We start from the raw sequence: 57,671 nt of genomic DNA, 5'->3' as shown, positions 1-57,671 counted from the left end.
AACGCAATGATCCAGACGATGATGGCAGGAATTCGAGAAATGGAAACACGTATACAGCAAACGCTATCCAAATCTGAAAACGCATCGACTGCTGCAACAGAAGGTAGCCAAGCTATTGAGGAAACGGAAGAAAAGATGCAACAAATCAATGACGCGGTTCATATGTCCTCGCAAAAGATCATGCAAGTGGCGGATGATATTAATCAAGTCATTCAAAAAGTGTCACTCATAACAAAAATCGCTGAACAAACGAATCTGTTAGCGCTAAATGCCTCTATCGAAGCAGCGCGTGCTGGAGAGGCGGGTAGCGGATTTTCAGTCGTCGCTAATGAAGTCCGTAAATTGGCAGAAGAAACGAATGCCTTCGCCAATGATGTAGTGCGAACACTCGAACAGACCAATAATGAGGTAAAAATTGCGGTGCAACATGTAGAATCGAATACAGACACTATAGAAGAAGGCGTACAAATCGTAAAAGTGGCAGGTCAATCCATCCACTTTATGAATGATGCCGTGATCGATACAAAATCCGCTGTTACGAGCAATAGCCGCCACGCGGAAGAATTAATTCGAGATGGTGAACAAATAGAAAAAATTATTGAGCAAATCACTACAATCTCTGAACTATTCACAGAAGATGTGGTACAAACTGTAGCGGGCATGGATGAACAAGTCGAGGGGATTCAGCAGTTAGCAAGTGATGCTAGCAAACTAACAGACGAGGCCGCTGCACTGAGCCGTATAGTTCATCGCTTCAAATTTTAAAAAGAAACATTTCAAACAGAAAGACACATTCCTAATACGTGGAATGTGTCTTTCTGTTTTCTAAATTTAAATTAAACGCTAGGTTGCACATTATGTTTCTTATATTGACGTGACTCGTCTTTGCGCTTCTGCTGTAGGCGTAAGAATATATTGTTACCTAAAAGGGCTGCAATAATAAACGCTGTACCAACATAATCGAAAATCGTTAATTGATATCCTTGCATATATGAAATGACTAGCGTAGTAACTGGGACAAAATTAATGAACAATAAACCGTTCAATGGAGATAGAATTCGCACGCCAACGTTCCAACCTACTAATGCGATAATACCTGGAAATACAATCATAAACAGCATGTGTGGTGTCACTATTTGCAACGTTTCCACAGTCGGCACGGAAATATAACCCGTCAATGTTACGAAGAACACCACGATACCGGCAGTTAGTGTGCCGAGCAAACAGCTCAATGTAGAATAACGCAATGCAGACCATTCACTAAAATGATTCCCACCCATCGTATAAATCACCCAGCCGATTACCGCTAGGAAAATTAATAATGAAGGTACAATATCATCGGTTGCTGTCAAGAACGTGCGTAAATCACCTTTTGTAATTACAAGCATGACACCGACAAATGCAGTGAACACACATGTGAGTGTAAAACCATGTGGCTTATGTCGACTGATGATCCAGACAATTACGATGGAAATCATGGGCATCATGGCTTCTGAAACGGAAGCCACCATAGTGCCTGGTTGTCCCATCAAGTCTTGCCCCCAGAAAATAAAGAGATTATAGACAACGAACGCCATCGTTCCAAAGAACCAAAGAGATAAACCTCTTTTCTCAAACCGAAAAGCCTTTGTTCCTTCTTTGAATAATAGTATAACAACTAGTAGAACGGTTACGGATACATAACGAATTAATGTGAAGTAAAATGGATCAATGTTTTTGAACGCGCTATTAGCAACCGGGAACATTGCACCCCACGATGCACTCGCTATAAAGCAAAGAAGCGCTCCCCAGATAATTTTGTTTTTCAACAACGAAACCCCCTTGAAGTACTACTTCTAGTAAACACTATTTCAGACATCACGTAAAACGAATAATAATGATGACTACTATCAATTTTATTGATATCATAGAAATAAGAGAATATTACTAGGAGGATGACTATGGAATTCAAAGACTTGGAAATATTTCAGATGGTAGCGGAAAAAGGAACTATTACGGCAGCTGCAAAAGAATTAAGCTATGTGCAGTCCAATATTACGTCTCGAATACAAAAACTAGAATCGGAACTGAAGACGCCATTATTCAACCGCCATAACCGTGGAATGATCCTAACGCCTGAAGGAAAAAGACTTCTTGTATATAGTGAGAAAATTTTATCTCTAACGAATGAGATGAGAAAAGTTGTGCAGAACGACAAAGAGCCTTCCGGAAAGCTTGAGCTAGGTTCAGTAGAAACCGTCATCAAACTACCGATCATTCTATCGAGATATAATAAAAGGTATAGCCAAGTCGATATATCACTTTTATCAGGAGTAACAGAGCGATTACAAGCAAAAGTTTTAAATCATCAACTTGATGGAGCTTTCATTTCGGAAGGGACGACGCATCCAGACTTGGCTGTACATGATGTACTGGAAGAAGAACTAGTATTACTTTCAAGTAAACCATTCCAATCCATTGCAGATATTAAAGATGAACCCATACTTTGTTTCAGTAAGGGATGCGGGTATCGGGCACGTTTGGAATCTTGGCTTGAGGATGAGCAATTTAAGCCAACGAAAATGATGGAGTTCGGAACATTGGAGACAATTCTTGGTAGTGTGGCAGCGGGGCTAGGAGTAACATTCGTTCCGAGATCGACAGTTTCGCACCTACTGGATCAAGGGGTAGTCTATTGTTATCATCTACCGCCAAAATATAGTCACATTAAAACGGTCTTTGTCCGTCGTGCAGATTCATATTTAACACCGACTATCACGAAGTTTATTAAAGTGATTGATGAGTTTAGGGAAGAAGCAGCAACGCAATTTCAAAAATCGACACAAATTTAACCTGCACAACGTGTTACGTATGGTACGATGTAGGGTAGTTATGATTATAGAATTAGGAGTGTCACTAGATGAATTATTCGAATCAGACAACACCACATGCAAACTTTAAGAAACGTAATTATCGTCCGGCGATCATCGCGATCTCGATCATTCTCATCGGTGCAATCGGTGTCTTAGCTGGAATGCCAGGTGTAGAGAATTTCACTGCATTTGATATTACTATTTTACCTTTATTGAATGCTATATTTAACAGCTTCACATTTGTCTTTCTTGTCGGTGCGCTAGTCGCTATCATGAAGAAGAATGTCAAAGTGCATCAGCGCTTTATTTACGCCGCATTTGGCACAACTGCTTTATTTCTTGTGACATATGTCTCGTACCATTTCTTATCAGAATCCACGCCGTTTGGTGGTAGTGGCTTCATGGCAGGATTTTATTATTTCATCTTGATCACACATATTTTGCTTGCTGCTGCCATCGTGCCGCTCGCATTGACAAGTGTTGCAAGAGCATGGAATATGGAAATTCCACGCCATCGTAAAATCGCACGTTGGACAATGCCCATCTGGTTATATGTTAGTTTTACCGGAGTACTTGTGTATATTTTGATTTCACCTTATTATTAAGTGACCAGATAAATAGCGTAGAGCATCAGTCAAAAGAGAGTGATTGACTGATGCTCTTTTTCACAATAGGATAATCAGAATAGTCAAACTTAATGAATGGAAGTGCTACAATGAAAACATCTAAATTTATGTCGGATGAATCATTTGATGAGATTTTTAAGTCTGAGTCGGAACTAATTAATGAACAACTAAAAAAGGAAATATTGATTGCGATGGTTGGAGACGTCAATGCAGGGAAGTCTTCTACACTGAACCGCCTCATGCAAAAAGATGTAGCTGAAGTAGGAGCGCAACCGGGTGAAACCAAGGAAGTTAAGAAGTTTTATTACAGTGACAAAATATTATTTGTTGATACACCTGGTCTTGATGATATCTATCAGGAACATTCCAATGAGACATTGAAGTTTTATAATCAAGCAGACGTCATTCTTTTCTTTCTAAATGCAGCGGGTACCGTTTTGTCAGATACCGAACTAAAATCATTGAATAAGATTGCTACGCTGAATAAGAAAATTATTCTAGTACTCAATAAAATTGATGCAGCAGATGACGTTCCGAGTTTAGTGAACTATGTTTTGGAGCATACTGGGTTTGCCTATCCGGTTATACCCATATCATCAAAGACAGGAGAGCAGATGGAGTTCTTACAAAAAGAGATCCTCCAACACTTAAAAGATGCAAATAAAGATCTATTACTTGCTGCGAATATGGCAGACAAGTCATCTATTGCCAAGAGGTGGATTCTGGCTAGCGGTGCATCAGCAGCTGCAATCGGCGCAGCTCCCATTCCAGGTGCTGATTTTATCCCTTTGACAACATTGCAAGTGGGCCTTATGTTGAAGTTATCGACATTATATGGAAAGCCTATCACGAAAGATCACGCTAAGGAATTGATCATCGCAACGATTGTAGGAAATATCGGTAAAACCGCTTTCCGTCAAATCGTGAAAGTAATTCCGGGTGCGGGAATGGTCGTGGCCGCAAGTGTTGCAGGATCAATGACGATTGCGTTAGGTTATGCAGTGAAGTACATGTATGAAAATAATATGGAACTCACACCTGAAACATTGAAAAAAGTATATAAAACATTTTTGAAAAAACAAAAGTAAAAAGGGGACGGTTGTATGGAGTGGTTTAACTACGCAACGTTTGTGGTCGCTTTACTGGCTGGTTTGTATTCGATGGAGAGTATGAAACGCAATAAAGAATTGGAAGACCGAGTAGTGGAATTAGAGAAGAAAAATACAGCTGAGTTGGATAAACATCGTTTGTAGAGAAGGGGATTACTTGATTACTCAATGTCCGATTTGCCAAGGAAATAATAAGTGTTCGAATCTATCCGCGGAACCAGAGATTTGCTGGTGTACAAAGAAAGTATTTACAGATGAAGTATTTCGGAAAATCCCTGAAGAACAACTGTATAAACAGTGCATTTGCGAAAGGTGTTTACATCGCATTACTGAAATAGAAAAGGCAAGCAAGGGGTTGGGGGACCGCTAGCTTGCCTGTTTTTTTATTCAGTTTCGAATGAACGAGTAGAAAGCTCTTTCTCGTAAATAAATAAAGCGTTCTTATCTTCACGGATACGCTTCAAATACTCAATATGTCTATCAAATGTTGCTTCTTCTTCAACTTGCTCGTCAAGGAACCAGTTTAGGAAAGAAATCGTAGCATGCTCTTTTTCTTCCCAAGCCATATCCATGATTTGATAGAATGATTTTGTGACTTCTTTTTCTTGTAATAGTGCTACTTCGAACGTATGAACTAGATTATCAAATGAAGTAGTAGGTGCAGGCGTCGCGGTAATAATTGCACGGATGCCACGATCGTTCAAGTAAGAATAAATCTTCATGGCATGATGGCGCTCTTCTTCAACTTGTTGAAGGTAAAAGTGTGCGAAGCCGTTGTAATTACGGTATTCACAATAAGAAGCCATAGACAAATACGTTTGTGCTGCAGCGAACTCGTTGTTCATTTGTTCATTTAATGCCTGTGCTAATTTTTCACTAATCATCTGTATCGCCCCTTTTTAGTAGTGACTGGTTAGCGCAACATGTAGTATTTGCACTATCAACAGTATACCTGTAATCGACAATAATTGCATAATAGTTCTTTCTTTAGATAGCAGTCCGTATCTCCTGATATACTAGTAGGGCTAGTATAATTATATATTGAATGGATAAGAAAGAAGGTCATCAATTGAAAATGTTTACGATCCCTGCTTTAGATAGTCAAGCTGGAGCAGAAGCGAAAATGTATTTGGATATCCTGACAAAGCCGGTCGGCAGTTTAGGTAAGTTGGAAGAAATCGTCATCACATTAGCTGAAATACAAGGTCGGAAACAGCCATCCATCAAGCAATTAGGAATAGTGGTTTTTGCTGCAGATCATGGAATAGTAGAGGAAGGGATCTCTGCTTTCCCCCAACTTGTTACACGCCAAATGGTTCACAATATGTCTGCAGGTGGAGCGGCAATCAATGTGTTTGGCAGGCAACAACAAGCTGAATTTGCATTAGTAGATGTAGGGGTCATAGGTGAATCATTTTTTTCACCTGTAAAAGATTGCAAGATTCGTCAAGGTACAAAGAATTTTTTACGTGCTGAAGCGATGACTCAAGATGAAGTGGAAAAAGCTATCGATATTGGTTATCGAGAAGCACTTAACCTGTTTGAAAAAGGTGTAGATTGTCTCGTTGTAGGAGAAGTCGGAATCGGCAATACTACTTCAAGTAGTGCGGTTGTGGCGGCAATAACAGAAATTGACCCTGCAGAACTTGTTGGATATGGCACAGGGATTTCCTCTGAACAGCACGTACATAAAATTAAAGTAGTTCAAGACGCATTGATGCTTCATAATCCAAACCCTACAGACGGCTATGATGTACTACGTAAGGTTGGTGGCTTAGAGTTGGCAGCGATGACTGGTGCCATGCTTGCGGCAGCATCTAGACGTGTTCCTGTCATTCTGGACGGCTTTATATCAACAGCTGCAGCGTGTGTAGCTGAAACTTTAGGTGAAGGGGCGTCAGGATATATGTTGCTAGGTCATCAGTCGATGGAACCGGGACATCAAAGAGCATTTCAATATTTAGAAAAAGAACCCATTCTTTCTCTCTCCATGCGGCTTGGTGAAGGTACTGGTGCTGCTGTGGCATATAGTATCATTCAATCGGCTGTTCGGATGGTCAATGAAATGGCGACCTTTGAAAGTGCAGGCGTTTCCGGAAAAAATTAATAAAAAAGGAAGAGTGAGCAACGATGCCCATTCTTCCTTTTTGTTATTTCAATACCTCAACTGTTTCGACAGGTGTATTCACTACTTCTTCGTCATCAACATGAATCGTATTACTGATAATGCTTGAAAGTACGTGAACCCGTAAAATAATCCCTTCAATTCGGTTCGTTTCATCTACAACAACGAGTGGATACTTAGAATCTAATACACGAGGAATAATATCTTGCACATATTCCTCAGGAGTAGCTGTCAATACATCCGTTATCATAACTTCTTCCAAGGTCTTTTTGTTCTTTACACCATCGATTGCGCCATCAATTGTAACTAACCCAAGCAATTGTCGTTCACGATTCGTAATAAAGACACTTGAAATGCCGTGCTCTTCCATGTTTTTGATTGCAACATGTAAACCATCTTTGCCGTTCATGACGCTTAATGGTTTTGACATGATATTCTCAGCTTGCAACACTTTAGAACGGTCAATTTCACGAGTGAAATCAATAATATAATCGTTTGCCGGTGTCTCCAATAACTCTTCTGGTGTACCTACTTGTTCGACATTTCCATCTTTCATAACTGCCACGCGGTCACCGATACGGAAAGCTTCGTTAACATCATGCGTGATGAAGATAATTGTTTTTTGAAGACGAGTCTGAATATCCAAAAGTTCCAGTTGCATTTCTCTGCGAATAAGTGGGTCAAGTGCGCTGAACGGTTCGTCCATCAATAAAATGTCTGGATCATTCGTTAAAGCTCGGGCGATCCCTACACGCTGACGCATACCGCCTGATAACTCATCAGGATATTGATTTTCGTACCCTTTTAGACCAACTGTATCGATATGCTTTTGTGCAATAGCGCGACGCTCGCTTTTCGACAAACCACGAATCTCCAAACCGTACTCAATGTTTTCCATAACCGTTCTATGGCTAAACAAACCAAAGTGCTGGAAGACCATCGCGATTTTCTTCTGGCGGAAAAACTTCAATTGCTCTTTATTGTATTTGACGATATTTTCACCATCTACATAGATTGCACCTGAAGTAGGCTTGTTCAATAAATTGAAGCAACGGATGAGTGTCGATTTACCACTTCCCGATAAGCCCATGATGACGAAAGTTTCACCTTCCATGATTTCCATGTTGGCGTTATAGACACCTACTGTATGTCCAGTCTTTTCAAGGATCTCCCGTTTGGACGCTCCTTTTTCAATCATGGGAATGACTTTCTTAGGGCGAGGACCAAAGATCTTGGTGACATTCTCTACTTTGAGTTTAACGGTCATGCTGATCTCCTCCCTGTACTTTGTAGGCGGTCTGCCACACCGTTTGTTAAACGGTCAATAATAATTGCTAAGAAGACGATACTAATTCCCGCTTCAAAACCTAATGAAATATTGATTTGGTTAATCGAGAATAGTACGCGTTCACCCAATCCGTGAGCACCGACCATCGAACCTACTACAGCCATGGACAAAGCCATCATCGTAGTCTGGTTGATTCCTGCCATCATAGTAGGTAAAGCTTGTGGTAGTTGTACTTTCACTAACATTTGATTTCGAGAAGATCCGAATGATTCTGCTGATTCAATTACTTCAGAGTCAACGTTTCGAATACCGAGTTCTGTTAAACGGATCACAGGTGGTAACGCATAAATGATTGTCGCAATAATTGCGGGAACGTTCCCAAGTGGGAAGAAGAATATTACTGGTATTAAGTACACAAATGTTGGCATGGTCTGCATAGCATCCAAAATAGGACGCATGATGACGGAGAATGTCTTACTAAACGCCATCAATATACCGACCGGAATACCAATCGCTAGGGACAATACAACAGATATAAGTATAATCGCAACTGTTGTCATCGTATCCTCCCATAAGTTGAAGGATCCAATTAAAAAGATAAAGGCGGCAAACATTAGCCCGTTTAATATGTTGTTTAAATACCAGCCAAGTAGGAAAACTATAATCATGATGACCCACCAAGGCGTGGCAAGTAAAGCGGATTCAATAGTTCGGATTGTAGTAGAGGCGATTGTGAAAATGAAATCAAATAACCATCCAAAGTTCATCGCAAGAAAATCAATAAACTTTTCTACATAATCTCCTATAGGTATTCTGACGTTTGGGAATTCATTCATCATAGGCAATAAGCTAGGACGTACTAGCTTGTCCCTCTCTTTCTCTAATTTTAATATGGACACAATCGAAAAAGAGGTGGAGCGGAATGCGTCCACCCCTAAATCTATAATTACTTACAGTGCAGCCTTTACTTTCTCGGCTACATCTTCAGGTACCCATGAAGTCCAAAGATCTTCTTGTTCGTTCATGAACCACTTTGCAGTATCTTCTGGGCTTGCTTCATTGTCACCCATATACTTCAATGCTTCTTCTGTTAATGCACTGCTTGTTTCGTAGTGACTTAAGAACTCTACTACTTCAGGAGCTTGTGTTTTTAAGTCTTTGTGAACGCTGACGAAAACATCATTCGGAGGGAATGCGCCAGACTTATCTTTATCCCATGCTTCTTGGTCAAATGGCTCGTCTTCCAAAAGAGTTAAGTCGTATGTTGCAGTCACCCATGTAGGGGACCAGTAATATCCAACCCATGGCTCGCCTTTTTTATATGCGCTTGCCAAGTCGGCTACGATAGAAGAATCTGAACCAGGAGATAGATAGGTATATTTTTCATCCAAACCATACGTAGTGATCTTTTCATCCAAGTGTTTACTTACCAACCAGCTTGAAGGTGCACCGATAATGCGTCCTTTGTCTTTGTTTTCAGGATCTTGGAATAGTTCAGGGTACTTTTCTAAATCTTTCACAGTTTTTAAATCTGGAGCTACTGCTTCAATACCTTTTTCCTTGTCACCTTTAATTACATAAGTCGGTACATAAAGACCTTGGTCATTATCGTCGAAGTTTGTTGAAACGGATTCAATATCACCGCTGTCGACTGCCTTTGTATATGCTTCACCTAGGTTATCAGACCAAACTTCCATATAAACCTGCAAATCGCCTTGTTGTAGCGCTTGCAATGTTGCACTAGACGTGCCGTTTACTACTTCTGTCTCATATCCGTAGCCGTCCTCTAAAATAATTTGTGCAATACTATTATGGATGCGGATACTATCCCAACCAGCATCAGCCAGTTGAATTTTACTGATAGAATCTTTGCTCGCACTATTACCGCAGGCTGCTAAAAGCAATAATGTGGAGATGGAGAAAAACAACATAAACTTTCTCAAAAAATCAAATCCCTTCTCTTTATAATTTTTTCATTACGAAATGCTGTTTTTTACTTGGATCTCTTAAAATCAGCTATAGGATACAGAAATGGACAGTTGAAGAGATCAAGGAAAAATCATCATTGTTTTTTCGCAATACTATTAAGCAAGTTTACAGGATAATAAAATTAATATCAATTTAAATATTGAGAAAACAGTTGATGCCATACAATTTATATGTGTATTTAAATCGTATTTTATAATGAAAATGGTAAATTAAACAGGGTTGATTCAGGTAGGTAAACAAGTGTTAGAACCTATAGGGGGTATAGGTTCGCGTTCTGTCGAAAAATAGGGGAATTTGCTATTAGATAATTCGTTATAAAATAATGTGAAAAAATGTTGATTTTTATCGACATTTCTCTTATTAAGTAGCGGCGGACAAATTTTTGTAACAGTTTATAAGGAATTGTCTTGTTTTTTTGATTTTGCTTTTAAGAAAATGATATAGTTATATGTACGAATGGAAAAATCATTGAAATGTAACGTAAAAGGAGAACGGATCCATATGACGAAAGAAGCCCATATTGTTTCGAGTACTAGTCAAAGCCGCTCGGCGTCTACCTTCTTCTCGGATATTAAATCATTAGTTAAAGGACCTGTCCTTATTGCGAATATCTTTCCGGTTTTTGTGGGGTTTTGGTTGGCGTTGTATTTTTCAGGCATGTCACTCGCGCAAAACTGGGGTGTATTCCTACTCACCATGATAGGTAGCACTTTGCTCGTTGCGGGTGCACTGGTAATGAACAACTGGTTTGATTCTGATATTGATACAGTGATGGAGAGAACAAAAAAACGTCCTACTGTGACAGGTAATTTCGCTTTGAAGACTGTGTTGAATATTGGTTTGGTATTATCGGGAATTGGAATGTTGTTATTAATATTCACTACGTTAGAAGCAGCAATTTATGCATTTATTGGATGGTTTACTTATGTAATACCCTATACGATGTGGTCTAAACGCAAATATACATTGAATACAGTGATTGGTAGTGTATCGGGTGCTGTTACTCCTATTATTGGATGGGCAGCGATTATGTCAGCGGATCATGTTGTACCCATTGTATTGGTGGCGATACTATTCATTTGGCAAATGCCACATACATTTGCGATCGCCATGAAGAAATACAATGACTATAGCGCAGCGAATGTTGCGATGCTCCCTGTTGTTTACGGCTTTGCTTTTACAAAACGTCAAATGCTTTATTATGTATTATGTCTCCTGCCATTACCGTTCCTCTTAACGATGTTCGGTACTACCTTCCTTGTTATCGCTACATTGATGAACATTGGATATATTGCAGCTAGCATTTACGGTTTCTATGCAAAAGATGATTATAAATGGGCCAACTTTATGTTCTTATACTCAGTCAATTACATGACGTTATTGTTCGGTATGATGATTCTTTGGACGTTTTAATAAATACAGAACAGACTTCCCTTCACAGTGTGAAGCGGGAGTCTTTTTTATGTTAGACTTATTAAGAAGTTTGAAAAGTCAGCATTAACTATTAAATAATTTGATGAAGTTTGCTATAGGGGGCGCTTTAATGAAAGAGCAGGTACGGTTGCTAAAACCGAAATTAGACGAAGTGTTTGCGCATTTACATAAGCATCCGGAAGTCAGTTGGAAAGAAACAGAAACAACACGTTATTTGAAAGAATTTCTTGAGCGTGAAGGATTTAATGTCAATTTGTTTGACGGGATGACAGGTTTGTCTGTCACAATTGGTGAAGGCAAGCCGGTAGTCGGATTACGTGTGGATATAGATGCGCTATGGCAGGAAGTAGACGGCGTATATCAAGCAAATCACTCATGCGGTCATGACGGACATATGACGATGGGGATCGGTGCACTGCTAATGGCCAAAGAACGTGGAATTCCTGAAAAAGGCACATTGAAAGTGTTTTTTCAACCTGCAGAGGAAAAAGGGAAAGGTGCATTAGCTGTAATTGATCAGGGGATTATTGATGACATTGAGTACTTGTTTGGCGTTCATGTGCGTGCTGCAGATGAAATGGATGACGGTTGCTCCACGGCCTCTTTACGTCATGGGGCGGCAAAGATGGTAAGTGGTATAATAAAAGGAACTGAAGCGCATGGCGCGCGTCCTCACCAAGGGAAAAATGCGATTGAAGTAGGTGCTTCACTAGTCAGTGGATTGCAGTCCATTCATTGTAATCCGATTATTTCTCACACGGCGAAAATGACGATGTTCCAGGCTGGAGGAGAATCCGCGAACATTATTCCAGGCAATGCGAAGTTCAGTTTAGACTTGCGTGCACAAGAGAATAAAGTAATGGATGAGTTATATCAGCATGTTGAACGTGTCATTTCAGCAGTTGCTGCGCAATATGATGTAGTTATTGATTATGATGTAATGGCGGAAATGGTAGCTGCGGAAGTGGATGCTGAAGCGGAAGAATTGATGTACCAAGCAATTGTCAGTGTAGTGGGAGAAGACAAAGCTACTCGTACTGTTGTCACACCAGGCGGAGAAGACTTCCACTTTTATTCTGTACAGCATCCTACTGTCAAAAGCACTATGCTCGGTTTAGGATGTGGCTTAACACCAGGACTTCACCATCCGCATATGACATTCAATCAAGACGCGTTAGCAACAGGAGTTGAAATCTTAACGACTGCTTTAGAATTAACGTTTCAATCAAAAAAGTAGAAGGTGATGTCATGACCCTGGATATTAAAGTTAGAAAAGTGACCGAACTTAAAGACCTGTATGCGATGCAAAAACTCGAGAAGAAAATCTGGGGAATGGAGCCTATCCCTGTCCATCAAACAATGACTGCTGTCAAAAATGGCGGGGTAATTGTCGGGGCATTTCTAAAAGAGCAAATGGTCGGTTATTCCTACAGTTTTACAGGTTATACAGAAGGACAGGTATACCTATGCTCTCATATGCTGGCAGTAGACAAAGAATTTCAGATGATGGGAATTGGAAAGCTGTTGAAAGACGAACAACTTCGACTTGCACGAGAAATGGGATACAGGCTAATAGTTTGGACATTTGATCCTCTCGAAAGCCGCAACGCCTACCTGAATACTTCCAAGCTATTTGGAGTGTGCTATGACTATATAGTGGATTGTTATGGCAAAATGGATGATGGGCTGAACAAAGGTTTACCAACTGACCGCTTCCAAGTAGCTTGGTGGATTGATAGTGCGCGTGTCATGAATAAATGGCAGCCCAATCTACAATACAGTCGCCCTTTTGAGACTAGTGTAGACAGCGATTCATTTCCTATCTTACGCATGCCTGATACAAATAAATGGCTACTGGCAGAAGAGATAGAAGTGCCTGTGCCGAAGAATATACAATTGATAAAGCAGAATAAACCTGAACTAGCCTATGAATGGCGAATGAAGACGAGAACCATATTTCGACAACTGTGTGAGGAAGGGTTTGCTTTGATTGATGTATGTATAACCGAAGACACGGTGGCATACTATCGATTCTGCAAGCGTTCTATCATACCGTTGCCTAATCAAAGGAGCTTATCTAATGAGAATTAATTCGGTTACATTACGCAGAATAAATATGATGATGAAACATCCATTTACAACGAGTTTTGGAACGATGCAGCAGAAAGATTTCCTACTAGCAACTGTAACGGATGATGACGGAAACGAAGGATGGGGAGAGTCTGTCGCATTCACAGCCCCTTGGTATAGTGAAGAAACGACTGAAACAACAATTCATATGCTCCGTGACTTCTTAATACCTGCCGTTCTAGGTAAGTCTATTGAACATCCCGATGAAGTAACGGGTTTATTCGGACATATACGTAAAAATAATATGGCTAAAGCAACAATTGAAGGAGCTATTTGGGATGCGTATGCCAAGCGTCATCATATGACGTTAGCCGCTGCGCTCGGTGGAAAGCGCGAGCGTATCGAAGTAGGAAACAGTGTTGGCATTGAAGATAATGTAGAGGATTTATTAGCGACTATCAAAAACTTCATCGATGAAGGATATAAGCGTATTAAAGTAAAGATCAAACCTGGAAAAGACATAGAAGTCCTCAAAGCTATCCGTGAAGTGTATCCGGATGTCCCTTTGATGGCAGATGCAAACTCCGCTTATACGTTAGATGATGTAGAGTTGTTAAAGGAATTGGATCAGTTCAATTTAATGATGATAGAGCAACCGCTCGCATCAGATGATATTATCGATCACGCAACGCTGCAAAAACAAATTAAGACTCCGATCTGTCTTGACGAAAGTATTCATTCACTTGAAGATACTCGGAAAGCGATCGAGATCGGTAGTTGCAAAATTATTAATGTGAAAGTCGGTAGAGTGGGTGGACTGACGGAAGCGAAGAAAATCCATGATTATTGTGCAGAAAAAGGAATTGATGTTTGGTGTGGCGGCATGTTGGAATCGGGTATTGGACGTGCACAAAATGTAGCATTGACCACCCTACCGAACTTCACTTTACCTGGCGATACAGCAGGATCTTCACGTTACTGGGAACAAGATATTATTTCGCCTGAAGTAGTTGCCGAGAATGGCTACATCACGGTTCCGACTGACGATGGAATCGGCTATTCGCCTAATATGGATGCGATTGAAAGATTCACGGTAGATAAGTGGGTATTTACGGCTGAATAAATATTCAGTATTGTCAATTTCGGAATATGTATGCTAGACTCTTAATTAATCGAATATGTTTCCTTCGGGGCAGGGCGTAATTCCCTACCGACGGTGATGAGCTAACAAGCTCTTAGTCCGTGACCCGGATGCTTTATATAAAGCAGAAGGTGGATTTGGTGAAACTCCAAAGCCGACAGTTAAAGTCTGGATGAGAGAAGGAACAGTACGTATATACTACATGTAATGATTTTTTCATTGCTGCGTATAACGTTTATTTTGTTATGGTTACAAGCCCCGCATAAAATATTGCGGGGCTTTTTGTATGTAGAATTGTCACTAGAGGAATACCGTAAGTTGGAGTGTTGCAGAGTGAATCAGGAGTATATGGAAATGGCCTTACAACTCGCAGAGAACGTAGCAGGTCAAACCTCTCCCAATCCACCAGTAGGTGCGGTCTTAGTAAAAGACGGCAGAATCATTGGGATGGGTGCGCATTTAGAAGCGGGGGAGCGCCATGCGGAACGTGTAGCGCTAGACATGGCAGGAGCAAGAGCAACAGGTGCCGATTTGTATGTAACACTTGAACCTTGTTCACACACTGGTAAAACTTCTCCTTGTGCAAATGCTGTTATTCAAGCAGGTATCAAGCATGTCTATATCGCCACAACGGATCCCAATCCGCTTGTAGCAGGTAATGGTATAGCGAAACTACTTGAAGCGGGAGTAGAAGTAACTGAAGGTCTCTACAATGAACGCGCTAAAAAACTATATGAATCATTTTTTCATTTTATTAAACATAAAACACCTCATGTGACAATGAAAACAGCTATGACGATAGACGGTAAAATTGCAACTTCAACAGGAGATAGTAAATGGGTGACGAGTGAGCAAGCGCGACTCGATGTCCATCAACTTCGCCATACACAAGATGCGATTTTAGTAGGCGTTCAAACGCTTCTTCATGATAATCCTCTTCTCACCACCAGACTGCCCCTAGGTGGAAAACATCCTATTCGAGTCATTTTAGATACATCTTTACGAACACCAGAGTTTAGTCAAGTGATTCAAAACACAGAAGCACCGACATGGATCTTTTGTGGAAAATATGCAGAACTATCGCATGAAAAGTTACTTAGGAAGCCGCATGTTCAGATCATTCGCATGCAGAAACCCCAGTTGATTGTAGAAGACATTCTACTGGAATTAGGAAAACGTGGAGTTATGACGTTACTAGTAGAAGGTGGCGCGGCCATTAATGCGTCATTCGTCAAAGCGCGTGCGGTGCAGAAAGTCATTTGTTATGTAGCCCCAAAATTACTGGGTGGAACAGGATCTCTGACACCGATTGGTGGACTTGACCCACAATTGATGGATGATGCGTTTCCATTTGCATTTGAAAGTGTAGAAATGATTGGACCTGACATAAAAATCATTGCGGTACCGAAAGAGAGTGATTAAGCGATGTTTACAGGAATAATCGAAGAGATCGGCTCGGTTAAACATATACAACCAGGTGCTCAGTCCATGACATTGACGATAGCTGCATCTGTTGTATTGACCGATGTAAGTATCGGCGACAGCATTGCGGTGAACGGTGTTTGCTTGACAGTCAAAAGCTTTACGAAAAATCAATTCGCAGCAGACGTTATGCCTGAAACCATAACCTCAACTTCTTTACGACAATTGACATCAGGAAGCACGGTGAATCTAGAACGTGCCCTTGCTGCGAACGGCAGGCTTGGCGGACATTTTGTTACGGGACATGTAGATGGTGTAGCGACTATTCGTGACAAGCGAACAGTTGATAATGCATTATATATCCGCTTATCACTACCAGAAGGATATGGCCAATATTTAGTACATAAAGGCTCTATTGCATTGGATGGGACATCATTGACAATCTTTGAAGTGAAAGATACAGATATTACAATTTCTTTAATCCCGCATTCACAAGAAATGACGGTCATTGCAAAAAAGAATATAGGTGAGACGGTCAATTTTGAATGCGATATGCTCGCTAAATATGTCGAAAACATGCTGCAGAAAAGACAAGACAATGGTCAAACGTTATCGAAAGACTTTTTACAACAACACGGATTTATGTGAAGGAGTGAATGAGGATGTTTCATACAATCGAAGAAGCATTAGAAGACTTACGTCAAGGAAAAGTCGTCATCGTAGTGGATGATGAAGACCGAGAAAATGAAGGGGACTTCGTTGCGCTGGCTGATCAAGTCACACCGGAAATTATCAATTTCATGGCAACGAAAGGTCGCGGCTTGATTTGTGTGCCGATTACGGAACAGAAAGCTACGCAACTGGATTTATCCATGATGACCGATCATAATACAGATTCCCATGGCACGGCATTTACAATCAGTGTCGACCATCAATCTACACATACGGGTATTAGCGCATTTGAACGAGCTGATACAATCGTTAAAATGATGGAGTCCACTGCAACTTCAAGTGAATTCAAACGCCCAGGGCATGTATTCCCCCTTATAGCGAAGTCGGGAGGCGTGCTTGAACGGACTGGACATACTGAAGCTGCTGTGGATTTGGCAAGATTAGCAGGGAGTGCTTCAGCAGGTGTGATTTGCGAAATCATGAGTGAAGACGGAACAATGGCGCGTGTGCCTGAATTACGTCAGATGGCCGAAGAACTGAATTTGAAATTAATTACGATTCAAGATCTAATTCATTACCGTCTACAACGAGAGCAATTAGTGATTCGTGAAGCGGAAATTAAGTTGCCTACAGATTACGGAGAGTTCCGCATGGTTGGCTATACTGAAACTATGACAGGTAAAGAACATGTGGCGTTGGTAAAAGGGGACGTCACGACAGAAGAACCGGTTTTGGTAAGGGTTCATTCGGAATGTTTAACAGGCGACGTTTTTGGTTCTTGTCGCTGTGACTGCGGTCCGCAACTTCACGCAGCGCTTACTCAGATTGAAGAAGAAGGACGGGGTGTATTGCTTTATATGCGCCAAGAGGGCAGAGGTATAGGTTTGATCAATAAACTGAAAGCCTATGAACTGCAAGAACAAGGTTTTGACACAGTGGAAGCGAATGAAAAGCTTGGATTTGCGGCGGATTTGCGCGACTACGGAATCGGTGCGCAAATACTGCGGGAACTAGGCATTCGAGAAATGCGTCTGTTGACGAATAATCCGAAGAAAATTGCCGGTTTAAAAGGATATGAGTTGGAAGTGGTCGAACGTGTTCCAATTCAGCTACCATTTAATGAAGCGAACGAAAAATACTTACACACAAAAGCGGAAAAACTAGGTCATTTATTAACTTTATAAGGAGAGATAAAATTGGGTAATATATTCGAAGGGCATTTAGTAGGTACAGGCTTAAAAGTAGGAATTGTTGTAGGTCGATTCAATGAGTTCATCACTGGGAAGTTACTATCCGGTGCACAAGACGCATTCAAACGACATGGTGTAGATGAAGCGGACGTAGACGTAGCGTGGGTACCAGGAGCATTTGAAATTTCGCTGATTGCGAAGAAGATGGCGGATTCTAAAAAGTATGATGCAGTCATTACGCTCGGTACAGTAATCCGCGGCGCGACACCTCACTTTGACTTTGTTTGTAATGAAGTGGCAAAGGGTGTATCTCAAGCGGGTATGCAATCTGGAATCCCGGTGATCTTTGGTGTGCTAACGACGGATACGATTGAGCAATCGATCGAGCGTGCGGGGACTAAGGCAGGCAACAAAGGTTGGGACGCAGCGGTGTCTGCTATTGAGATGGCGAACCTCACGAAGCAGTTTGACTGATTAGTGAGTAGAAAAAAAGGATGTTCCTGAAGTTACTTACTTCATGGGGCATCCTTTTTGTGTTGTTATGTTTAAGAGCAAGAGTTTATGGATAGTTAGTTACTTAGTGAGCGCAAGGGGATGGAAGCTTCGGCATCCAGCTTTCGCTCATAGAATCCGTTTGAGCGCTCATAGAACACATTTTGCGCTCTATAGCACGCAGAATCCGCTCTATCAGACGCCACGAGTGCTCATAGATTCATCTAAGTGATCATAGAACCTTGATAACCGCTCATAGCCTTGAAAGCTCAACATTAATCACAACCATAACCATAACCTTAATGCACTACAAAGAGTATCGCTTACTCGCATTGCAAGAGATTGGTGCGAGAGCCATAGCGAACTACGGCTTTTGCGAGTAAAAGTGAAGCGTTAGGAGCACATCTTTGCACTAGAGGTGGTTCACCGCCCACCCTCCGGAAATACGTCCTTCCGAAGCGCAAATCCCCTCACGAACACCAGCGTCAGCTACTCTAATAAAAACTTTCAAAGAAAAAACTGTCTAAGAAACGAATATAGTTTCTTAGACAGTTCTAAATTCATTATTTAACCGCAACTACGCCTAGCTTTTCTCGTGCCTGTACAGTAGCGACGACCATGTTCTTTAATGCAGCAATCGTTTCTTCGCGCTTTCTTGTCTTCAAACCACAATCGGGATTAATCCAGAACTGGTTGGGCTCGAGAACTTCAAGGCCTTTGTTGATAATCTCCGTCATCTCTTCAACGGCTGGGACGCGTGGACTATGGATGTCGTAGACGCCTAAGCCGATTCCTTTGTCGTAGTGATACTCATTGAAAGCTTCAACCAAGTCACCGTGACTACGTGAAGTTTCAATTGAGATGACATCTGCATCAAGTGCGCTGATTGCCTCAATAAAATCGTTGAAATCACAATAGCACATATGCGTGTGGATTTGCGTCGTATCTTTTACGGATGCAGTAGACACGCGGAATGCATTGACTGCCCAATCTAAATAGTGTTTCCATTCAGCTTTTTTCAATGGAAGACCTTCACGAAGTGCTGGCTCATCTACTTGAATCATATGAATACCTGCCGCTTCAAGCGCTTCGACTTCCTTGCGTAAAGCAAGTGCAATTTGGTTTGTCACTTCTTCTCTTGACAAATCATCACGAACGAATGACCAATTTAAAATGGTTACAGGACCTGTAAGCATTCCTTTTACTTCGTGATCTGTGAGTGATTTTGCATAAACGGATTCTTCGACTGTCATCGGTTTAATGAATGCAACGTCTCCGAAGATGATTGGTGGCTTCACACAACGTGAACCGTAGGACTGAACCCAAGCTTTTTCAGTGAAGACAAAGCCGTCTAGCTTTTCTCCGAAGTATTCAACCATGTCCGTCCGTTCGAACTCACCATGAACTAATACATCTAGCCCTAAGTCTTCTTGAATATCAATCCATTCTTTAATTTCGGCATGTACGAAGTCTTTGTACTGCTGATCTGTAATTTCATCTTTTCTCCATTTATTACGTGTAGCGCGTACTTCCGGAGTTTGTGGGAAACTACCTATTGTAGTAGTAGGAAGTAGTGGCAATTGGAATTTTTCCTGCTGCTTCACTTTACGTTCCGCAAATAGTGAACTTCGTTTACTTTCGGAAAGTAAACTTCCGGACGTTGCTTCACGCACTTCTTTATTGTTACGAGCAGGGAGCGCATTAAATGCGTTCAATGCTTCTTCGCTTTTTTTGAATTCCGTAGCGACTTTTTCCCTTCCATGTAGTAAAGACGTTTGAATCGTTTTGATTTCTTCAATTTTCTCATCAGCAAATGCTAAAGCATTCAAGATCGTTGCATCAAGCTTCTGTTCAGAACGAGTCGTAACAGGTGAGTGAAGCAGACTGCAAGATGGTTGAATCCACAAGTTGTCAGCTGAAACGTGCTTCTGGATTGTTTCAGATAATACTAGTTTTTCCTCCAAATCTGATCGCCATACGTTGCGTCCGTCTACAATTCCGGCTGCAAGCACTTTGTTTTTAGGGAAACCGTATTGCGCCAAGTTCTTTAAGTTTTTCTCGCCTCCGTGGACGAAATCAAGTCCAATTCCTGCAACTGGCAATGCGATAGTCTCTACATAATGTTCTACTGAATCAAAGTAAGTCTGCAAAAGAATATTCAGTCCATCGAGATTTTTCGTCAACTGTGAATATATTTCAGTGACAGCTTTCATTTCATCTGAGCAAATGGAGGTAGATAGAATAGGCTCATCGATTTGGACCCACTGCACACCTTCATCCTGTAGTTCCTGTAAAACTTTTTGATAAAGTGGAATCAATTGCAAGATGATGGATGGTACGTCTTTTTCTGCGTATCCTTTAGATAATTTTAATAATGTATAAGGCCCTAAAAGAACGGGTTTCCCTTCAATGCCTAGTTCGTTCTTTGCTTCACGATAGGCAGCAAGTGGCTTGTTCTCCGTCAACTCAAAACGCTGACCCTCGTATTCGGGTACGATATAGTGATAGTTCGTATTGAACCACTTGGTCATTTCAGAGGCAACTGCCTCGTCATTGCCGCGAGCCATTGAGAAGTATGTGGAAGTGGAAACTTGTCCGCCTTTCCAGTTATAGCGTGAAGGTATGATGCCGAACATTGCAGATGTATCTAGTACGCGATCATACAATGTGAAATCACCCACGGCAATTAAGTCCACGCCTGCCTCTTGCTGCTTTTTTAAGTTGGCCAATCGAATTTCTTTCGTTGTTTGAAGAAGCTCGTCTTGTGAGATCTTGTTCGACCAAAATGCCTCGAGTGCACGTTTCCATTCACGATTTTCACCTATAACAGGATAGCCTGCGATACTACTTTTAACCATTGATTATTCCCCCTTGAAATTTTTGTAATAAAAAAACATTTCTCGGGGAAATGTTAGAAGGTCGCGTATGTATAAAACACATGCATAAAAAAGCACGTATTTATAGACTGCGTGTGTCTAACACTTCCCTATTCACCGTAGGATTAAGCGTTGTGAAAAATAGGCAGGTATCTGGCTGGACGCTGGGCGTCTTCACAGTGGCGGGACCGCTCCAAGAAAGGATTCCCTATTAGGAAATGAAAAATTTTTCATTTCACCTATTTTTCAAACTATTCAATTCAGATGATTGTCTCTAAAGCTATCATATGGAAAAACAGGTGTCAACTTGCTATCTATATTTAATGATTACTACCTATAGAACAATTATTAAAGTAGAAAGATAGGTGCGAGAGGAGTGAAGACTTCTCTACATAAACTGTTATATAACTGTTGTAGATGATTACAATCACATCTACTTAATCGAGATGTGAAAATTTTCACAATTCAGTTGAAAGTTAACTAGACTTTAGGTATGATATGTACTAACACGTCTTCAAATGAAGAAAATAATCATCTTTTATGTGCTGTTTTGTAATTAGCAGGCTATGGGGTATTGCTGAATAATCGATGATAAATAGTGTTCATCGCTACATGTTATACAACAGAGTAGCGCAAAAAATATTAAGGGGTGGCTTTTTTCCATGATAAATTATGAAAAAGTAGGTAAACTGCAAGTCGCAACAGAACTGTATAACTTCGTAAACGAAGATGTTCTACCGGGCTTAGAAATCCAAAAAGATCAATTTTGGGCAAACTTTGATTCGCTCATTCATGAACTTGCTCCTGAAAACAAAGCGCTATTAGAAAAACGTGATGAATTGCAAAAGACTATTAGCGAATGGCACCAAAATAATAAAGGCGAAATTGATTTCGCTAAATATAAAGAGTTTTTACAAGAGATTGGCTATTTAGAGCCAGTTCCTGAAGACTTTAAAGTGACAACAGCTAACGTTGACAATGAAGTCGCAAACCAAGCAGGCTCACAATTGGTAGTTCCAATTGATAACGCCCGGTATGCATTAAATGCAGCGAATGCTAGGTGGGGAAGTCTATACGATGCACTTTACGGATCGGATGTAATTAGTGATGATGCGGGTGCTGAAGCTGGCGTTCAATACAATCCGATTCGTGGACAAAAGGTTATTGATTTTGCGAAAAAATTATTAGACCAAGCAGCACCTTTAGCTGAGGGTTCTCATGCAGAGGTAACGGCTTATAAAATTGTAGAAGGTAAACTTCAAGTGACGCTTGAAAGCGGTAACACGGTTCTATTGCAAGATGAGTCCAAGTTTGTTGGATATAATGGCAAAGAAGACGCGCCGACTGCTGTATTGTTAGTGAATAATGGATTGCATATCGAAATCGTAATCGACAAGAATAATCCAATCGGGAAAAGTGATAAAGCGGGTGTGAAAGATCTAGTACTTGAAGCGGCACTTTCTACATTGATGGATTGTGAAGACTCGATTGCTGCAGTGGATGCCGAAGATAAAGTTGGCGTATACCGTAACTGGCTTGGTCTAATGAAGGGTGACTTGGAATCTACATTCAAGCGTGGTAGTAAAACAGTTACAAGAAAACTAAATGCCGATCGTACGTATACTGGTGGTGATGGCAAGCAGTTGACACTGCGTGGTCGTTCATTGATGTTCGTACGTAACGTAGGTCACTTAATGACTAACAATGCGATCCTCGACGAAAATGGCAATGAAGTACCTGAAGGCATCTTGGACGGTGTTCTTACGTCTTTGATTGCTACGCATAACTTTAAAGAAAACGCAGAGTTTAAAAACTCGCTTCACAATTCTATTTACATCGTAAAACCGAAAATGCATAGTCCGGCTGAGGCGGCATTTGCAAACAAACTATTTGATCGTATTGAAGATCTACTAGGTGTTGAGCGCAATACGATTAAAATTGGGGTTATGGATGAAGAGCGCAGAATGTCATTGAATCTGAAATCTGCAATTAATGAAGTGAAAGAGCGTATTGCATTTATCAATACTGGATTCCTTGACCGTACAGGTGACGAAATTCATACATCTATGGAAGCAGGTCCAGTCATTCGTAAAGCGGATATGAAGACATCTAAATGGCTATCTTCTTATGAATCTGCAAACGTTGCAGTCGGAATTGGAGCGGGTCTACCTGGACACGCGCAAATTGGTAAAGGAATGTGGGCTATGCCGGACTTAATGGCCGCAATGCTTGAACAGAAAATTGCTCATCCAAAAGCGGGAGCGAGCACTGCATGGGTTCCGTCACCAACAGCAGCCATTTTGCATGCATTGCATTACCATGAAGTAAATGTTAAAGAAGTGCAAGCTGGAATCGACAGTTCAATCGATTACCGCGATGGTATCCTTGATATTCCATTGGCACCTAATGCGGACTGGTCTATTGAAGAAGTACAATCGGAACTAGATAACAACGCACAAGGAATCCTAGGTTATGTAGTTCGCTGGATCGACCAAGGAGTAGGGTGTTCAACAGTTCCTGATATCAATGATGTCGGATTAATGGAAGACCGTGCAACATTACGTATTTCGAGTCAGCACATTGCAAACTGGTTACGTCATGGCGTTTGTACGAAAGAACAAGTAAAGGAAACTTTGGAGCGGATGGCAAAAGTAGTAGATCAGCAAAACTCGGATGATGAATTGTATCAACCGATGGCACCGAACTACGATGATTCCATCGCGTTCCAGGCGGCATCTGACCTGATCTTTAAAGGGGCAGAACAGCCGAGTGGATATACGGAGCCAATCTTGCATGCTCGACGTATTGAAGCTAAAGCAAAAGCAAAACAAAAAGCGACAGTACAAAACTAATAACCATTCCAAACCGACTCTCTTTCACTAACGAAAGAGAGTCGGTTTTTTACGTAACTAAACAGAGATGGATGTTTTCTAATAAATCTGTAAACATGCTATACTAGCAGGAATGTTGAAAAGGGGATGAATAAAACATGTTGCAAACAAATCAAACAGTTTTCGTACTAGTAGATGTTCAAGGAAAGCTCGCACAAATCGTCAATGAAAGTAAGGAATTGCATGATAACCTGGAAAAATTGATTAAAGGATTACAAGTACTCGATGTTCCCATTCTATGGCTAGAACAATACCCTGATGGTTTAGGGCCGACTACTGAATCGTTATCGAACTTGCTTGAAGGTCAGCGACCGATTGCCAAAATGACATTCAGCGCAATGGGCAATGAAGAATTTGTCAACCAACTGCGGAAGCTGGGAAGAAAGCAAGTATTAATTGCGGGAATAGAAACGCATATATGCGTCTATATGACAGCAGCTGATCTTGTGAAGCAGGGCTATGAAGTGGAAGTAGTAGTAGATGCTGTGACCTCCAGAACGGAAGCAAATAAAATGATTGGTTTGCAAAAGATGAAGCATCTAGGAGTGTCTGGAACTTCTGTAGAAACCGCTTTATATGAGTTACTTGGTGAGGCAGGGACAGATGAATTTAAGCAAGTTTTAAAAGTAATTAAGTAAATCCAAATAAGAAAAGCGGAATGCCTGTTTTCGGCATTTCGCTTTTTCTTATTCCCATTGTTCACGTTGTAAATCTTCCGCGATAAGTTGTAGATCATCAGCGGTTATAGATAATAACTCATAGTTGGTTGTCTCGGCTAGCTGTACCGCCATTTTTTTCAGGAACTTTGGTGAACCTTCGTTTTCTTCATCATATAGAAGTAACAAAGCATCTGAATTTCGAAGTAAAAACTTATTCTTCTCGACAAATTGCCAAGGTGCTTCATAAGGTTTATTCGTCAGACTTACAGAATAATCGGCTAGTGCTATGATCTGCTCGTATGTTTCTTGTTTAAGTTCATTCCATTTCGATTGCTGATCAAGAAATGGGGTAATAACCGCGTATTGTAATTGAGGATAGTCTTCCTGCAATTCCCACACACATTCAATAATCCACGTTTCAACACCGAGCTGTCCACTGACTATAACCCATTCAAGCCCTTGATCTAGAAGTGCCAATAATTGATCCGTCAATGCTTTTTTGATGATAGGTATACCTTGATGGTCTTCATTGAAAATTCCTAGTTCATGGGCTTTGTAACCGCTCACGAGTAGACGTTTAATCATTGTTGTCCACTTATTGCTGCTTGTGCAAGTTTTGTAATCGTCATATCATCCATCGGTGGATTGTGAAGACCAGCCCGTACATCGCGATAATGTCTCTGAAGAGGGTTCGATAATTCCAAACTCTTTGCACCAACAATACGCATTGCTAAATTAACAATTTCAATTGCACTGTTTGTCACAATCGATTTCGCTACTCCAAGCTCATTTTGTAAGTGAACCCGACGCGCAGAATCGTCGTAAATACCTGCTATATCGTAAAGTAAGTGGCGTGCCTTAATTAGCTCTAAATCCATCTTTCCGATTTGCGTTTGAATATTGAAAAGGGAAGCGATAGGTTCATTGAGGCTGTTTGGCTGATAAGTAGCCGCAAAGTGCACTGCATAATCACGAGCCGCCTGGGCAATTCCCATATAACATGCAGGAATATGTAAAAGCCAGCCATTCTGGTTATTAGCGCGTGGTGCTTCATTCACTTCTACTAACTGTTCGTTTGTTGCTTGGACATGATCTAGCACAAGCGTCTGGCTTTCTGTACCGCGCATTGAAATCATATGCCAAGTATCTTTAATGGAAAGACCAGCCGTTTCACTTGGCAACAAAAAGAAGCCTGTTTTCTGTTTTTCTTCAATCCAAACAGATACAAGGATATGAGTAAGGGCAGGCGCCATAGTTGTAAACGTCTTTTCTCCTGAAATCACCCAGCCATTTTCAGTGCGTACTGCGGTTGTTTGTGGACGGCCGCCACGAGTTGGACTACCAGTTTGTGCTTCTGTAACGGAGCGATTAACAAGCGCACCTTGTTGAATAGCTTCACTAAACTGTGCCAGTTGTTCTTCCGTCCATTTACGGCTCTCGTACAGCTCACCAACAACTCCTTGATGCCAGCCAATTGCGAGAGCGGTAGCACTATCGAAGCGAGCTATGGTCTCTTGGAAAAGAACCATGTCCGTCACTGTGCTACCCGCGCCTCCGAATTCTCTAGGTAGGGTAAGCGTCGTATAGCCCATTTCCACAAGTTTTTCTATATTCTCTTTTGGGAATTTTGAGAGCTGATCAGATCGTTCTGAAAAGCTACTGAAAAACGGACCTGCCTCAGTCAATTCATTGACCCATCGGCGTTGAAAGTCCGTTGTGATAAAAAGTTCTGTCGACACGAGTAACACGTCCTAACTACTTCAGTCTAATACTGCTTTTAATTTTGTGTTTTTTTGTAAATGTATGTAGAAATGATAGATTACCTTGAGTACTTCTCTCAAGAGTCATGAAATTCTAGTATACTAGAAAAACAAAATAATTACCATTCTGACGAAAGAAAAAAGTTCGTGTCGTATGATGGAGAAACGTTAGAGTATTTACGTTCCGTTTAGCGACATCTATTGCTGAAGAATTCTACGTTTTCCCATTTTTTGCTTCAGTATATTAATAGCATAAAGTCACGATATGTATGTTCGTTTATCAGTCTCAGAAAACTTAATGTCTAATAATGGTGAGGTATTATCAGATATAATTAAATAACATGTCAAAGGTTATGTTTTTAAGTATATTTTGGTAAAGTCTATACGAAAATAACTATATTGAGTTATAATTATAACTGGATATAAAGTTTGGATTTGTACTGACAATTTAATAGAGGAGAATGGAAAACATGAAGTTTACAGTGGGGAAAAAGCTGTGGTTTGGTTTTATGAGTGTGGTTATCATCATGATTATTATAGGAGTTATCGGATTCTTGTCGCTAAAAAGTGTTAATGAAAAGTATTCGTTTTTAATTAATGATCGGATGCATAAAGTGATTTTATTAGAGCAGCAGCAAAGTGATCAAAATAATTTAGCTAAGAATATAAGAGGATACATGTTATACGGTTCTGAATCTTACATAAAAGAATTGGAAGAAACTCAATTACGTATAGAAGAACGCTTAAATGAACTGGGGAGAATTATAACAAACAACTCTATGCAGGAAGCTTTATCATCTATTAAAGAAGCGAGTACTGAATACGATAAAGTACTTCTCTCTATTATAGAAGAGAAACGTGCGGGGAATGATGAACAAGCACTTGCAGTAGGAACAAACGGGGCTGGTTATCAAGAGACGATTTCGGATAATATCAATCTAATAACTGAATATCAAAGACAAATGCAACTAGACTTAGAAAAAGATGTAGCAAGCTATACAAAAAGTGCATCTTTATTGTCAGGATTCTTAATTATATTCGGTATCATTGGTAGTATAGTCATCACGATTGTGATCAGTCGTCTGATTAGCGTTCCTGTTGGGCGAATGACATTAGCGCTTACTGAAGTATCGGCTGGAAACTTTGCGATAGATGAAGTGAAGATAAAAAACAATGATGAAATCGGTGATATGTCTATTGCGCTGAATGTAATGGTTACTGATTTACGTGGGATCATCGATCGTGCGAAAAGTTCAGCTTTGCAATTAGCAGCACAGTCAGAAGAATTATCCGCTAGTGCTGAAGAAAGTTTGGCAGCGTCTGAAATGGTAGCGGAAATTTCAGAAAAGAATTTGCAAACAAGTGAGACGCAGGCAAACATTGTCAATCAATCTACTGTCTCAATGGGTGAAATGGTAACTGCAATTGATGTCATTACACAAGATAACGAAGAAATGCTGAATTCTTCTGAAGATGTGGCGCGATTGGTTAAGGAAGGTTCTGCACTTATGGGGGAAACAACCAATCAGATGACGAATATTAGTCAAAACATTGGGGACTCTATGACGACTATTAATAAAATGTCTAAGCACACCGAAAGTATTCGAGGTGTCACTTCGATGATCGCAGCGATTGCTGAACAAACTAATTTACTTGCACTAAACGCGGCGATTGAAGCTGCGCGTGCTGGAGAACATGGTAAAGGTTTTGCTGTGGTAGCCGAGGAAGTACGGAATTTGGCGGAGCAGTCCAAGCAATCTACTCAAGAAATTGGCCGAATGATTGATACAATCATTCACGATGTAGAAACGGTAGTAACGAGCACGGACGAAGGCAGAAAGCGTGTTGCCGAAGGCCTAATATCCACAGAAAAAACAAATTCTATCTTCATGGATATCGAGCATGCTACTTCAGACGTCAGTGAAAAGGTATCAACGGTATCTGCAGCAATTGAAGAAATTCGTGCGATGACCGATGAAGTGACAGAAGGAGCCAAACAAGTGGAAGAATTGGCTGTTCAAGCAGCTGCAGAAGCTCAGTCTACTAGTGCTGCAACAGAAGAACAGTTGGCTGCTAATGAGGAAATCACTTCGAGCTCACAATCGTTGGCTCAACTTGCAGAACAACTTCAACATGATATGTCACGGTTTAAAGTTTAATAAACAGAAAAGAGTTGATTGCAAATTATGCAATCAACTCTTTTTAAATGGAAAATAAGCAATTGTTTCATATGAGGGACTTTCATTCGGATGAATCTTGAATAAAGAAAAACCTTCTATTGTAATAGGCACAGGTTCAATCATCTTTTTTTCTAATTGCAGCTTATCCGTCGTTTTTCTTTTTTTAGCTATTGTGATATGCGGAACAAAGCGTATATCTTTTTCCAACTCCAGAATATTTTCAACCCGTCTGGCGATTTGTCTTTGTAATTCGCTTAATATACTCGAAGGCTGAACTGCAAGAAAAACGACACGTGGTCCACTTGCAGAACCGAAGAAAGACATGCCTTTTACGTACACTGTGAATCCTTTATTCGATTGAGCGATTTTCTGTAGACAAGATTTCAGCCATGGGAGTTTGGTTTCATCGAGCTCACCGATATAGCGCATAGTTAAATGTAGATCTTTTGCGTGTGGAATCACTTTGTATTTCTCTATCAATTGATATTCAGCACGAAATTGCTGGGCTATTTCTTCGACTGGATGAGCAGTAGAGATGCCTATAAAATAATGTTGTGCCAATTCCAGCTCACCTCCTATATAGTAGGTTCCCTTACTCTCATCAAAATATGCATATTTTGATGATATTCTTCGTATAGTCCATCGTCCTCTGTAACGTACTAACAAATTACTTGAGTAATGTGTATAATAAGAATGGGATATAACACAATCATTGCAATGGGAAAGGGGATGTCAAAATGATTAAAACACTGATTTTTGATCTAGATGATACACTGATTTGGGATGCCAAGAGTATTTCAATGGCATTTCAAAAAACATGTGAGTATGCGACAAAGAAAATAGGAGTCAATCCAGTTGAACTTGAGCATGCGGTACGTCAGGAAGCAAGAGATTTGTATGCTACATATGAAACATTTCCACATACTCAAAACATCGGAATTAATCCTTTTGAAGGACTTTGGGGTGTCTTTGACGATGAAGGGGAAGAATTTCAAAAAATGAAAGAGATTGTTCCAGGCTATCAAAAAGAAGCTTGGATCAGAGGATTAAAGAAATTAGGGGTTGATGATGAAGCATTCGGAAGAGAACTAGCAGAAGTGTTTCCGAAAGAGCGTAAAAATAGCCCTTATATATATGAAGAAACGTTCGAAGTGTTAGATAAGTTAAAGGAGGATTATCAGCTGGTCCTACTGACAAATGGATCACCAAGTCTACAGCAAATTAAATTAACGATATCGCCCGAGATACCTGGTTACTTTGATCATATAATTGTTTCTGGCGCATTCGGAAAAGGAAAGCCTGATGCTTCTATATTTAAATATGTTCTTGATTTATGCGGTATTCAAGCGGATGAAGCATTGATGATTGGTGATAATCTGATGACGGACATTTTAGGTTCAAGCCGTGTTAATATGAATAATGTGTGGATCAATCGTGAAAACAAGCCGCCGAATGATGAAGTGAAACCTACTTATGAGATAGACAATTTACATGGGCTATTTCCTATACTTGCAACACTTAAAAACCGATGAGATCATCTCATCGGTTTTGATTCTTTTCTACTCATAGCTACTGGTTTAAATAGCAAGGAGGTGCATCATGCTAGAATATCTTTTAGTGTTTTTAGGAGCGGCTGTACCGTGGATTGAAATCATGATTGTCATTCCTTTAGGTATTATTAGAGGGTTATCGCCTATGTGGGTAATGATACTTTCATTTGCTGGTAATATGGCAACTATTCTTCTTTTGATCATTGGATTCCAACCTATTAAAGAATGGATGGACCGCAGAAAGCAAAAGAAGGGCAAAGGTGAATCGAAACGCCAACAACGCGCAAAAAAAATTATGAATACATATGGATTACCTGTTTTAGCACTTGCAGGGCCTATATTAATTGGGACACATATCGCAGCCTTTATTGGTCTGGTATTCGGCGCGAAGAAATTGAATACGGCGATTTGGTCTGCAGTCAGTATTGCACTTTGGTGTTTAGTGTTTGGTATTCTGACCGCTATGGGATTCGACTTTTTTGTTAATCATACATAAAGAAATCCAGCTGATAAAATGATCAGCTGGATTTCTTTACTCTTATAGATCAATTGCTTTAGCATCATTGATATTTTGAACTTCTTTAATACGCTTGATCGAATCGGCTTCAACGTGGTGGTCAACAGCTAACATCATAATTGCATATCCACCTTCAGTAGAACGTCCAACCTGCATCGCTGCTATGTTGATGTTTTCATTTGCTAGAAGTGTACCTACACGACCAATTGCTCCTGGCTGATCCATGTGGCGGATGAATAATAAGTGACCGCTAGGAATCGCATCCACTACATAATCATCGACTTTTACAATACGTGCTCCTAGACCGTTCAGAAGTGTACCTGCTACTTTGCGGACACCTTTTTCTGTAACGATTTCTACTGTAATTAGGTTCGAGAAACCTTTACCTGTAGTTGTTTTTTGTTCATTTACTTTAATGCCGTAACGATCAGCTAATAGCTTCGCGTTTACGTCATTGACTGTTTCGCCAAGATTACGCTTCAAAATACCTTTAACCGTATTACGAGTTAATGCCCGTACATCGTAGTTTGCCAATTCTCCAGCATACTGAATGTTGATTTCATGGATAACCGAGTTTTGGATTTGTGATAAGAACATACCCAATTTCTCCGTAAGATCGAAGAATGGTTCGATTTTCGCCAACACATCACGGGAAACAGATGGCAAGTTCACTGGGTTACGAACAGATCCTATTGTTAGGAAATTCACTACATCGCGGCTTACGTCAACTGCGACTGATTCCTGTGCTTCGAATGTACTTGCTCCCAAGTGAGGAGTTGCGATCACTTCATCTAAAGTTAATAATTTGTGACCTACGAACGGCTCTTCCTCGAATACGTCCAATGCAGCGCCCGCTACTTTGCCAGCGACAATAGCGTCATATAGAGCATCTTCGTCAATGATTCCACCGCGTGCACAGTTGATGATTTGTACGCCGTCTTTCATTTTCGCAAAAGCATCCTTGTTGATCATTCTGCGCGTCTCTTTAAGTAGTGGGGTATGAACTGTAATGAAGTCTGCAACTTCGAGTACTTCATCTACTGTTCCGATTTCAATACCTAATTTCTTCGCAATATCTTCAGTTAGGAACGGATCATATGCTACTACATTCATACGCTGTCCTCTTGCACGTCTTGCTACTTCAGCACCGATACGGCCAAGTCCGATGATCCCTAAAGTTTTATTTTTCAATTCCACACCTAGGAATGATTTTCTATCCCATTTATTGTTTTTTAATGAGTTGAAAGCTTGAGGGATTTTACGTGCCATAGACATCATCATTGCAATTGTGTGCTCTGCAGCGGAGTTCGTGTTACCGTCTGGAGCGTTGACAACAATAATACCTTTTTCAGTTGCTGCGTCCAAATCGATATTATCGACACCTACACCTGCGCGACCGATGATTTTTAGTTGATCTGCTGATTCCAACAATTCTTTAGTAACTGTTGTCTGACTACGAACCAATAGTGCGTCAAAGCCTTTGATTCGCTCTTTCAACTGATCAGGTGTTAAATTTGTCTCCATTACAACTTCAAAACCTTCTGCTTGTCGCAGTGGGAAAATTCCATCCTCGCTAAGTGGGTCACTAATAAGTATTTTAAAAGCCATGGTATTCATTCTCTCCTTCAATTGTTTGTAGTGGATTTTTTAGTGTGAAAACTATGTGTGATTGACCGTATATGTATGTTGCGGGTTACCTCCTTTTAGCTAAAATAAAAAAGCCTTCCATCCCTTACGTATAAGTAAGGGGCGAAAAGCTCGATAAACTAACGCGGTACCACCCTTGTTTTGCTGCAAAAGCAGCCTTCATTCAGCATGTGTAACGTACATGTGACGGATCAGCCTACTAAAGAATTTCAGCCAATCAATTCGGAAGTGCCTCCAACCTTGGAATATGCTGATTTTCACCACTGCATCAGCTCTCTGGAAAATTCGTTAAAGGAAGGTATCTCTTCGTCGAAATTGTTAATCAACTATTAATTTAGATTTATCATAACACGTCAAAAACTATTGTCAATTGCTTTCCTGCAAAAAACAGAAAACTACCAAATGCGAACGTAAATAATGAATTATTTGTGAACGTTCGTGTTTTGGGCGTTAATCATAAAGATATATCATAATTTCGATTTAGTAAATGGAAATGGCATAAGTCGTCTGAAGAGAAGATGTACTAGTAAGCGTGCTATAGTGATCTTATACTATTCGTAAAAAGGAGTGTTTGGAATTGAAAAATTTAGAATCTCTAGAGCAGTTTGAGCAACTTAAACAACAAGAACGAGTCATTTTCTTATTCACTGCAGATTGGTGTCCGGATTGTAGAGTGATTGAACCATTCTTACCGACATTGGAAACGGAATTTGAGGAATATGAATTTGTTTCTGTTGATCGTGACGATTTCATTGATCTATGCAGTCAGTTAGATATATTCGGTATTCCGAGCTTCATAGCGTTCAGCGAAGGTACAGAAACAGGCCGGTTCGTTAGTAAAAACCGTAAAACTAAAGAAGAGATCGAAGAGTTTATTAATAGCCTGGCATAATTTACTGTTTTCACAGTTGAGATTATGGATATAACTAAACAAAGGACTGAAGACAACTATAAAAGTTGTTTTCAGTCCTTTTCTATTGAGCCACATGCTCCATTAGTTGTTATGTGCTTTATTTTGTGAAATCTTTCAATTGCTCCATAAGGATTTTTGCGCCCTGTGGACTAATGAATAGACCGTTTGACAATTGTTTATTTTCTTCCATCACTTCACCCGTGATGAAACATGCTCTGTTGACTTGATATTTTCTCAAAATAATCCTATCATCCTCTGCGAAAATTTCGATAGGATCACCCTTATCAATCGACAAAGAATTTCGAAGTTCTTTTGGAATCACAATCCTACCGAGATGATCTACTTTACGAACAATACCTAAAGACTTCATAAGCTCCTCCTCGAAGAAATGTAGTTGGTAATTTCTATTATACACAAAAATATGCTATCTACAATTTACAAAACTTGAATGCGCAGAACAATTTGATAATTCTGCTATACAATTAAATTATTAATGCTATAATAGTCAGTAATTAAATATTTCTTATCAAGAGAAGCTGAGGGAATTGGCCTGATGAAGCTTCAGCAACCTCTGTGCAAACAGGAAGGTGCTACCTCCAACAAGATTGTTGTCTTGAGAGATAAGAACGGTGAACGGTCAACCCTCATTTTCTTATCCAAGAGAAATGAGGGCTTTTTGTATAGAAATAGTAATAATAGATCTTCAAGGGGGAAATAGCATGCCGATTAACATACCAAAACATCTACCAGCAGGGGAATTACTGAAAGAAGAGAAAATCTTTGTTATGGATGAAGAACGTGCGACCGCACAGGATATCCGTCCGATTAACATATTGATTTTAAACTTGATGCCTGAAAAAGAGAAGACAGAATTACAATTGCTTCGATTGCTTGGTAATACACCATTACAAGTAAATGTTACATTTCTTAATACGGCTACCTACGTTTCAAAAAACGTCAGTCAGAATCATCTAGAAACCTTCTATACTACGTTTGAACATGTCAAAAACCGTCGTTTTGACGGTATGATCATTACAGGTGCCCCAATCGAACTTCTACAATTTGAAGATGTAGTGTATTGGAAAGAGTTAGAGGAAATCATGGAGTGGACAAAAACGAATGTAACGTCTGTACTTCATATTTGTTGGGGTGCACAAGCGGCACTTTATCATCATTATGGAATTGACAAGTTCGAGTTGACGAAGAAATGTTTTGGAGTATTTTCACATGATATTACCGATCCGACAGTGAACTTGGCACGAGGATTCAATGATGTATTTGTAGCACCACACTCACGTCATACAGGGGTGCCATTAGAAGAAATACAGAGTCATCCCGAATTGACATTACTTTCTGCTTCTGAAGAGGCAGGTGCATTCATTGTAATCTCGAATGATGCAAAGCATATTATGGTCACGGGACATTTAGAGTACGATGCACATACATTAGGGGATGAATACACGCGTGATATAGAAAAAGGAGCGGATATTGATGTTCCAGAAAACTATTATCCGAATGATGATCCGACAAATGAGCCTTTAAATACTTGGCGCTCTCATACCCATTTATTATTCTCCAATTGGCTCAATTACTATGTCTACCAAAAAACTCCTTACAACTGGAGTTAAAACAATTGTTGTATAAATTCCTATAGTTTGCACATACTCCGACTACTGGAGGTGTATGCAGTGAACATAGATGAATTTTGGGATTTGGCTTTTTGGGAAATGACTTTACGAACGGTGATTTCATTTATTGTGCTGTTGATTTTAGCGCGTTTCATGGGGAAGAAACAAGTGTCTCAATTGACGTTCTTTCATTATGTGACAGGCATAACGATCGGTTCGATTGCAGCCAATTTAGCAGGAGAGTCTGAAACACCATTCTTAAATGGTTTATATGGAATGGTTTTATGGGCGGTATTAACAATTCTTGCTAACTTTTTATCATTCAAATCCATCAAGCTTCGCGTATTACTCGATGATAAACCGATGATTGTCATACAGAATGGAAAAATTCTAGAAGGTTCCATGCGTAAATTACGGTTAAGTTTCAATGATCTAAATATGATGCTACGCGAGCAGTCGGTATTTTCGGTAAAGGATGTCAATTACGCGATATTTGAAACGAATGGTAACTTGAGCGTCATGCTGAATACCGGTGAGAAGTATGCGACAAAAAAAGATGTCAAGGCCCCATCACCACCGCCAAAGTATATTCCGACTGAGATTATTACTAACGGGAAAGTAGAAGAGAAAAATATGCGAGAACTTCAATTGACCGATACTTGGCTAACCGAACAATTAAAAAAACAGGGGATTTCCAAGCCTGAGCATGTGCTTTATGCGGAAATTCAGACAGATGGCAGTTTATATATTAATACATTAAAATCAACTTAACGTGAAAAGTCCTGAAATAATCAGGGCTCTTCGCGTTTGTTTTATTTTATAGTATTTCCCAGTTTCTTTGTTTGGCTATGGCCGTAAGTTTTTCATCTGGACGAACTGCTACAGGATGTCCGACTTGTTCTAAGACTGGAAGATCTGAAATGCTGTCACCATAAGCAAAGCTATTATCCCAATTCACAGTTACCCCTTGTAGAACATGTTCGATTTGTTCATTTTTTCGTGTGCCTTGAATATGTAGAAAAGGCCGATCCATCGCTAGTTGATCTCCATTTGAAGGGATGTCTGTGCCAATAATCTGATCGAATGTCAGATGACTTGTAACAGCTTTCAAAAAAGGCGTATAAGCACCAGAGACGAGCAAGACGTGGTATCCATCTTTTTTATGTTCGACGAGCCGTTTAACGACTTGTTCATTGAAGTCAGGCAACATTACGTTATGCATGCCATTAAAATACTCGTGTAGTTCTGTCATCGACAATGAATCCAAAGCTTGGAGATAAAGGCGCATGGAACGTTCTTTCATTACGGATTCAGGTAGGATTTTGAGTTTATAGCGAATATATAACGGTAATATTGAGCGATAGAATTTTCCGTAATACTGCTTGTATTTAGGATGCTTCTTTAATTGCTCCATAAGTAGTTTAAAGGTTTCTTTCGTGTACAATGTACCGTCAAAATCAAAGATCGCAACTTTCATGTAGACACTCCTTCATTTGTATTCTTCTATATAGTATACAAATATAACGAGCATAAAAGCAAAAAAGCAGATGGGCAAGAACACCATCTGCTTGTATCCATGACTTATTGAACGTTTTTTGGTAATGCAGGTTGACCTTGTGTAGGCGCAAAAGAATTAAGCAACATATTCATATCCTGATCATTTAATTGTGGTACTTGGTAATATTGGTGTTTATTTTGATAAATGGATAATTCGTATGCCATTTCTATACAATTGGGCACAGAATCTGCAAGTACACGGCGGACCACTGGATTGCATACTTCTAATGAAGCAGCTGTTTTGCCTGTAGCGCCTTCTTTTGTAGCGCCTAGCAAAAAACCAGAGATGATTTCATCAGTGATTTCACCTGTAGATTGAATCGGTTTAGATGGTGCTTTTTCTTTCATACCGTAAATGAAATCGCTGCCTGCTTTCATTTGATAGCTTTGTGTAGGATGTGAAGGGTCTTTGCCAGTCTTAAAACTTTCCACAAGGATATTGTATTCATCCAGCGTGAATCGGTATTGTCGATCAAGAATATCGAGAAGTTCTGGATCTTGGACATGTGGACGTAAAATCATCGCTTGGTTCAATGCTCCGAGAGTCGCGCTTAACACCTCTTTGACATCAAATAACTCGTGTCCGCCGTGATTCATTGATGGGGGGACTGCTCCGCCTTGCATGTGTTGAGATGTTTCGAATTGATTTGTCAAATATATTTCCTCCTTCATTCATCTAATACATCAAGAATAGTATGTGATGTGTTCGAAAACTTATGTATAGGAAAATGCTGTAAAGCTTTATGCATAGTTCGTAACGCGCGAACATAACATAAGGATAGAACTCAAGAAGGGTAGTGGGAATGCATGCAGATTCATGTGGTTTCGCAAGGTGAGAGTTTATATGAAATCGGTAAAATATATGGTGTTCCGTACGAACAAATAGCAAGTGCAAATGAATTGGAAAGTGATACGCGACTGGCAGTGGGACAAGCGCTTGTTATACCAATTATAGGATCGTATTATTGGGTACGACCTGGAGATAGTTTATATACAATTGCACAGAGATATGGTCTTTCGGTCGCTCGCTTGGCGAGAATTAATGCAATTAATCCTGCCGCAAGGCTAATGGTTGGACAGCGTCTCTACATACCACAAGAAGTGAAAACACCGATTGATTCTTTGTTATATGTAGAAACGCGTAATCCAGTCAGTCAGGCTATGTTAGCCGAAGTTCGTGAACGTGTGGATGGTTTGACGTATCTTGCTATGTTCAGTTATGAAGTGCAACGCGATGGTTCCCTCAAAATGCCTGCTATAGCAGATATTCCAACGACCGCCAAAAATGCAGGCGTTCTAAATATGCTGGTGCTGACCAACTTAGAAAACTATACATTCAGTGCAGAGCTAGGGCATGTAATTTTCACCGATAAAGAAGCCCAAAATCGAATGATTCAAAGTGCCATTTCAATAGCGAATGAAGTTGGTTATAAAGATATTCATTTCGACTTTGAGTTATTATTCCCTGAAGATCGAGAATTATATAATGAATTATTACGCAATGCTACCAAGCAAATTCATGATGCCGGTCTAACGATTTCCACCGCACTTGCACCAAAGGCTGGTGAAGTAACAACTGGAATTTATGGTGCTCATGATTATAAAGTTCATGGTGAGATTGTAGATTTCGTAGTGTTAATGACGTATGAGTGGGGATATACTTATAGTGCACCGCAAGCTGTTAGCCCAATTGGTCCTGTCACGAAAGTAGTAGAATATGCCGTTAGTCAAATTCCGAAAGAAAAAGTATTTCTAGGCCAAAATCTGTATGGCTATGACTGGATGGCTCCGTTTGGTCAACCAGATAGCAAAGCAGCAACGGCACTGAGTCCGAGAATGGCGACTAATCTAGCGATCGAACAAAATGTTGCAATTGAATACGACGCACTGGCTCAGGCGCCACATTATACGTATTACGATGAACAAGGAATCGAACATGAAGTGTGGTTTGAAGATGCACGAAGCATCAATGCGAAGTTTGATTTGCTTAAAAAGTTTAAGTTACGGGGCATTATGTACTGGAAACTTGGCCTTGCATTCCCGCAGAATTGGCTGTTGTTAGAAGATCGATTTACTATTAGAAAGCGATAAAGTTATAGCGTTCGGAAGGGCTCGCGGGAAAATAACTAGTCACTTCGTTCCTATTAGTTGTTTCACCTGCCGAGCTTATCTTCCTTGAGCCGCCTTCTACTTACGAATAACTAGTTTCGTTATTTTGATTTATAGAGTGGATGTTGAAATCTTAATGTAGTAACTGAACTTGAATTTCAATTTCAATTTCAATAAATAAAAGCCTTCCTAGTATAGGAAAGGCTCTGTCATATGAGAGCTTATTCGTTATTTAACATTTTCATAGCGCTTTGGAACATATCCATATCCGGATTTACGAGTAAAGCAGGTAGGAAAGCAAAAGTCATGATTAGGAGTAGATTTGCTCCTAGAATTGATCGAAATGTACCTAATGTCTTTGTCATGGCGCTTCGCCTCTTTCTTTTCGTATTGTTCTCACTAGTATGTGTATGCGCTTACATTTATGATCTCACATAGTTTGTTTGAATAGATTAATAATACTCCATATTCAGTCAAATGTAAATAATAAAGTTTGATATAATACATAAAATTGACACAAAAGTTAAGAGAAAACAGAGATTTTCCAAAAAAATCTTGTAACTTGCTATCTTTTCAGTGATAATATTGGAATACAAAGAAATATTTTGAACAATTAAAATTCAATTTATTCAGTAGAGTTGGATCTTTTTTAGACCACTATTTTGATTTATAACTAGTGAATAAGTGAGCGACTGGTCAGTCGACAATTTTTAATTAACAACTAAGGAAAGGGATGGTCGCAAATGACAAAGGTCGATGAAGTAGAATACAACAATCGTAAACGAGCAAATGATTACGTTCATAATGTATATGAGTTGGTGAAAAAGAGGAATCCAGATGAAAAGGAATTCCTACAAGCGACAAGAGAAATCTTTGATTCCCTTCGTCCGGTCTTTGCTAAGCATCCCGAGTTTATGGAAAATGGAATTCTAGAGCGCATTACAGAGCCGGAGCGAATTATTTCATTCCGGGTCGCTTGGGAAGATGACAAAGGCAGGGTACAGGTAAATAGAGGTTACCGTGTTCAGTTTAATAGTGATCTTGGCCCTTACAAAGGTGGACTCCGTTTCCACCCATCTGTTAATAATAGTATTATGAAATTCCTTGCGTTCGAGCAAATCTTCAAAAATGCTTTAACAGGGCAGCCGATTGGTGCGGGTAAAGGTGGATCTGATTTTGATCCTAAAGGTAAGTCTGATCGTGAAGTCATGCGTTTCACACAAAGCTTCATGACAGAGCTCAGCAGACATATTGGACCAGATATTGACGTACCAGCAGGGGATATCGGTGTTGGTAAACGTGAAATCGGTTATCTTTTTGGTCAATATAATCGCATTAAAGGTGGATATGAAGCAGGTATCCTAACAGGGAAAAACCCTGACCATGGTGGTAGCCTTGGTCGTAAAGAAGCAACGGGTTACGGTACAGTATACTTTGTAGATGAAATGCTGAAGGAAAACAATCTTTCGTTAGAAGGCCGGACAGTCGTAGTGTCAGGGTCAGGTAACGTATCCACATATGCGATGGAAAAAGCTATGCAACTTGGAGCGAAAGTTGTAGCATGTAGTGACTCTGATGGTTATATTTACGACAAGAATGGTATTGATCTAGACTTAGTCAAAGAACTTAAAGAATACGGCAATAAACGAATTTGGGAATATACGAAAGAACATCTTGATGCAGAGTATCATGCAGACTGTTCAGAAATTTGGTCTATTCCATGTGATATTGCACTTCCATGTGCCACACAAAATGAAATCGATGAGATTGCAGCTCATATGCTGATCGCAAATGGCGTTAAAGCAGTTGGTGAAGGCGCGAATATGCCTTGTACAATTGAGGCGATTATTATTTTCCAAGAGCACAATGTATTATTCGCACCAGCAAAAGCTGCCAATGCGGGTGGTGTAGCTGTTTCCGCTATGGAGATGTCCCAGAACAGCCAACGTCTATCTTGGTCAGAAGAACAAGTGGATATGCATTTGAAAGAAGTTATGCAAAATATCTATAAAGACTGTAGTACGGCAGCAGTGGATTACGGTAAACCGGGCAATCTTGTAATGGGCGCTAACGTAGCAGGCTTCCTACGAGTAGCAGATGCAATGGTCGCGCACGGAATTCGATAAATGATATAAAACAGACACATTTTTTTACATAATGTGTCTGTTTTTTTATGCTTTTCTATTGTGTTTTAAATGAAATATGTTATTATAAAAATACATTAAGTTGAATAAACATACATGCACTTGCATGAAGGGGGATTTACCCATGGAAAAGAAGAAAGTCGTTTTAGCCTATTCAGGCGGTTTAGACACATCAGTTGCGATTCAATGGTTAACAGATCAAGGATATAGCGTAATAGCGGTTTGCTTAGATGTTGGCGAAGGTAAAGATCTCGACTTCATTAAGGAAAAAGCTCTTACAGTTGGCGCGATTAGTAGCTATGTTATTGATGCACGTGAAGAATTCGCACAGGATTTCGTCCTTCTTTCATTGCAAGCTCAAACATATTATGAAAATAAATATCCTTTGATCTCTGCCTTATCCCGTCCGCTTATTTCCAAGAAGTTGGTGGAAATTGCACATCAGGAACAAGCAACTGCTGTAGCTCATGGATGTACAGGAAAAGGAAATGACCAAGTACGATTTGAAGTCGCTATCAAGTCACTAGATCCTTCACTTGAAGTTGTAGCGCCAGTTCGTTCATGGAGCTGGTCACGTGAAGAAGAGATTCATTATGCACAAGAACATAATATTCCAATTCCCATAGACTTAGATAATCCGTACTCAGTGGACCAAAACTTATGGGGGCGTGCCAATGAATGCGGAATTCTAGAAGATCCTTGGGCAACACCACCAGAAGATGCTTTTGGTTTGACGGTATCCATTGAAAACGCACCTGATACAGCTGATATCATCGAAATCGGCTTTGAGCAAGGTGTTCCTGTTACGATCGATGGAGAAAAATATTTGTTAAGTGATCTGATCACGAAGTTGAATGAAGTGGCTGGCAAACATGGTGTCGGTCGTATCGATCACGTAGAAAATCGGTTGGTCGGTATCAAGTCTCGTGAAGTCTATGAAGCACCAGGGGCTATTACTTTATTAAAAGCGCATAAAGAATTAGAAGATTTAACACTTGTAAAAGAATTAGCGCATTTTAAACCTATTATTTCACAAAAACTTGGTGAATTAATTTACAACGGTCTTTGGTTCTCTCCTTTACGTGAGTCGCTTGAAGCGTTCATTAAGGACACACAACAATATGTTAACGGTACAGTCCGTGTGAAGCTCTTTAAAGGTCATGCCATAGTAGAAGGTCGTAAGTCTCCGAATTCCTTATATGATGAGAAACTAGCAACGTATACATCTGATGATGAATTTGATCAAGCGGCGGCAGTAGGATTCATTAAACTTTGGGGACTACCTACAGAAGTGCACAGTATGGTCAATAAAAAGCAAATCGTTAAAACACCCTAAGTTGTATGTGAAGAGCAGCGAGGCCCAAAGCTTCGTTGCTCTTTTTGGAACTACTTTTCATTTAATGCCGTCTTATGAATATAGAAGAGGGGCGACTGAATGAAGAAGTTTTGGGGTATGACAATAGTGGCGGTATTGATCATTTCGGGACTGGGGATGTTTTGGATGTTACCAGGGGAGCGAATAAAACAAGCGCAGCAAATGAAAGCGGATGGATCCTATGACTATGTAATAATTCTGGGTGCCAAAGTGAACGGAGAAATTCCTTCACTATCCTTACGCTATCGATTAGAAAGTGCTGTAGACTATGCAATTCAATATCCACATGTAAAGCTTGTGCTTTCAGGCGGACAAGGAAAAGATGAGAGGATTAGCGAAGCTGAAGCGATGTATCATTATCTAAAAGAGCATGGGATTGCGGAAGATCGTCTCGTTATTGAGGATCAATCCACTTCTACATATGAAAATCTACAATTCAGCCAGAAGATCATTCCGGAAGTGTCCGGTGTCACTATTATTAGCAGTGATTATCACTTGGCTAGGGCAAGGTTTCTGGCAAAACAGCTTGGATGGAAGTCTGATATTGTGGCGGCAAAGACACCTGAATCCGTAAAAGCGAAAGTATTGATTCGTGAACGTTTAGCATTATTGAAAACTTGGGTTTTCAGGAAGTAAATCTTGCTTGAAATAAAAAAGTGAAGAAAACCTGTTGAAGTTTCGTCACTTTTCTATTTGACTCATAATGATGAAATTTTATGGAATTCAGGCTTGCCTTCTGTGAAGGTTGCTAAATAGTTAAAGCCGATCGACTGATATAACTCTAGGGATTCTTTGAATTCATGTGCAATATCTTTTGTTTTGTGCGCGTCAGAACCTAAAGTAATAATTTCGCCGCCGCATTGCTTATATAAACGTAAAATATCTTCACTCGGCATATTATGCGATAGTCCGTAACGAGTTCCGGAAGTATTCAGTTCAATCCCTTTGCCTTCTGGTATAATGGTATTGAAGATCTTTTCTAAATAGTCATGAAATAGATTGGCTGGCGGCTGATCAGTATAACGTTTGATCAGATCTGCATGCCCTAGCACACTGTAGCGCTTATAATGCTGAACGCAATATAGTAATTCCTTATAATACGTCTCAAAGGCTGCCTCTGTTGAACGGTCTTCAAATAACTCACGATAATGTAGGGACTTATTTTCGACTGTATGCAGTGAACAAATCACAAAGTCAAATTCATGCTCGTCCATTAATTCTTCATAGAGGTGTAGTAAATCCGGTTGCAATCCTATTTCTACACCTTTTTTTATCGTTAGCTGTCCATCGAATTGTTCATTCAACTGAATAATTTTTTGTGCATATTCTAGTTTATCAAAATCGAAATGAATCGTTTCATCAGGGTATTCATAATCGATGTGATCAGTAAAGCAGATTTCAGTAAGCCCTTTGGCAATAGATGCTTTTGCCATTTCTTCCATAGGTATTTCACAATCAGCTGAAAATGCGCTGTGCATATGATAATCAAACATAGTCTCAAGTCTCCTTTTCTATAGTACATATTGTAGCAGATGAATGATGCTACTAACAGTTGACAATACTCTACACACCTATTATAGTAATAATTAACTTTAGCGTGGTAAAGCAGTGAAGCGCATCATTACTTGGAAGGCGGTTGAAGATATTTTGTATTCTGAAATTCTTGGAAACGAACATGAAAAGCATGAAAAGATCATCAACACATTAGGAAAAAGATTTACTACTTATGGCTATAAACGCATTAAAACATCCGCGTTTGAACAATATGATTTGTATTCTAATGTACGTACCTCAATCAATCAAAATGAAATGATCAAAGTGATTGATTATACGGGCGAAGTACTTGTATTACGGCCTGATGTCACGATTCCATTGACTCAGCAACTCGTCCAATTGCATGATAACTTGCCGGAAGAAATGCGTTATTATTACGTCCAAGAAGTCTTCAGACAGACTTTCCAGGAAAGCGAGCGCATCGGTAAGACACAAGCCGGAGTCGAATTCTATTGCAAAAGTTCACCCGCTTCAGATGCAGAAACGATTATGCTGGCTTGTCACGCATTACGTGATGTTGGCTTCTCAGATGTGAAAATCGAGATCGGTTATGCAGGGTTTTTCAATGAATTGATCGCGGACTCCGACATTACAGTAGAACAAACAGCTGAACTCAAAACGTTGATTCAAGCGAAAAACGTTGTGGAGATAGGCCCTTTCTTGCAAAGGTTATCGATTGATTCATCTATTAAAGAGGTACTCGAGCAATTACCTTTATTATACGGCGCGCCCGAAGTAGTGTTTGAAAGACTACAAAACTTACAGGTTAGTGAATCTGCACAGAGAGCAATCGATTATCTTCAACAAACATGCAATATCGTTGAACTATACGGCTTAAAAAAACATATCGTGATCGATCTAGGCCTAATCAATCATATGGGGTATTACTCAGGGATCATTTTCCAGGGTTATGTAGAGAACTTTGGAAAGCCGGTACTGATGGGTGGTCGCTATGATGCATTAAGTGAAGAATTTGGCGTGAAATTGCCTGCAATTGGTTTTGCATGTGAAATCGAATCATTAGTGAAAGCTTCATCTAACAAAGGCCAGAAAGAACGATATAGCATCGATGTGACAGTACTGTATGAAGAGAGTCGTATCAAATACGCAATTGATATTACAAACGAGTTGAGAGAACGTGATTATCGTGTCATTTCAAAGCCTATGGGCGAAGCGGAATATATGACAGACAGTCTTTATACTATTCAATTAACAGAACAACAAAATAAACTAGTAGATCAACAAGAAGCAAAAGAGTTCATCGACTTCAAGCAGTTGCTTGATTTTATCGCTAGCAAGAAAGGAGTACCTGAATGGATTATTTAACAGTAGCAATGGCAAAAGGACGGACAGCGGAACGCGCAATGAAGTTCCTCGAGAAATCGGATGTACATTTCTCTGAATTCACTGATGAGAGCCGAAAGCTTGTCATTTATGATGATAAACAAAAGATTAAACTAATATTTGTCAAAGCAGTAGATGTCCCTGTATACGTTGAGAAAGGCGCGGCGGATGTAGGGATAGTTGGTAAAGACGTCATGATGGAAGACCCCCGTGATGTCTATGAATTACTGGACTTGGGAATCGGACGTTGTAAGCTAGCAGTAGCGGGATATCCCAATACGCCTGTTGAAAATGTACCTTTCTTGACGGTTGCTTCAAAATATCCATTAGTTGCGAAAGAATATTTTGATAAAAAAGGAATCCGTACAGAAATGATCAAGTTGAATGGATCAATAGAACTTGCACCCTTAATCGGCATGTCAGATGTCATTGTCGATATTGTTGAGACAGGTACAACATTAAAAGAAAATGGTCTAGTCGTGTTGCAGGAGATGGCTGATGTCAGTGCTCGTTTGATTGTGAATAAGGCGAGTTATGCAACGAAAACTGAAGATATACAACAATTTATCAAAGATATGAAGGAAGGCTTGGAGGTGCGTTCATGAAGATTATTCGTGGAGCTGAATTCACTGAGGAACTGCTAAAACGCGATGATTCTAGTCAACCTGATTTGGAATTTGACCGTAATGTCCTAAAAATTATCGATAAAGTTCGTTCCGAAGGTGATACAGCCGTTCTAGATTTCACTGAACGTTTTGATGGAGTAAAGCTAGAAAGCTTATTGGTCACAGAAGCAGAAATCCATGAAGCGGAACAAGCCGTTACAGAGGATTTCTATCGTGCACTGCGCTCGGCAAAAAAGCGAATTACGACATATCACGAAGCACAAAAAGAACAATCTTGGTTCTTAAATCCAAACGAAGGAATCATGCTCGGTCAGAAAGTTACTCCGATAGACAGCGTGGGACTTTACGTTCCAGGGGGAAAAGCGGCTTACCCATCAACCGTTTTAATGAATGCACTACCAGCAAAGATTGCAGGAGTAGGGCAGATTACCATGGTGACACCGCCACAACGTGATGGCAAAATCAATCCACACGTATTGGTCGCAGCGAAAGAAGCGGACGTTCATCGTATCTATAAAGTAGGTGGTGCACAAGCGATAGCTGCGTTAGCGTACGGTACAGAGACGATTGAAAAGGTTGTTAAAATTACTGGACCTGGTAATGCATATGTTGCTCGTGCGAAAAAATGGGTGTTCGGTGATGTAGCCATTGATATGATTGCAGGACCAAGTGAAATTTGTGTCGTGGCCGATACGAATACGAATCCAGTTTATGCGGCAGCAGATTTACTATCTCAAGCAGAACACGATGAGCGGGCAGCAGCAGTTTGCATCACTACTTGCCAATCGTTTGCGGACAAGCTCTCAAAAGAAGTGGACCGTCAGCTTGCCGATCTTGTTCGTAAGGAAATTGCGTCACAGTCTATTGAGAAATTCGGACGCATCATTGTTGTCGATTCATTGCAAGAAGCATTTGATATCGTTAACCGATTGGCACCTGAACACTTGGAACTCATGATTGACAATCCAATGGAACACTTGGCTGCTATACGAAACGCAGGCGCCATTTTCCTAGGACAGCACTCACCTGAAGCGTTAGGGGATTATATGGCAGGACCTAATCACACATTGCCAACAAGCGGAACCGCAGCGTTCTCTTCTCCGTTAGGTGTGTATGATTTCATGAAAAAGTCGAGTATTATCTATTATTCTGAGAATGCTTTGGCAGAAGTGGCAGATGACATCATAGTATTGGCAAATGCCGAACAATTAACAGGACACGCCAATTCGATCAAAGTACGAAAGGCAGGATTCTAATGCGAAAACAACAACTCACACGTAAGACAGGCGAAACATCAATTGAAATGGAATTTTCACTAGACGGCACAGGAGAGACGAATATCAATACCGGCGTCGGATTCTTTGACCACATGCTGACGGCATTCGCAAAACACGGGCGCTTCGATCTATCCGTGACATGCGACGGCGACATTGAAGTAGACCAACACCATTCAGTAGAAGACGTAGGTATCGTACTCGGACAATTATTCAACCAATGCATCGGTACAAAAGAAGGAATAGAACGCTTCGGCCTTGTATCCACACCAATGGACGAAGCTCTATCCACTGCATCGATCGATATAAGCGGTCGCTCATTCCTCGTCTTTAACGTAGAAGGAATGAAAGACAAAGTAGGCGAATTCGACACAGAACTAGTCGAAGAATTCTTCCTAGCATTCACAAACAACGCTAAAATCACATTACACATTAACTTGGACTACGGAAAAAATACACATCACATCATCGAATCCGTATTCAAAAGCTTCGGCCGCGCCCTACGCGACGCCAGCGCAATTAACCCAGAAATAAAAGGTGTTCCTTCTACTAAAGGGTCATTGTAATTAATGTGTTTATCGGTTTAGAGTATAAACTTTCTTTGTTTTTAGAGCATTCTAGTTGATCGGAACGGAGGGTGGCGACTCCCGCGGGAATAGCATGAGTCTTGAGACCCCACAGCGAAGCGAGGAGGCTCAAGCCATGCCCGCAGGAAAGCGTCCACCCGGAGTGCAGATCAACGGCGCTTAACGCTTATTTCATTTATTAGGAGGACTAGCTGATGATTTTATTCCCAGCAATCGACATTAGAGACGGCAAATGCGTCCGCCTCATCCAAGGCGACTACGCACAAGAAATAATCTACAACGATTCACCAACCAACATGGCGCAAGAATGGCAAAGTCAAGGAGCCGAATACATCCACGTCGTAGATCTAGACGGTGCAAAAACAGGCAATTCCGCCAATAAACAAGCGATCGAAGCCATCGCCAAAGCTGTCAACGTACCCGTTCAAGTAGGCGGCGGAATCCGCAACATGGAAATCGTCGACTCACACATCGCAAATGGTGTTGCACGTGTTATTATCGGTACTGCAGCGATTCAAGACCCGGAATTTCTTAAAAGAGCTGTTGAAAAACACGGCGACAAAATCGCTGTATCGATCGACGCACGTAATGGCTTCGTCGCAACAGACGGCTGGACAGAAACAAGTGACGTCAAAGCAGTCGATCTACTACAAGACCTTGCAAAAATCGGCGTCAAAACAGTGGTCTACACGGATATCATGAAAGACGGCATGCTCCAAGGACCAAACTTTGAAGAACTGAAAATCATGGATGACGCATCTGCCATCGACATTATCGCTTCAGGTGGTGTATCTACAGAAGAAGATATCAAAAAGCTTGCTGCTTCAGACATGTACGGCGCTATTATCGGGAAAGCATTATACGAAGGTAAACTATCCTTAAAAAAATTATTGGGGGACGACAGTCATGTCAACAACTAAAAAGATCATTCCGTGTTTAGACGTAGATAATCGTAAAGTTGTAAAAGGAAAGAAATTTCTAGACGTTCAGGAAGTAGCAGATCCCCTAACATTAGCAAAAAAGTATGTTGCAGATGGTGCGGATGAACTCGTCTTCTATGACATTTCGGCATCGACGAAAAATCGTGGTATGTTCCTTGATTTAATTGAGGAAATTGCCAAGGAAGTACCGATCCCATTCATCGTAGGTGGCGGCATTCGTACGCTCGAAGATGTAGATAAAGTATTTGAACTGGGCGGCAATAAAATTTCGATCAATAGTGCAGCCTTGACGAATCCAGGTTTGATTAAAGAAGTTGCAGATAAATACGGCTCTGATCGTGTCATGCTGTCTATGGACGTTCGACAAGTTGGCGAAGGAAAGTGGTCTGTATTCGCAAAGGGCGGTATGGAAGAGACCGGAATTGACGCAATCGAATGGGCCAAAAAGATGGAAGGACTTGGCGCTGGAGAACTTGTTGTTAACAGCATTGATGAAGACGGTGTGAAAGATGGTTATAATCTTGAACTCAATCGTGCAATGGCTGATGCAGTCAATATCCCGATCATCGCTAGTGGTGGTGCCGGAAAACCTGAACACTTTAAAGACGTACTGACAGAAGGAAAAGCAACCGCAGCACTTGCAGCATCTGTATTCCACTTTAATGAAATTAATATTCGCGATTTGAAAAATTACTTAGTAGAAGAAAATATCGCAGTTAGGAATGACTAAAATGACACTAGACATCCATGCATTAAAATTCGACGACAAAGGTCTAATCCCAGCAGTTGTACAAGATGATCGCACAGGGGAAGTCCTAATGCTTGCTTACATGAATAAAGAGTCCATTGAAAAAACAATCGAAACAAATCAAACATGGTTTTATAGCCGTTCAAGACAAGAACTATGGAATAAAGGCGCAACGTCGGGGAACACACAACAAGTAAAACGTATTTCTATAGATTGCGATCAAGATACAATTCTTTTACAAGTAACACCACAAGGCCCTGCTTGTCACACAGGCGAAAAGACTTGCTTCTTCACAACGGTAATGGAAAAAGAAGAATCATTGCGTGAAGTAGTCTATGAAGTAATAGATGAAATTGCAGACCGTAAAGCGAATCCAATAGATGGTTCGTATACGACTTATTTATTCAATGAAGGTATCGACAAAGTGTTGAAAAAAGTTGGAGAGGAATCTACAGAAGTCGTAATCGGCGCAAAAAATGCAGACAAAGAAGAAGTCTCCAATGAAATTGCGGATCTTGTCTACCATACACTCGTATTGATGAATATTCTTGATGTGGATCTGACGGACGTTCAGCAAGTGTTGCGTGAGAGACGACCGAAAAAGGAAGTGCCGCGAAATGAGTAGATTTCTGAGCACAGTTGCACGCCGTACAGAACCTTATGTTCCGGGTGAGCAGTTGAATCAGCCAGATATCATTAAATTGAATACGAATGAAAATCCTTATCCGCCAAGCCCGAAAGTCTTAGAAGCGATCCAATCGGAACTGAATGGAAATACATTGCAGCGTTATCCATCACCTACAGTGGACCCATTGCGTCACGCGATTGCGGAAACGTATGGTCTGACAAAAGAAAATGTCTTCGTAGGTAATGGATCTGATGAAGTGCTGGCTTTTTCTTTCATGGCATTTTTCGAACCAGGAAAAACTATTAAATTTCCGGAAATCAGCTATAGCTTTTATCCGGTCTATTCCAAACTATTCAATATTTCATTCGAAAAAGTGCCGCTGAATAATGATTTCACACTTCCTAAAAAACAATTTTATAATTCACCAGGCGGAGTCATTATACCGAATCCCAATGCACCTACGAGTATTTATGCAGAATTGGATGTAATCGAGGATATTCTGAAAAATAATCCTGATCAGATTGTCATCATTGATGAAGCATATATTGATTTTGCAGGTCCATCTGCCATGAAATTGATCGATCGTTATGCGAATTTATTAGTCATTCAAACTACGTCTAAATCTCGTGCGCTAGCAGGACTACGTGTCGGATTTGCGTTAGGACAACCTGAATTGATTGCTGGTTTGACGCGTATCAAAGATTCGTTCAACTCGTATACGATTGATCGTTTGGCAATGGCGGGTGCTACGGCAGCATTTGTAGATCATGCATACTTTACGGAAAGTACGAATAAAATCATTCGTACTCGTGAATCTGCAGTCCAAATGTTGAAAGAGCAAGGTTTCGAAGTACTACCTTCAGACGCGAATTTCGTCTTTGCAAAGCCTTTACACAAGGAAGCGAAAGTATTATATCAACAACTAAAAGATCGTGGAATATTAGTTCGTCACTTTGACCAAGAAGGTATACGTGATTATTTACGTATTTCCATTGGTACTGACGATCAGATGAATACACTGTTTGAAGTGCTTAAACAACTTACTACATGAATAAACTAAAATTGGCCATTCGATTTCGAATGGCTTTTTTCTTGTCTTCATAATATAAAAAGTCACTTAAAACGTTGTTATCTGAACGATTGTGACAATATGTTACATGACTTTTGTGTGTATATGTATACGAATTTATGTATTTTAAACTTTATCTATTGTATTTTTATACATGTTGTCTTATAATAATAAAAAGAAGCTTGATTGGAGAGATAAACTTATGAAAACAAAAAATATAATTATTATTGGTGCAGCAGGAAGAGACTTTCACAATTTCAATACATATTACCGCGGCAAAGAAGAATACAATGTCGTAGCATTTACAGCGACACAAATTCCAGATATCGATGGACGTAAATATCCGACTGAATTGGCTGGCGAATTATATCCAGAAGGAATTCCGATCTACTCACAAGATCAGCTACCTGAATTAATCAAAGAACTAGAAGTAGATGAATGTGTATTCTCTTATAGTGACCTAAGCTACGATAAAGTGATGGGAATTGGCGCGATTGTGAACTCGGCTGGAGCGAACTTTACATTGCTTGGATCAAAAGCAACGATGATCAAAAGTAATAAACCCGTTATTTCTGTTTGCGCAGTTAGAACAGGAACAGGGAAGAGTCAGACGTCACGTAAAATTATTGAAACATTGCTTGAGCACGATTTGAAAGTTGTGGCGATCCGTCATCCAATGCCTTATGGCGATTTAGCTGAACAACGTGTGCAACGTTATGCAACAGTAGAAGACTTCAAAAAACATAAATGTACGATTGAAGAAATGGAAGAATACGAGCCGCACGTTGACCGTGGTAACATCATCTATGCAGGGGTAGATTACCAAGACATTCTTGACGCAGCTGAAAATGATCCTGACGGCTGTGACGTAATCCTTTGGGATGGTGGAAACAACGACTTTTCATTCTACGAGCCGGACTTAGCGATCACAGTCCTTGATCCACACCGTCCAGGCCATGAGTTGAAATACTACCCAGGTGAAGTTTGCTTGCGCACAACAGACGTATCAATTATCAATAAAATCGACAGTGCATCGGAAGAAGCGATTCAAACGGTAGAAAATAACATTAAATTTGCAGCACCAAATAGTACCATCATTAAAGCAGAATCAAAAATCTCTGTAGACAATCCTGAAATCATCAAAGGCAAGCGTGTACTGATTGTTGAAGACGGTCCGACATTAACTCACGGTGAAATGAAGCTAGGTGCTGGAGTCATCGCAGCGCAACGTCTTGGAGCAGCTGAAATTGTTGATCCGCGTCCATTTGCGGTAGGAAGCCTAATCACAACGTTCGAAAAGTATCAGCATATCGAAAACATCTTACCGGCTATGGGCTACGGTGATGAGCAGTTAAAAGACCTTGAAGCTACTATCAATGCGGCAGATGTAGATGCAGTGATTATTGGAACACCAATGGATCTTTCACGTGTCATCAATATCAATAAGCCATGTACACGTGTTTATTATGACTTAGATGAAATCGGTACTCCAAATCTTGAAACTGTACTAACAGAGTTCATCAAGAAACATAATCTTTCCACAACAAATGTGTAAGAAAAATGACTAATCAAGCACCTGTAACGGATGAAAATTCGGTTGCAGGTGTATTTTTCTGCTATACTACGAGTAGTACAGTAAGGGGGAAGCATCTTGTTTAATTCAAAAATCATTGACTTAGTCATTGGAGTTGTCATGGGTTATTTTGCATATGATCGAATCGCGACAGGACATACAGGAATGGGTATTTTTTTCGCCGTGCTTGCAGCATTGAACCTTTTGGCATTTTTCCTAAAACTTAGAACTGACAAAAATGTTCAGCAAAAACAACTATAAAACGAATCAGTTGTTCCTTTCTCCACAATCTTGTAGTATAATAAAAAGATTGTAATTTTTGAAATGAGGCTAGAAATCAAATGAAAAAATCGATATACGGTTTGACAATTGAACAATTGACAGACTTTCTTATAGAAAACGGACAAAAAAAGTACCGTGCAGCACAAGTTTGGGACTGGCTCTATAAAAAGCGTGTCTTATCTTTTGATGAAATGAATAATATTAATCAAGAAACCATTGATGTATTGAATGAAAACTTCTCGGTTCAAACACTTGAGCAAAACGTTAAGCAAGTTTCACAGGACGGCACTGTGAAATTCCTTTTCAAAATGCATGATGGCAACTTGATCGAAACGGTTTTGATGAAATTCCCTTATGGTCATTCTGTTTGTGTCACAACACAAGTCGGATGTAATATCGGTTGCAGTTTCTGTGCAAGCGGACTTTTGCGCAAAAATCGTGATCTAGATGCAGGGGAAATTGTGGGTCAAATTATGAAGGTGCAAGAGTATCTTGATGGCAAAGGCGAAGATGAACGCGTAAGCCATATTGTAGTTATGGGTATAGGCGAGCCGTTCGACAACTATTCGAACCTGATGGACTTCCTTCATGTCGTAAATCACCAAAAAGGTCTATCAATCGGTGCGCGTCATATTACGGTTTCAACAAGTGGTCTGACAGAGAAGATCAAAGACTTTGCAGATGAAAAACTACAAGTAAACTTGGCGGTTTCATTACATGCGCCGAATAATGAGTTACGTTCATCCATCATGAAGATTAACAAAGCATTCCCGATTGAAAAATTGATGGATTCAATCAACTATTATTTAGAAAAAACGAATCGTCGTATCACATTTGAGTATATTTTATTGCGTGACGTGAATGACCACGTCAAAGAAGCAGAAGAGTTGGGTCGATTGCTTGCGGATAAGCGTCACCTTTCATACGTCAACCTAATTCCGTACAATCCAGTAGATGAACATGGCCAGTATCAGCGGAGTGAACCCGAGGCGATTAAATCGTTCTACGAAGCGCTTAGACGCAAAGGGATCAACGGTGGAGTACGTCTTGAAAACGGTACAGATATTGATGCGGCATGCGGTCAACTACGAAGTAAACAAATCAAAAAAACAAAAAAACAACCGGTCGGAGAATAATTCTCCAACCGGTTTTTACTTTTTACGCGCTAATTTTACGATGAATTGAACGATCACAGAGATTGCTAGTCCGAATGATGAAATAATGAACAGCGATAAAATTCCGATGGCTTCCGAAAATTCATTATCCATCATGATAAAGCTGCGGAACATCTCAGCAAATGCTAGAACAAGGACGACCATGAACATTTTAAATGCAATCGATAGCTGATAGAACAATAAAAGAGAAGTGACAATCCCGACCATCAGACCGAATACGGCGAACGTCAAATAGTTATTAACGATCAAGTCATGTCCAAGAACTGTCCGTACGCCTAAAATGAGTAGAACAAATGAAGTCAGCGCAGTAAAAAAACCGGCTTTCCAATAACGAGAATCCAACACGTACACCTGCTTTCCTTACCTAGTATAGCGGAATCGACGAAATTCGTCACGCAACCCGACTGTTATTTCATGCGTTTTAGATCGGCCAATAACTCTTCTTTATAAGATTCATTTGAGAAGTTATACTCCTTAAGAATATAGCCTTCCGAATCCAGTAGATAGAAATTTGTACCATGGACAACTTGCGTAGAAGATTTATGTTTCAGCACAAAAGTCTGGAACTCTTCCCGAGCAAACGCTTCGAATTGTTGTTGTGAGTAGCCCGTCAGGAAATGCCAGTTTGATTCATCATCAGTAAAGTTTGAAATATAGTCTTTCAAAACTGCAGGTGTATCGGTATCAGGATCTACAGTAAAAGAGACGAAGTTCATTTCGATGTCCTGATCTTTCAATTCTGCTTGTAGGTCTGCCATCTCACTCGTCAACGTTGGACAAACTGTTGTACAATTTGTGAAAATGAAGTCTGCAATCCATGGCGAACCAGAAAGCTCCTTGGAACTGAATGGTTGATCATGCTGATCCGTGAAGGTGAATTCACGGACTTGTTTCCCACGTTCAAGAGGTTGACTGCACCCATTGATGAATAGTACGAGCATCAACAGAAAAGGAATCAGACGTTTCAACTGTTTTCACTCCTTTGAATTTGCTCAGGTAATTCAATGATCACAATGGTTTCTGTTATTTCATTGGAAATCGTGAATGTACCTCCGTGTAACCGAACAATTTCTTTGACGATCGATAGACCAAGTCCAGTACCGCCTGTTGTGCGAGTTCGTGCTTTATCGGTACGGAAAAAGCGTTCTCCGATTCGCTCTACGTCCTCTTCTTCTATGGTCACGCCGTCATTGGCGATGCGATATTGTGCACCTTGCTTACTGGCGGTCAGATGAATAGTAATGGATTGCTCAGCATATTTTACTGCATTATCGATCGTGTTATAAAAGACTTGTTGCAATCGTTTAGGATCACCTTCCAAAATCAATTCCTCATCAATCGATGTGCTCAACTGAATATTTTTGTCCTGTAATCGAATCACAAATAATTCCAACGTATCTAATAGTAATTGCGCAATTGCAATCGGTTCAGTTTCCAGTGTATATACATCCTGTTCCAAATGGTTTAGCTCGACTAAATCATGTATAAGCTTCTTTAAGCGTTCGGTTTCTTTCTCGATGGTTGATAAGTAGTGTTTTACATCATCGGGAGACGAATCAATTTTATTGCGTGAAAGTTGCGCGTAGCCGCTAATATACGTCAATGGTGTCCTGAGCTCATGTACAATATTTGACGTAAAATCTTTCTTGCGCTGATCTTGCTCTTCAAGGGAACGACTCATTGAATCGAATGCAGTCGCCAGTTTACCTATCTCATCTGTCCGTCCTGTATTGAGTCGATTCGAATAATCACCTTTAGACACTTCTTCTGAATAGGTCTGCAATGTTTGCAACGGTTCGAATAGCGAACGCCACACACGCCGCAAAATTAGAAATAGAACGAGGAAGAATAGGCTCCCGACGAGTATGATAATGGGTAAACTGTCGTGAAAAACATCTTGGATCGCAGCGAGCGGAACATATATATATATGAAACCAATCAGTCCGTTTTCTCCTTTAATAGGGAAAATCCCACCGAAGATTTCCCGATTTAGTTCATCTACATAGCCTTCTTTCATAACGGGCTTACCCGTCTCTAATATCTTCTCGTCGCTATCATTGATGAGTGATTGATAATCAATCTTGTAGGGGAAATAGGACGTTAAATCATCTAAGCGATCTACGACGATGATTTCATACTCTGAGACGATGTTATACCATTGAATCTTTTCGATGATCGAATCACTGAGCTCACCGTAATGATAATGGGAAGCTGTTCGATTTCCTTGATATATGATCGACTCTTTAATTTGTTCTTTATATAATTCGGTATATAAGTAATGAATGAAGAAGAATGAAAATAATATGGTACACGTGATGCTTCCTAAAAATACAAACAACATCTTTTTGCTAAGATTTAAATTATTCATTCAGAGTCCTCTAACTTGTAGCCGATCCCCCATACCGTTTCAATCATTTTACCTGCGTCACCTAGTTTTAAACGAAGTGTTTTAACATGTGTATCAATTGTACGCTCACTGCTTTGATGATCATCGCCCCAGACCAATTCAAGTAATTGTTCTCGGGAATAGGCACGTCCTTTATGTTTGACTAACAACAACAGCAAGCCAAATTCCTTCAAAGTCAGATTTAAAGGGTTTCCGTTAAGCTGTGCTGTATACGAGTCTTCATTAATGGTAAGTGGACCAGCTTGTAATATAATTGGTTCAGGATTATGACGGTATGTTCTGCGCAAGACGGCTTCGATCCGCGCGACCAGTTCTCCTGGTAAGAAAGGTTTGACGATGTAGTCGTCTCCGCCAAGTTTTAGACCTTGAACTTTATCCCATTCCTCGCCTCGCGCAGATAGGAAAATCAATGGGATCGATGAAGTGCGTTTCATCTCCTCTGCAAATGTGAAGCCGTCCATATAGGGCATCATCACATCGACAATGCATAAATCTATCGTATGTTGTTTGACGATCGACAGAGCCTGCAAACCGTCGCTGGCTTCGAATACGCTATAGCCCGCATCTTCGAGTATCACACGAATCAAATCACGCATTTGCTGTTCGTCGTCAATGACTAATAATTGGTAACTCAATTTACTACGCCTCATTTCATAAAAGCTTATAGTTTAATTTTCCGTAAAAGATGTGAAATCTACATGAAGTTTCGAGAAGTTGTTAAAACTTCATTGAAATTTCGTAAACATATTTTATAATCATAACAGCTAAACGAATAGATAGGAGAATGAAAAGATGAAACGATTATCAATGTTAGTCATGAGTACAGCTATGATAGGTATACTTGCTGGATGTGGGCAAGACGATGATGTACCTACGGAAGCTGTTTTACCTGAAGTAATTGATGTAGAACTTACAGTACCAGAACAAGGAATTGCTAATGAACCGGTAACTCTAACAACACTTGTAACACAAGGGGAAGAAAAAGTAGATGATGCATCCGAAGTGGAATATGAGATCTGGGAAGAAGGTAAGAAGGAAGACAGTATTCTAGTTGAAACAACAAATGAAAAAGAAGGTATTTATTCAGCAGAAACAACATTCGATACGGACGGTATGTATCACGTTCAAGTACATGTAACTGCACGTGATATGCATGTTATGCCAGAAAAGCAAATCCAAATCGGGGATGCTACCCATCAATCGGATGAACACGAAAATGGCAAAGAAGATGAACATCATGAACACGG

General features: G+C 40.2%; 58 protein-coding genes and 3 riboswitches (2 of these 61 only partly in view). Of the genes, 39 read left to right on the top strand and 19 right to left on the bottom strand.

The annotated features are described in order from the left end of the window. A protein-coding gene (locus tag CSV76_RS03635) for a methyl-accepting chemotaxis protein (RefSeq protein WP_199170375.1) crosses the window boundary here: on the top strand, positions 1-765 show its final stretch. It extends 852 nt beyond the left edge of the window; only the last 765 of its 1,617 coding nucleotides appear in the window; the start codon falls outside the window, past its left edge; its stop codon occupies positions 763-765. Positions 766-836: 71 nt separating this feature from the next. Here CSV76_RS03635 and CSV76_RS03630 read toward each other — a convergent pair whose 3' ends face one another. Then, positions 837-1,811: a DMT family transporter gene (locus CSV76_RS03630; protein WP_199173029.1), complete on the bottom strand. Its 975-nt coding sequence runs from the start codon at positions 1,809-1,811 to the stop codon at positions 837-839. A 129-nt stretch (positions 1,812-1,940) separates the two neighbouring features. On the opposite strand from CSV76_RS03630, the gene CSV76_RS03625 reads away from it, so the two are divergent. The 5 genes from CSV76_RS03625 to CSV76_RS03610 all read left to right on the top strand — a co-directional run bounded on the left by CSV76_RS03625 (position 1,941) and on the right by CSV76_RS03610 (position 4,957). After that, complete coding sequence (locus CSV76_RS03625; protein WP_099624764.1) at positions 1,941-2,831, top strand: LysR family transcriptional regulator; 891 nt, start codon at positions 1,941-1,943, stop codon at positions 2,829-2,831. Between the two features lie 68 nt (positions 2,832-2,899). Beyond that, positions 2,900-3,457, top strand: coding sequence for a DUF420 domain-containing protein (locus CSV76_RS03620; protein ID WP_099624763.1), 558 nt, complete (start codon positions 2,900-2,902; stop codon positions 3,455-3,457). A gap of 110 nt (positions 3,458-3,567) precedes the next feature. After that, positions 3,568-4,566 (top strand): Era-like GTP-binding protein, encoded by a 999-nt coding sequence (locus CSV76_RS03615; protein WP_232319580.1) that lies wholly within the window; start codon positions 3,568-3,570, stop codon positions 4,564-4,566. 15 nt (positions 4,567-4,581) lie between these two features. Next, a complete protein-coding gene (locus CSV76_RS17185) occupies positions 4,582-4,731 on the top strand; it encodes a hypothetical protein (RefSeq protein ID WP_157129920.1) in 150 nt (49 codons plus the stop codon). Between the two features lie 13 nt (positions 4,732-4,744). Then, complete coding sequence (locus CSV76_RS03610) at positions 4,745-4,957, top strand: cysteine-rich CWC family protein (protein WP_085426712.1); 213 nt, start codon at positions 4,745-4,747, stop codon at positions 4,955-4,957. A 13-nt stretch (positions 4,958-4,970) separates the two neighbouring features. Here the strand turns inward: CSV76_RS03610 and CSV76_RS03605 are convergent, their stop codons facing one another. After that, positions 4,971-5,471: a ferritin gene (locus CSV76_RS03605; protein WP_085426711.1), complete on the bottom strand. Its 501-nt coding sequence runs from the start codon at positions 5,469-5,471 to the stop codon at positions 4,971-4,973. A gap of 161 nt (positions 5,472-5,632) precedes the next feature. Between CSV76_RS03605 and cobT the strand changes: the two genes are divergently transcribed. Next, complete coding sequence (cobT, locus tag CSV76_RS03600) at positions 5,633-6,694, top strand: nicotinate-nucleotide--dimethylbenzimidazole phosphoribosyltransferase (protein ID WP_199173028.1); 1,062 nt, start codon at positions 5,633-5,635, stop codon at positions 6,692-6,694. 43 nt (positions 6,695-6,737) lie between these two features. Here cobT and CSV76_RS03595 read toward each other — a convergent pair whose 3' ends face one another. The 3 genes from CSV76_RS03595 to CSV76_RS03585 all read right to left on the bottom strand — a co-directional run bounded on the left by CSV76_RS03595 (position 6,738) and on the right by CSV76_RS03585 (position 9,943). Then, positions 6,738-7,979: a quaternary amine ABC transporter ATP-binding protein gene (locus CSV76_RS03595; protein WP_085426709.1), complete on the bottom strand. Its 1,242-nt coding sequence runs from the start codon at positions 7,977-7,979 to the stop codon at positions 6,738-6,740. After that, entirely contained in the window at positions 7,976-8,839 is an 864-nt protein-coding gene (locus CSV76_RS03590) for an ABC transporter permease (protein WP_335696121.1), read from the bottom strand. Before CSV76_RS03590 ends, CSV76_RS03595 begins: the two co-directional genes overlap by 4 nt. A 111-nt stretch (positions 8,840-8,950) precedes the next feature. Next, complete coding sequence (locus CSV76_RS03585; RefSeq protein WP_099624762.1) at positions 8,951-9,943, bottom strand: ABC transporter substrate-binding protein; 993 nt, start codon at positions 9,941-9,943, stop codon at positions 8,951-8,953. Positions 9,944-10,490: 547 nt separating this feature from the next. On the opposite strand from CSV76_RS03585, the gene cyoE reads away from it, so the two are divergent. From cyoE to ribH, 8 genes are all read left to right on the top strand, one after another. Then, positions 10,491-11,402 carry a heme o synthase gene (gene cyoE, locus CSV76_RS03580; protein WP_099624761.1) on the top strand — a complete coding sequence of 304 codons (912 nt, stop codon included), beginning with the start codon at positions 10,491-10,493 and terminating at the stop codon, positions 11,400-11,402. A 130-nt stretch (positions 11,403-11,532) separates the two neighbouring features. Continuing rightward, complete coding sequence (locus CSV76_RS03575) at positions 11,533-12,660, top strand: amidohydrolase (RefSeq protein ID WP_085426706.1); 1,128 nt, start codon at positions 11,533-11,535, stop codon at positions 12,658-12,660. Between the two features lie 11 nt (positions 12,661-12,671). Beyond that, positions 12,672-13,514 carry a GNAT family N-acetyltransferase gene (locus CSV76_RS03570; protein ID WP_099624760.1) on the top strand — a complete coding sequence of 281 codons (843 nt, stop codon included), beginning with the start codon at positions 12,672-12,674 and terminating at the stop codon, positions 13,512-13,514. After that, a complete protein-coding gene (gene menC, locus CSV76_RS03565) occupies positions 13,504-14,616 on the top strand; it encodes an o-succinylbenzoate synthase (protein WP_099624759.1) in 1,113 nt (370 codons plus the stop codon). The genes CSV76_RS03570 and menC overlap by 11 nt, the downstream gene beginning before the upstream one ends. 56 nt (positions 14,617-14,672) lie before the next feature. Next, a riboswitch (FMN riboswitch) is annotated at positions 14,673-14,822 on the top strand. Positions 14,823-14,988: 166 nt separating this feature from the next. Then, a complete protein-coding gene (gene ribD, locus CSV76_RS03560; RefSeq protein ID WP_232319579.1) occupies positions 14,989-16,056 on the top strand; it encodes a bifunctional diaminohydroxyphosphoribosylaminopyrimidine deaminase/5-amino-6-(5-phosphoribosylamino)uracil reductase RibD in 1,068 nt (355 codons plus the stop codon). Positions 16,057-16,059: 3 nt separating this feature from the next. Continuing rightward, positions 16,060-16,704: a riboflavin synthase gene (gene ribE / locus CSV76_RS03555; protein WP_099624757.1), complete on the top strand. Its 645-nt coding sequence runs from the start codon at positions 16,060-16,062 to the stop codon at positions 16,702-16,704. 14 nt (positions 16,705-16,718) lie between these two features. Continuing rightward, on the top strand, positions 16,719-17,912 hold the full coding sequence (locus CSV76_RS03550) for a bifunctional 3,4-dihydroxy-2-butanone-4-phosphate synthase/GTP cyclohydrolase II (protein WP_099624756.1): 1,194 nt from the start codon (positions 16,719-16,721) through the stop codon (positions 17,910-17,912). A 12-nt stretch (positions 17,913-17,924) separates the two neighbouring features. Continuing rightward, on the top strand, positions 17,925-18,392 hold the full coding sequence (ribH, locus tag CSV76_RS03545) for a 6,7-dimethyl-8-ribityllumazine synthase (RefSeq protein ID WP_085426701.1): 468 nt from the start codon (positions 17,925-17,927) through the stop codon (positions 18,390-18,392). Positions 18,393-18,973: 581 nt separating this feature from the next. Here the strand turns inward: ribH and metE are convergent. Continuing rightward, positions 18,974-21,268 (bottom strand): 5-methyltetrahydropteroyltriglutamate--homocysteine S-methyltransferase, encoded by a 2,295-nt coding sequence (gene metE / locus CSV76_RS03540; RefSeq protein ID WP_085426700.1) that lies wholly within the window; start codon positions 21,266-21,268, stop codon positions 18,974-18,976. A gap of 145 nt (positions 21,269-21,413) precedes the next feature. After that, positions 21,414-21,544, bottom strand: a riboswitch (cobalamin riboswitch). A gap of 404 nt (positions 21,545-21,948) precedes the next feature. Here metE and CSV76_RS03535 point away from each other — a divergent pair. Together CSV76_RS03535 and CSV76_RS03530 are read left to right on the top strand one after the other, a co-directional pair. After that, positions 21,949-24,138: a malate synthase G gene (locus CSV76_RS03535; protein ID WP_099624755.1), complete on the top strand. Its 2,190-nt coding sequence runs from the start codon at positions 21,949-21,951 to the stop codon at positions 24,136-24,138. 137 nt (positions 24,139-24,275) lie between these two features. After that, on the top strand, positions 24,276-24,815 hold the full coding sequence (locus tag CSV76_RS03530; RefSeq protein ID WP_085426698.1) for a hydrolase: 540 nt from the start codon (positions 24,276-24,278) through the stop codon (positions 24,813-24,815). A gap of 48 nt (positions 24,816-24,863) precedes the next feature. On the opposite strand, the gene CSV76_RS03525 is transcribed toward CSV76_RS03530, so the two are convergent. After that, on the bottom strand, positions 24,864-25,421 hold the full coding sequence (locus tag CSV76_RS03525; protein WP_085426697.1) for an SLOG family protein: 558 nt from the start codon (positions 25,419-25,421) through the stop codon (positions 24,864-24,866). Then, a complete protein-coding gene (locus tag CSV76_RS03520; protein ID WP_099624754.1) occupies positions 25,418-26,575 on the bottom strand; it encodes an acyl-CoA dehydrogenase family protein in 1,158 nt (385 codons plus the stop codon). The genes CSV76_RS03525 and CSV76_RS03520 overlap by 4 nt, the downstream gene beginning before the upstream one ends. Positions 26,576-27,066: 491 nt before the next feature. Between CSV76_RS03520 and CSV76_RS03515 the strand changes: the two genes are divergently transcribed. Continuing rightward, positions 27,067-28,755, top strand: a complete 1,689-nt coding sequence (locus CSV76_RS03515; RefSeq protein ID WP_158232734.1) for a methyl-accepting chemotaxis protein — start codon at positions 27,067-27,069, stop codon at positions 28,753-28,755. A gap of 33 nt (positions 28,756-28,788) precedes the next feature. On the opposite strand, the gene thpR is transcribed toward CSV76_RS03515, so the two are convergent. Continuing rightward, positions 28,789-29,337: an RNA 2',3'-cyclic phosphodiesterase gene (thpR, locus tag CSV76_RS03510; RefSeq protein WP_158232733.1), complete on the bottom strand. Its 549-nt coding sequence runs from the start codon at positions 29,335-29,337 to the stop codon at positions 28,789-28,791. A 176-nt stretch (positions 29,338-29,513) separates the two neighbouring features. Between thpR and CSV76_RS03505 the strand changes: the two genes are divergently transcribed. Continuing rightward, positions 29,514-30,308 carry an HAD family hydrolase gene (locus CSV76_RS03505; protein ID WP_099624753.1) on the top strand — a complete coding sequence of 265 codons (795 nt, stop codon included), beginning with the start codon at positions 29,514-29,516 and terminating at the stop codon, positions 30,306-30,308. Between the two features lie 67 nt (positions 30,309-30,375). Continuing rightward, on the top strand, positions 30,376-30,822 hold the full coding sequence (locus CSV76_RS03500; RefSeq protein ID WP_099624752.1) for a small multi-drug export protein: 447 nt from the start codon (positions 30,376-30,378) through the stop codon (positions 30,820-30,822). A 42-nt stretch (positions 30,823-30,864) separates the two neighbouring features. Here CSV76_RS03500 and serA read toward each other — a convergent pair whose 3' ends face one another. Further along, positions 30,865-32,451, bottom strand: a complete 1,587-nt coding sequence (gene serA, locus CSV76_RS03495) for a phosphoglycerate dehydrogenase (RefSeq protein WP_085426691.1) — start codon at positions 32,449-32,451, stop codon at positions 30,865-30,867. A 616-nt stretch (positions 32,452-33,067) separates the two neighbouring features. On the opposite strand from serA, the gene CSV76_RS03490 reads away from it, so the two are divergent. Further along, positions 33,068-33,382, top strand: a complete 315-nt coding sequence (locus CSV76_RS03490) for a thioredoxin family protein (protein ID WP_085426690.1) — start codon at positions 33,068-33,070, stop codon at positions 33,380-33,382. A gap of 118 nt (positions 33,383-33,500) precedes the next feature. On the opposite strand, the gene CSV76_RS03485 is transcribed toward CSV76_RS03490, so the two are convergent. Next, a complete protein-coding gene (locus tag CSV76_RS03485; protein WP_085426689.1) occupies positions 33,501-33,773 on the bottom strand; it encodes an AbrB/MazE/SpoVT family DNA-binding domain-containing protein in 273 nt (90 codons plus the stop codon). Between the two features lie 150 nt (positions 33,774-33,923). Continuing rightward, positions 33,924-34,030, top strand: a riboswitch (SAM riboswitch). A 92-nt stretch (positions 34,031-34,122) separates the two neighbouring features. On the opposite strand from CSV76_RS03485, the gene metA reads away from it, so the two are divergent. Together metA and CSV76_RS03475 are read left to right on the top strand one after the other, a co-directional pair. Beyond that, on the top strand, positions 34,123-35,031 hold the full coding sequence (metA, locus tag CSV76_RS03480; protein WP_099624751.1) for a homoserine O-acetyltransferase MetA: 909 nt from the start codon (positions 34,123-34,125) through the stop codon (positions 35,029-35,031). Between the two features lie 66 nt (positions 35,032-35,097). After that, entirely contained in the window at positions 35,098-35,802 is a 705-nt protein-coding gene (locus CSV76_RS03475; protein WP_369823282.1) for a YetF domain-containing protein, read from the top strand. A 46-nt stretch (positions 35,803-35,848) separates the two neighbouring features. Here the strand turns inward: CSV76_RS03475 and CSV76_RS03470 are convergent, their stop codons facing one another. Both CSV76_RS03470 and CSV76_RS03465 read right to left on the bottom strand, forming a co-directional pair. Then, a complete protein-coding gene (locus tag CSV76_RS03470; protein WP_099624750.1) occupies positions 35,849-36,508 on the bottom strand; it encodes an HAD family hydrolase in 660 nt (219 codons plus the stop codon). A 104-nt stretch (positions 36,509-36,612) separates the two neighbouring features. Further along, complete coding sequence (locus tag CSV76_RS03465; protein WP_369823281.1) at positions 36,613-37,248, bottom strand: spore coat protein; 636 nt, start codon at positions 37,246-37,248, stop codon at positions 36,613-36,615. Between the two features lie 147 nt (positions 37,249-37,395). Here CSV76_RS03465 and CSV76_RS03460 point away from each other — a divergent pair, with 147 nt between their 5' ends. Continuing rightward, complete coding sequence (locus tag CSV76_RS03460; protein ID WP_099624748.1) at positions 37,396-38,679, top strand: LysM peptidoglycan-binding domain-containing protein; 1,284 nt, start codon at positions 37,396-37,398, stop codon at positions 38,677-38,679. Positions 38,680-38,918: 239 nt separating this feature from the next. On the opposite strand, the gene CSV76_RS17510 is transcribed toward CSV76_RS03460, so the two are convergent. After that, a complete protein-coding gene (locus CSV76_RS17510) occupies positions 38,919-39,062 on the bottom strand; it encodes a hypothetical protein (protein ID WP_198166217.1) in 144 nt (47 codons plus the stop codon). A 378-nt stretch (positions 39,063-39,440) separates the two neighbouring features. Between CSV76_RS17510 and gdhA the strand changes: the two genes are divergently transcribed. From gdhA to CSV76_RS03445, 3 genes are all read left to right on the top strand, one after another. After that, on the top strand, positions 39,441-40,823 hold the full coding sequence (gene gdhA / locus CSV76_RS03455) for an NADP-specific glutamate dehydrogenase (protein ID WP_099624747.1): 1,383 nt from the start codon (positions 39,441-39,443) through the stop codon (positions 40,821-40,823). Between the two features lie 142 nt (positions 40,824-40,965). Continuing rightward, on the top strand, positions 40,966-42,177 hold the full coding sequence (locus CSV76_RS03450; RefSeq protein WP_099624746.1) for an argininosuccinate synthase: 1,212 nt from the start codon (positions 40,966-40,968) through the stop codon (positions 42,175-42,177). Positions 42,178-42,276: 99 nt separating this feature from the next. Continuing rightward, positions 42,277-42,852, top strand: coding sequence for a YdcF family protein (locus CSV76_RS03445; protein WP_233204391.1), 576 nt, complete (start codon positions 42,277-42,279; stop codon positions 42,850-42,852). 62 nt (positions 42,853-42,914) lie between these two features. On the opposite strand, the gene CSV76_RS03440 is transcribed toward CSV76_RS03445, so the two are convergent. Further along, the gene (locus CSV76_RS03440; protein WP_099624745.1) at positions 42,915-43,709 is read right to left on the bottom strand and encodes a histidinol-phosphatase HisJ family protein; all 795 of its coding nucleotides are present in this window, start codon (positions 43,707-43,709) and stop codon (positions 42,915-42,917) included. Between the two features lie 115 nt (positions 43,710-43,824). On the opposite strand from CSV76_RS03440, the gene hisZ reads away from it, so the two are divergent. The 11 genes from hisZ (at position 43,825) to rlmN (ending at position 53,978) form a co-directional block, all read left to right on the top strand. Continuing rightward, positions 43,825-45,096, top strand: coding sequence for an ATP phosphoribosyltransferase regulatory subunit (gene hisZ / locus CSV76_RS03435; RefSeq protein WP_099624744.1), 1,272 nt, complete (start codon positions 43,825-43,827; stop codon positions 45,094-45,096). Then, on the top strand, positions 45,084-45,719 hold the full coding sequence (gene hisG / locus CSV76_RS03430) for an ATP phosphoribosyltransferase (protein WP_099624743.1): 636 nt from the start codon (positions 45,084-45,086) through the stop codon (positions 45,717-45,719). The genes hisZ and hisG overlap by 13 nt, the downstream gene beginning before the upstream one ends. Next, a complete protein-coding gene (hisD, locus tag CSV76_RS03425) occupies positions 45,716-46,996 on the top strand; it encodes a histidinol dehydrogenase (protein ID WP_099624742.1) in 1,281 nt (426 codons plus the stop codon). Before hisG ends, hisD begins: the two co-directional genes overlap by 4 nt. Continuing rightward, a complete protein-coding gene (gene hisB / locus CSV76_RS03420; RefSeq protein WP_099624741.1) occupies positions 46,996-47,580 on the top strand; it encodes an imidazoleglycerol-phosphate dehydratase HisB in 585 nt (194 codons plus the stop codon). Before hisD ends, hisB begins: the two co-directional genes overlap by 1 nt. Before the next feature lie 215 nt (positions 47,581-47,795). Next, positions 47,796-48,521, top strand: coding sequence for a 1-(5-phosphoribosyl)-5-[(5-phosphoribosylamino)methylideneamino]imidazole-4-carboxamide isomerase (hisA, locus tag CSV76_RS03415; protein WP_099624740.1), 726 nt, complete (start codon positions 47,796-47,798; stop codon positions 48,519-48,521). Then, on the top strand, positions 48,508-49,272 hold the full coding sequence (gene hisF / locus CSV76_RS03410; protein ID WP_085426676.1) for an imidazole glycerol phosphate synthase subunit HisF: 765 nt from the start codon (positions 48,508-48,510) through the stop codon (positions 49,270-49,272). Before hisA ends, hisF begins: the two co-directional genes overlap by 14 nt. Then, entirely contained in the window at positions 49,265-49,915 is a 651-nt protein-coding gene (gene hisIE / locus CSV76_RS03405) for a bifunctional phosphoribosyl-AMP cyclohydrolase/phosphoribosyl-ATP diphosphatase HisIE (protein WP_099624739.1), read from the top strand. Before hisF ends, hisIE begins: the two co-directional genes overlap by 8 nt. Further along, on the top strand, positions 49,908-50,969 hold the full coding sequence (gene hisC / locus CSV76_RS03400; protein ID WP_099624738.1) for a histidinol-phosphate transaminase: 1,062 nt from the start codon (positions 49,908-49,910) through the stop codon (positions 50,967-50,969). The genes hisIE and hisC overlap by 8 nt, the downstream gene beginning before the upstream one ends. Positions 50,970-51,189: 220 nt before the next feature. Continuing rightward, complete coding sequence (locus CSV76_RS03395) at positions 51,190-52,542, top strand: cyclic 2,3-diphosphoglycerate synthase (protein WP_099624737.1); 1,353 nt, start codon at positions 51,190-51,192, stop codon at positions 52,540-52,542. A gap of 96 nt (positions 52,543-52,638) precedes the next feature. Then, on the top strand, positions 52,639-52,821 hold the full coding sequence (locus tag CSV76_RS03390) for a hypothetical protein (protein ID WP_085426672.1): 183 nt from the start codon (positions 52,639-52,641) through the stop codon (positions 52,819-52,821). A gap of 80 nt (positions 52,822-52,901) precedes the next feature. Continuing rightward, a complete protein-coding gene (gene rlmN / locus CSV76_RS03385; protein WP_085426671.1) occupies positions 52,902-53,978 on the top strand; it encodes a dual-specificity RNA methyltransferase RlmN in 1,077 nt (358 codons plus the stop codon). A 15-nt stretch (positions 53,979-53,993) separates the two neighbouring features. Here rlmN and CSV76_RS03380 read toward each other — a convergent pair whose 3' ends face one another. The 4 genes from CSV76_RS03380 to CSV76_RS03365 form a co-directional block, all read right to left on the bottom strand. Then, positions 53,994-54,359 carry a hypothetical protein gene (locus tag CSV76_RS03380; RefSeq protein WP_099692496.1) on the bottom strand — a complete coding sequence of 122 codons (366 nt, stop codon included), beginning with the start codon at positions 54,357-54,359 and terminating at the stop codon, positions 53,994-53,996. Positions 54,360-54,424: 65 nt separating this feature from the next. Continuing rightward, positions 54,425-54,985: an SCO family protein gene (locus tag CSV76_RS03375; RefSeq protein WP_233204389.1), complete on the bottom strand. Its 561-nt coding sequence runs from the start codon at positions 54,983-54,985 to the stop codon at positions 54,425-54,427. Then, positions 54,982-56,385, bottom strand: coding sequence for a sensor histidine kinase (locus CSV76_RS03370; RefSeq protein ID WP_099624736.1), 1,404 nt, complete (start codon positions 56,383-56,385; stop codon positions 54,982-54,984). The genes CSV76_RS03375 and CSV76_RS03370 overlap by 4 nt, the downstream gene beginning before the upstream one ends. Continuing rightward, positions 56,382-57,074, bottom strand: a complete 693-nt coding sequence (locus tag CSV76_RS03365; RefSeq protein ID WP_085426668.1) for a response regulator transcription factor — start codon at positions 57,072-57,074, stop codon at positions 56,382-56,384. The genes CSV76_RS03370 and CSV76_RS03365 overlap by 4 nt, the downstream gene beginning before the upstream one ends. 142 nt (positions 57,075-57,216) lie before the next feature. Between CSV76_RS03365 and CSV76_RS03360 the strand changes: the two genes are divergently transcribed. After that, positions 57,217-57,671, top strand: the 5' portion of a protein-coding gene (locus tag CSV76_RS03360) for a FixH family protein (RefSeq protein ID WP_085426667.1). The gene runs 295 nt beyond the window's last position; the window shows 455 of its 750 coding nt (coding positions 1-455); the start codon lies at positions 57,217-57,219; the stop codon falls past the right edge of the window.

This window comes from Sporosarcina sp. P17b (assembly GCF_002743115.1).
Classification (GTDB): domain Bacteria; phylum Bacillota; class Bacilli; order Bacillales_A; family Planococcaceae; genus Sporosarcina; species Sporosarcina ureae_C.
The sequence above is the reverse complement of the archived record's forward strand: the minus strand, read 5'-3'. Positions and strand labels throughout refer to the sequence as shown.

Coding starts and splice junctions, on each gene's coding strand:
- CSV76_RS03625 (WP_099624764.1), top strand. CDS start 1,941: ATGGAATTCAAAGACTTGGAAATATTTCAGATGGTAGCGGAAAAAGGA.
- CSV76_RS03620 (WP_099624763.1), top strand. CDS start 2,900: ATGAATTATTCGAATCAGACAACACCACATGCAAACTTTAAGAAACGT.
- CSV76_RS03615 (WP_232319580.1), top strand. CDS start 3,568: ATGAAAACATCTAAATTTATGTCGGATGAATCATTTGATGAGATTTTT.
- CSV76_RS17185 (WP_157129920.1), top strand. CDS start 4,582: ATGGAGTGGTTTAACTACGCAACGTTTGTGGTCGCTTTACTGGCTGGT.
- CSV76_RS03605 (WP_085426711.1), bottom strand. CDS start 5,471: ATGATTAGTGAAAAATTAGCACAGGCATTAAATGAACAAATGAACAAC.
- cobT (WP_199173028.1), top strand. CDS start 5,633: ATGGATAAGAAAGAAGGTCATCAATTGAAAATGTTTACGATCCCTGCT.
- CSV76_RS03595 (WP_085426709.1), bottom strand. CDS start 7,979: ATGACCGTTAAACTCAAAGTAGAGAATGTCACCAAGATCTTTGGTCCT.
- CSV76_RS03590 (WP_335696121.1), bottom strand. CDS start 8,839: ATGATGAATGAATTCCCAAACGTCAGAATACCTATAGGAGATTATGTA.
- cyoE (WP_099624761.1), top strand. CDS start 10,491: ATGACGAAAGAAGCCCATATTGTTTCGAGTACTAGTCAAAGCCGCTCG.
- CSV76_RS03575 (WP_085426706.1), top strand. CDS start 11,533: ATGAAAGAGCAGGTACGGTTGCTAAAACCGAAATTAGACGAAGTGTTT.
- CSV76_RS03570 (WP_099624760.1), top strand. CDS start 12,672: ATGACCCTGGATATTAAAGTTAGAAAAGTGACCGAACTTAAAGACCTG.
- menC (WP_099624759.1), top strand. CDS start 13,504: ATGAGAATTAATTCGGTTACATTACGCAGAATAAATATGATGATGAAA.
- ribD (WP_232319579.1), top strand. CDS start 14,989: ATGGCCTTACAACTCGCAGAGAACGTAGCAGGTCAAACCTCTCCCAAT.
- ribE (WP_099624757.1), top strand. CDS start 16,060: ATGTTTACAGGAATAATCGAAGAGATCGGCTCGGTTAAACATATACAA.
- CSV76_RS03550 (WP_099624756.1), top strand. CDS start 16,719: ATGTTTCATACAATCGAAGAAGCATTAGAAGACTTACGTCAAGGAAAA.
- metE (WP_085426700.1), bottom strand. CDS start 21,268: ATGGTTAAAAGTAGTATCGCAGGCTATCCTGTTATAGGTGAAAATCGT.
- CSV76_RS03535 (WP_099624755.1), top strand. CDS start 21,949: ATGATAAATTATGAAAAAGTAGGTAAACTGCAAGTCGCAACAGAACTG.
- CSV76_RS03530 (WP_085426698.1), top strand. CDS start 24,276: ATGTTGCAAACAAATCAAACAGTTTTCGTACTAGTAGATGTTCAAGGA.
- CSV76_RS03525 (WP_085426697.1), bottom strand. CDS start 25,421: ATGATTAAACGTCTACTCGTGAGCGGTTACAAAGCCCATGAACTAGGA.
- CSV76_RS03515 (WP_158232734.1), top strand. CDS start 27,067: ATGAAGTTTACAGTGGGGAAAAAGCTGTGGTTTGGTTTTATGAGTGTG.
- CSV76_RS03505 (WP_099624753.1), top strand. CDS start 29,514: ATGATTAAAACACTGATTTTTGATCTAGATGATACACTGATTTGGGAT.
- CSV76_RS03500 (WP_099624752.1), top strand. CDS start 30,376: ATGCTAGAATATCTTTTAGTGTTTTTAGGAGCGGCTGTACCGTGGATT.
- serA (WP_085426691.1), bottom strand. CDS start 32,451: ATGGCTTTTAAAATACTTATTAGTGACCCACTTAGCGAGGATGGAATT.
- CSV76_RS03485 (WP_085426689.1), bottom strand. CDS start 33,773: ATGAAGTCTTTAGGTATTGTTCGTAAAGTAGATCATCTCGGTAGGATT.
- metA (WP_099624751.1), top strand. CDS start 34,123: ATGCCGATTAACATACCAAAACATCTACCAGCAGGGGAATTACTGAAA.
- CSV76_RS03470 (WP_099624750.1), bottom strand. CDS start 36,508: ATGAAAGTTGCGATCTTTGATTTTGACGGTACATTGTACACGAAAGAA.
- CSV76_RS03460 (WP_099624748.1), top strand. CDS start 37,396: ATGCAGATTCATGTGGTTTCGCAAGGTGAGAGTTTATATGAAATCGGT.
- CSV76_RS17510 (WP_198166217.1), bottom strand. CDS start 39,062: ATGACAAAGACATTAGGTACATTTCGATCAATTCTAGGAGCAAATCTA.
- gdhA (WP_099624747.1), top strand. CDS start 39,441: ATGACAAAGGTCGATGAAGTAGAATACAACAATCGTAAACGAGCAAAT.
- CSV76_RS03450 (WP_099624746.1), top strand. CDS start 40,966: ATGGAAAAGAAGAAAGTCGTTTTAGCCTATTCAGGCGGTTTAGACACA.
- CSV76_RS03445 (WP_233204391.1), top strand. CDS start 42,277: ATGAAGAAGTTTTGGGGTATGACAATAGTGGCGGTATTGATCATTTCG.
- CSV76_RS03440 (WP_099624745.1), bottom strand. CDS start 43,709: ATGTTTGATTATCATATGCACAGCGCATTTTCAGCTGATTGTGAAATA.
- hisG (WP_099624743.1), top strand. CDS start 45,084: ATGGATTATTTAACAGTAGCAATGGCAAAAGGACGGACAGCGGAACGC.
- hisD (WP_099624742.1), top strand. CDS start 45,716: ATGAAGATTATTCGTGGAGCTGAATTCACTGAGGAACTGCTAAAACGC.
- hisB (WP_099624741.1), top strand. CDS start 46,996: ATGCGAAAACAACAACTCACACGTAAGACAGGCGAAACATCAATTGAA.
- hisA (WP_099624740.1), top strand. CDS start 47,796: ATGATTTTATTCCCAGCAATCGACATTAGAGACGGCAAATGCGTCCGC.
- hisF (WP_085426676.1), top strand. CDS start 48,508: ATGTCAACAACTAAAAAGATCATTCCGTGTTTAGACGTAGATAATCGT.
- hisIE (WP_099624739.1), top strand. CDS start 49,265: ATGACTAAAATGACACTAGACATCCATGCATTAAAATTCGACGACAAA.
- hisC (WP_099624738.1), top strand. CDS start 49,908: ATGAGTAGATTTCTGAGCACAGTTGCACGCCGTACAGAACCTTATGTT.
- CSV76_RS03395 (WP_099624737.1), top strand. CDS start 51,190: ATGAAAACAAAAAATATAATTATTATTGGTGCAGCAGGAAGAGACTTT.
- rlmN (WP_085426671.1), top strand. CDS start 52,902: ATGAAAAAATCGATATACGGTTTGACAATTGAACAATTGACAGACTTT.
- CSV76_RS03370 (WP_099624736.1), bottom strand. CDS start 56,385: ATGAATAATTTAAATCTTAGCAAAAAGATGTTGTTTGTATTTTTAGGA.
- CSV76_RS03365 (WP_085426668.1), bottom strand. CDS start 57,074: ATGAGGCGTAGTAAATTGAGTTACCAATTATTAGTCATTGACGACGAA.